The organism is Corynebacterium sp. KPL4035, assembly GCF_037908325.1.
Classification (GTDB): Bacteria; Actinomycetota; Actinomycetes; order Mycobacteriales; family Mycobacteriaceae; genus Corynebacterium; species Corynebacterium kefirresidentii.
In genome coordinates this window covers 1-52,441 of record NZ_JBBMGF010000013.1, presented here as the reverse complement: position 1 = coordinate 52,441, position 52,441 = coordinate 1, and the positions used below count along the sequence as shown (strand labels likewise).

Genomic DNA, 52,441 nt, shown 5'->3' with positions numbered 1-52,441 from the left:
CACCAGCCGAGAAAATGGCCGCACTGATAAACTCAACCGAAACATAGGAAGTGTTTCCACGACCACTAGAATCTGCCTCCCGGTCGAGCCTTGCTCGCCGCTGTGCTCGCCCAATGTATCCAAGGCTACGTCTTATAAATGCGGTGGTCAGCTTTTCATGCAGTGCAAGCTTTGCTAGGGTTGACAAAGTTATGGAGGTGCGCGTTAAGCGCCCTATTAGATTTAGTTCCCAAGGAGGGTTAGCTGTGAGCGATGAGCAGCAGCCGAAGAATTCGGGTGCACCGCGCCCGACCGGTAAGCGTCAGCTCTCTGGTGCGGCTACCACGTCCTCCGCGGACTACGCCGATAAGCACGTCGTCCGCGTAGAGGATAAGAATCACGATGACACCCCAGGTGGTGGCGTAGCCGCTTTCCCTGGCGAGGTGGCAACTGAGATGAAGAAAGTGGTGTGGCCGACCGCTAAGGAGATGCTGCAGTACACCCTCATTACCTTTGCCTTCCTCATCGTCATGACCGTTTTGGTGTGGGGTGTGGACGCTCTGGCCGGTCTCGGAGTTGAGCAGGTTCTCTCTGATTAGTAAGATAGCCGCATAATCTTTTATCCCGCTGTTTCCACTGAAGGAACGGCGGGATACTTTTTGCCCATACGCGGGCGGGTAGGCTAGTCCTACGCAACGCGCCGAGGAATTTTTGGAGTAAGAATCATGAGCGACGAGAATAACGTCGAAACCGTAGGCACCTCCCTAGAGGAGGCTATGCAGGCCAACGTGCAGGAGCAGGCGGCAGAGCACGCTAGCTCCGTTGAAGAAGCACAGCAGGAGGACGCTACCCCAAGCGCGCCCGCAGTAGAAGAAGCAGCAGAGTCCACCGACGCTGCAGGCGAGTCTGCGGAGGCAGCCGAGGCACCGGGAGCGGAATCGGAATCGGCAGCAGCCGACGCCGAGGGCGCGGCAGAGGCCGCAGCTCCAGAGGCTGGCGAGGATGAGTCCGAAGACGCCGCCTACCGCAAGCGCCTGCGTGCGTTTACCCGCGAGCTGAAGAAGCAACCGGGCCAGTGGTACATCATTCAGTGCTACTCCGGTTACGAAAACAAGGTAAAGACCAACCTGGACATGCGTGCCCAGACCCTCGAGGTGGAGGACTCTATCTTCGAGGTTGTCGTTCCTATTGAGCAGGTACTTGAGAACAAAGACGGCAAGAAGAAGATTGTGAAGCGCAAGCTGCTGCCGGGCTACGTCCTCGTCCGCGCCGAACTCAATGACGCCGCTTGGTCCGTCATCCGCGAAACCCCTGGTGTGACCTCCTTCGTGGGCAACGAGGGCAACGCCACCCCGGTTAAGACCCGCGATGTGGCTAAATTCCTGATGCCGAACGAAGCACCGTCCACCAAGGGCGATGCCGCCCCGAATGAGACCGAGGGCGAGCAGGTCGTGGCCATGCCAGAAAAGGAAGTGGCAAAGAAGTACGCCCACGACTTCGAGGTAGGCGAGGCAGTGACCATCCTGTCCGGCCCGCTGGCCGCAGTCTCCGCCACCATTTCCGAGATCGACCCAGAGACCGGCAAGATGCAGGGACTGGTATCCATCTTTGGTCGCGAGACCCCAGTGGAGTTGTCGCCGACCGAGATTGAGCGCATCTCCTAAAAGTGATTTTGTGCAGGGCGCACGGTGTTCTAAACTGGAACGCCGTGCGCCTTTGGCGTGCGTATAAGAAAAACGTTTCATCCTCCGGTGGCCCACTGAAGGTGAGCATCCGGACGGGATCCCGTTATTCATCGTGGCGGCTATCCCGGTAACACAGGAAAGAGGTAATTCGATGGCTCCTAAGAAGAAGGTATCTGGCTTCATCAAGCTGCAGATCGAGGCAGGCGCCGCTAACCCGGCACCGCCAGTTGGCCCGGCACTGGGTGCCCACGGCGTCAACATCATGGAATTCTGCAAGGCTTATAACGCCGCTACCGAGAACCAGCGTGGCAACGTGGTTCCGGTTGAGATCACCGTCTACGAGGACCGTTCCTTCGACTTCAAGCTGAAGACCCCGCCGGCAGCCAAGCTGCTGCTGAAGGCCGCTGGCATCAAGAAGGGGTCCGGCGTTCCACACACCGACAAGGTCGGCTCTGTGTCTTGGGACCAGTGCAAGGAAATCGCAGAGACCAAGTTTGCGGACCTGAACGCACGTGACATCGAGAACGGCGCTCGCATCATCGCCGGTACCGCCCGCTCCATGGGCATCACCGTTGATGGCGCACCGGAGAAGTAAAAACTTTATGTGGTAGGGCCAGCTACGGCCCGCCGAACACCACACCAATCCAGAAAAGGAATTGTTAAATGAGCACCAAGTCTAAGGCTTATAAGGCCGCTGCGGAACTGGTAGATAAGTCCCGCCTGTACCGTCCGATCGAGGCCACCAAGCTGGCTAAGGAGACCTCCTCCAAGAACTTCGACGCCACCGTTGATGTTGTTTTCCGTTTGGGCGTTGACCCGCGCAAGGCTGACCAGCTGGTTCGCGGCACCGTTTCCCTGCCTAACGGCACCGGTAAGGACGTTCGCGTTGCTGTCTTCGCAGAAGGCGAGAAGGCTACCGCCGCTCAGGAAGCTGGCGCTGATATCGTCGGCACCGCTGAATTGATCGAGCAGATCAACGAGGGCAACATCGACTTCGACGTTGCTATCGCTACCCCGGATCAGATGGCCAAGGTTGGCCGCGTTGCCCGCGTCTTGGGCCCACGTGGTTTGATGCCGAACCCGAAGACCGGCACCGTTACCGCAGACGTTGCTAAGGCAATCTCTGAGGTTAAGGGCGGCAAGATCTCCTTCCGCGTTGATAAGGCTGCTAACCTGCACGCCATCATCGGTAAGGCTTCCTTCGATGCTGAGAAGCTGGCTGAGAACTACGGCGCCCTCATGGATGAGATCCAGCGCCTGAAGCCTTCTTCCGCTAAGGGCATCTACATCAAGCGCGCTACCATCTCCACCACCTCCGGCCCGGGCATCCCAGTTGACGGTTCCGTGGTCAAGGATTACACCGCTTAAGCAGTTCTGACGCACTGCGTTTAAGGCTAAAGGGCTTCGAGGCAATTCTTCGAAGCCCTTTTTCTATATCTCGAGCCACTAGTAGTTATGTGGCGTCAATATCGTCTGGCACCCATTCGCCGCCGTCGTAGTAGACGTTTCGAGCCAAGGGGATCTGGTGCGAAGCAGACTCGAGGATGTGCATAAAATATCCGGCCGTGTTGGGAATGGCGAGGGTATCTCCTACGGCAATGCCCGCTGGAAAGTCCAGTTCGCGGCGCAGAATCACCTCGTCTTCAATGCAGTAGGCACCGACTACAAAGCCGGTACGTCGCTCGCGGGAGACCTCCTTTGCTGAACCGGCTGTAGGCACGAGGAGGGGGTCTAGCAGGATGTCATCCGCGGCGGTCCGGCACTGCGTGCGATTCATCGCCACACCGATAAGGGGCAGGCCATCAGAACGTTCTTTGAGAAAGCTCACCTCGGCGAGGATGACACCACAGCCGTCGAGGAGGCTGCGGCCCGGTTCTAGATGGAGGGCGATGTCCCGCTCTCGCAGGGCACCACCGGCGTTGCCGTAGCCGGGGACCTCACCGGAGAGAAGTTGGTTCAGCCACTGACCGCGCGTCGGTTCCTGCCAGAATGGGTAAGTATTGGAGAGCGGATCCGATTTCCAGGTAAAGGGGTCACCGGTACCAGCGCGTTGCGTGGAGATACGCGCTGTGTAGTTTTCCCACTGCTCGCGGGATTCTAAATAGCTCATGGGCACGCCGCCGCCGATATCGATGAAATTAGCGGGTTGGTTCTTTGCGCGTAGGTGCTCGACTAGAGCAATGGCCTCTGCAAGGGCGGTGCGGCGGTCGGCCTCGCTATAACCATGCAGATGGACGTGGACGCCCACGGCACGAAGCTCCGCGGGCCACTCCGCTTTCTGCCATGCAGGTAGCCTTTCCCCGAAGCGGGTCGGTGGTAAGGCGTCTGGATCTGGAGCAAGGCGCGGCGCCACGCGGGCGGTGGTTTCTAAAGCTCGCGCGATTGCGGCGATGCGGCCGCATTCTGCGCGAGAATCGCACGATATAGTAACGCCACGCGAAATCGCGAGGCGGAGCAAACCATCGCTTTTGATAGCAGCGCTGAGGATGATGCGCTCTGGGGCTACATCGCGCTCGAGTACTTGGCGTAGCTCGTTCTCACTGGCTACATCCACGCCGAGTCCACTCTCGCGAGCGGCGTCGACAAAGCACAGCGCCTTATTGGCTTTGCGGGCGAAAAATACCCGAGTTTTCACGTCGTGGGAAGCACCGGCGTCTAGTAGCTCTTGGGCATTGTGGCGCAGTGGCGCGGGATTAAGCACGTTTACCGGAGAACCATAGCGCGAGGTGAGTGCGCTAACTTCTTGCGGGTTCTCCACGAGCTCTTGCATCCACTGCTCCCATCGGGCACGCAGCGGGACGGTGCCATGGACCGGCAGTGGGGCAACGGGAGGGGTGGTCATGGGTTTCCTACTTTCTCCGCCCAGCGGGGGATGTCATCGTGTACTAAACGGTTAAGAGAGTCATGCCCGGGCAGGGAGAGCTCATTCATGCGGCCAATTTCCACCACACCAGGAACGTTATGGAAGGGGGAGGGGGTGGCTTGGGGAGCCACAGTGGCGTCGATAAGCAGGTCCACGCCGCCCTTCTCCCGCCAGGAATCTATCTGCTCAGGAGTGCCTAGATACTGGGTATCCACCACCCCGGAGTGGATGAGCTCGAGCAGACGCCTGGCTGTGACCGGTGGTGGGCCGAAGGCCACCCGCTCAAGGGTGCGTGAGAGCTCGCGGAACCCGGGCATTGGGCCGTGTGCCTGGTGCCAATCGACGCAGTCTTGGAAGACCCCACGAAAAGCCGCGCCCACGGCCGTGGCCGGAGTCAGGGGACCAGTACCCTCGACCGCACGGAGGGAAGCCTCGAGCTCAGCGAGCGCAGCGCCAGTGAAATCCTGACCATCAATAACGGCTGCTAGTTCCGCACTAGAGAAGTCACCGAACTCGGCTGCGGCCCCGATGAGGATCTCGCGCAAATCTGCGGCGTTAGTGATGTGCACACAGGCCTGCCGCCACCGCGTCGACACCTCCGGCAGCGGTGCCTCCGGAGAGGGCTTTACCTCCATAAATCGCCCGCTGCGGCTAACCGGATAAATGACCTCGGCGGTATCGCCATAAAGCAGGCATACATCGATAAAGCTTAAGGCGGCACCGCGCACGCCGATTCGCCGTGGAGCGCTAGGGAGGTCGGCGCCGAAATAGAGACCGGTGACGGGCACACGCGAAGTTTCGTGGACCAAGGAACCAGCATGGAGATGGTCGTGTCCGGTGCAGACCAGGACGTCGTCGAAGGGGGTGCCGTCGACCATGAAGCCTTCTCCGTCATTACTCACTTCGCTCACGCGGTGCGGCAGGTGGCGGATGCCAACGTGCGCCGGCGCGCGCTGCAATGCGGCGGACCAGGTATCGGCGAGGAATTGGCCCACTTCGGCGCGCGGTGGGAAGGCATCGGTGGTGTCCCCACCGCGGCGGGCCCGCCATGCGTTGAAATTATCGTGGGCGGTGGTGACGATGGCGCAGTTGACGTTGAGGCGCCAGTGGGGCGGCTGCTGCGGGCGGTAGACAGCGCCTGAACCGGCCGGATACGGGTCGAAGACCGTGACATCGATGGGGATGCGGGCGCGCTCGATGAGTTCCTCTACGGCCCAGAGACCGCGCGGACCGCCTCCGATGATGGCAATGCGTCGGGCAGGCTTAGCGGAAGTCACTGCGCCGTCCCTTCGCTGCGCGCGGCAAGTTCGGCAGGTGAAATGCCGAAGTTTTCGCACACCCAGGAATCGTTATAGATAGTGTCTAAGTAAGGCTGGCCGGCGTCGTGTAGCACGGCAACCACCTCCGCCCCCGCCGGCAGGGAGGGGGCGAGGCGCTGGAAGGCTGCGATAACAGCACCGCCGGAAGCACCCGGCAGCAAACCCTCGGCCCGGGCGAGCCTGCGGGCGGCCACGATGGCCTCGAGATCGGGGACCCGCTCGACGGAGGAGGGCGAAAATTTGGTGGATAGGTCGGTCACGATACCTGCGCCATAGCCGGGCAGCATGCGGGTGCCACGCTCACCGCCGAAAAGTACGGAGCCTTCTGCATCAACGCCGATTGTTTGGGTACTGGCTCCCACCTCGGAAAGTTTGCGGACACAGCCGCCAAGGGTTCCGGTGGTACTCATAGCCACGAGCACATGGCTGGGTGCCTGCCCGAGTTGATCCAGGATCTCAGTCATAGTGCCCTCCGCGTGGGCGTGGAAGGCGGCTTCATTGGAATACTGGTTGAGGTTGAAAGAATCGGGGATCTCTTCCAATAGCTCGGCCACGCGGGTGCGGCGGGCGGTGAGCCAATCGCCGGTTTCGGGATCTGGGTGGTCGAGCAATTCCACGTGTGCGCCATAGGCCCGCATGGTGGCCACCGTGGAGGCATTGACGCGCGGATCCACCACGCAGTGGAACTTCATTCCCTGCAGCGGGGCTTGGCGAGCTAGAGCCATGCCCAGGTTGCCGGAGGAAGATTCCACCAACGTCGACCCTGGGCGGATATCGCCGGCGGCAAGGGCCGACTGGATTAGTGCTCGGGCGGTACGGTCTTTTGCAGAGCCGCCAAGGTTGAACTGTTCGAGTTTGAGATAGAGGTGGACATCCGGCCGAGGATTGATCGCCTCCACTCGCATGAGTGGGGTATTGCCGATGGGCGGGTGCGCTTGAGAATGAATCCTAGGGCTCATCATTGGCCCCATGGTAGACCTTTATTTCTGCCTCTTCCGCCGACCTAGTCCTTGATCTCCGCATAGGCGTCGAGGGCGGCTTGGCGCGATTCCTTTAGGTCCACTATGGGTGGGCCAGACAGCGCGGGTGCCCAGCGGCGCACATATTCGCCGTCGGGGTCGAAGCGCTTGGCCTGGGTTTCGGGGTTGAAGATGCGGAAAAATGGTGCGGCGTCATCGCCGCAGCCAGCCACCCACTGCCAATTGAAGGGGTTGGAGGCGGCATCGGCATCTACCAACGTATCCCAGAACCATTCTTCGCCTAGGCGCCAGTGGATACCGAGGTTCTTGGTGAGGAAAGATCCCACCACCATTCGTACGCGGTTGTGCATATAGCCGGTGGCCCAAAGCTCGCGCATTCCGGCGTCGACAAGCGCGATGCCCGTGGTACCGGACTGCCAGTCTGTCAGGCGTGGGTCATCCCAGGACCAATCGAAGCGGTCGAATTTTTCCCGTACGTTTTCGGTAGCAAGGTTGGGCAGGTGGTAGAGGCGGTGCCAGGCAAAGTCGCGCCACAGTAGCTCGGAGTGGAATTTGGCGCACTCCGGCTCCTCGGCCGCGGCGAACCATACTTCCCGCGGCGAGACCTCGCCGAAGCGCAGGTGCGGCGAGAGTAGGGAGGTGGCATTAAGCGCAGGGATATCGCGCTCCTCGGCGTAGTTGGCCAAGTCCAGCTGCGCCAGGCGCTCTCGCGCACCGGCTTCCCCGGGCGTCCAGTGCTCGGCCAGGGATGCGGCCCACGCTGGCTCGGTGGGCTTGGGCCAAGAGCACGCAATGCTTGCCGACGCCCCCATCTCCGGCACCCCCTCCGGCTCATCGCCTGCCACTTGGGAGGACGCGGCCTTGGAGAAGGGGGTAAAGACTTTATAGGGCTGGCCCTGGCCATTGGTAACCTCCCAGGGCTCTACCAAGGTAAAACCGGGCGCGGAGGTGGCGGTAATGCCTCGAGCGGTCAAGGTTTCCTTGACGGCGGCATCGACCTCGCGCAGCGGGCCGTGGTAGCGGCGCGTCCACGTGACGGTAGTGGCGCCGAGTTCGGCGGCTAGGCGGGGGATTTCCACGCGGGCATCACCGGCGACGCGAAGGAGCTCCACGCCGTGCTCGGCGAGGTCGTGTGCAAGGGCATAAAGGGAGCGCTCGCGCCACCACGTGGTGGCGCCGCCCAGTGGGCGGGTACCCGGATAGGCCGGCTCGTCGAGCACGACGGCGACCAAGGGAACGCCTGCAAGCGAGGCGGCTTCGGCCGCGCGGCGAAGGGCCTGGTTATCGTGTAGGCGCAGGTCATCGCGAAACCACATCAGGCAGGTCATGTCGGCTATCCTACGCGGCGAAAACGGGGATTTGGAGAAACCGTGGGTGGGAAGGTAGTGTTTTCCACGAAGTTTGAACGGCCGCTTCAGGCCGAGTCAAAGTTCACCGAAGACCGTTGGTCATCCATTTGGATCGAAGGTTCTCCATCCTAGGAGGCGGCCCACGCAGGAGACACTTTGCGATTATTCGCGGCATTCTCTTATGTCGCGCGCCCTGTGCTCTTGCACGGGGCTTTTGTTATTTCGGGTAACCGAAATAAGGAAGGTCCCGGCGGAATAATAAAAGAGATGTTTTGGAAGGAGGCGAGAGACAATGGCAAACCCAAAGAACACTGCAGACCTGGCAGAGCTGAAGGAGAAGCTGGCTGGCGCTAACTCTGTTGTATTGACCGAGTACCGCGGCCTGACCGTATCCCAGCTGCAGGAGCTGCGTAACGATCTGGGATTTGACGTTGAATACTCCGTCGCCAAGAACACCCTTTTCAAGATCGCTGCCAAGGAAGCTGGCATCGAAGGTCTTGATGATTTGCTGACTGGCCCGACCGCAATTGCGTTCATCAAGGGTGAGGCAGTGGATGCTGCGAAGGTCATCACCAAGTTCGCTGATGACAACAAGGCACTCATCATCAAGGGTGGCTACATGGACGGCAACGCACTGTCTGCCGACCAGGTTGAGGCCATCGCCAAGCTGGACAACCGCGAGACCACCCTCGCAAAGCTGGCTGGCGCTATGAAGGGTTCTATGGCGAAGGCAGCCGCTCTCTTCAACGCTCCTGCAACCAAGGCTGTACGTACCGTCGCAGCCCTGCAGGACAAGAAGGAAGCAGAAGCTTAAGTCGTCACAAAAGACGCACAATTACAACACCGTGCGCGTTGCCTAATGTAGGTGCAGCGCTCACACAACACAGAAAGGACTTGCCATCATGGCTAAGCTCACCAAGGACGAGCTCATTGAAGCTTTCAAGGAAATGACCCTCATCGAACTGTCCGAGTTCGTTAAGGAATTTGAAGAGGTATTCGACGTTGAGGCTGCTGCTCCGGTTGCTGCTGTTGCAGCTGGCGCTCCGGCTGAGGGCGGCGCTGGTGCCGCTGAGGAGAAGACCGAGTTCGACGTCGTTCTGACCGACGCTGGCGCTAAGAAGATTGGCGTTATTAAGGCTGTCCGCGAGATCGTCTCCGGCCTGGGCCTGAAGGAAGCTAAGGAAATGGTCGAGGGTGCTCCTAAGGCTATCCTCGAGGGCGCTTCCAAGGACGACGCTGAGGCTGCTAAGACCAAGCTGGAAGAGGCTGGCGCTTCCGTCGAGCTCAAGTAATTTCACTGAGCTTTCCGCTTTTAAATCCCCACTTCTACCGCTGCACGCGGTGGGAGCTGGGGATTTCCTCGTTTTGTGTTTGCGAGCGTAGTGCGTGGAGTGCAGCAATGGCCAATAGTGTCAAAGTATGACACCATGGCGTTGTGGAGTTTAGGAGGGATAGCTTAGAGCGCTTTCACACAGATGGTAAGGCGCCAAAGTATGTACCTCCTGAACTGCGGAAGATCCTGCGCCGCAAACTCATCATGATTGACCGGTCCGTTTCCCTAGCTGATTTAAGGATTCCACCAGCAAATCGTTTGGAGAGGCTGAAAGGGCAATGGGACGGATTTTATTCCATCCGCGTTAACGCGCAGTGGAGAGTAGTCTTTCGATGGACAGGGAAAGGAGCTGTGGACGTTGACTTCATCGATTATCACAAATGAGGGAGAGGAAGCTTTGGATATCATATCCGTTCCACACCCTGGGGAGGTTCTGCGCGAGGAGTTTCTGGAGCCGCTCGGACTTACTCAATACCGCTTAGCCAGGGATATTTTTAGCTCCAAATCCCAAATTTCAAAGCTGGTCCGTGGACGCATTGGGATTAGTGCGGAAATGGCGCTTCGTCTCTCTGCCTATTTTGGCAATTCGGCGGAGTTTTGGCTGGGACTGCAGGAAGAGTTTGATCTTTGGTGCGCGCGCCAAACCACGGATACTAGCAGTATCGTTGCTTGGAATAAGCACACTGCTTAGAAATCAATCCGGCACGGCGGGGTGGCCTGTAGAAACCAGGAATTTCCGCCAAGGGCTGTAGAATTAGCCCCCATGCTGCCCAAGTCCCGCATTTTTTCCGTCCTGCTCCTAGGCTTCGGTGTCGCGTTGATCGCCGCTGGTGTTGTGGCGCCGGCATTTTTGGATTTTTCCCCGCGGCTGCCGCTGAACCTGAAAAACAGCACCTGGACATTGCACGTTGATTCCGCGGATTCCCAGCAATTGTCCAAGGATGGTTCCACGCCGTATTCAGGCCCGATGACTTACCAGATCAACATGGATATCCAAGAGCCCTCGGACGAAGAGAAGGCTACCGTGCGCATCGGTGAGACGCGTATGCGCGGCGAGGGCGAAGGCTTAAACGACTTGAGCCAGGCCCAGGTGTGGACCTACTCGGTGGACCGCCTGAGTGGTGAAGCTATGGGGGAGGCCTCGTTGAGCCATACGCTCGCGACTCCATCAGACACGGTGACCATAGACGGCTACTGGCTCAAGTTCCCCGCGGATGCCGAAAAGACCAATTATCCAGTCTTTGACCCGACGCTGCGCAAGGCCGTCGATGCAGTCTTTGAAGAAGAAACCACGATGGATGGCCGTACGGTCTACCGTTATCATCAAGAAATTGAGCCGACGAACGTAGCGCAGCTTTATGCAGCCGATGGGAATACCACCAGCCTGCCCAAGGAGGGCGGCGGCGAGGAACAGGGGTATTTGACCCACTCCGGGAACCGTGACTTCTATGTAGACCAACAAACCGGACTCGTGGTGGGTATGGATGTAGACATCGATGACTACTACGCAGACCGCGAAGGTGTGGGCCGCGTGCGTGCCTTCGTCTTTGATGGTTCTACCTCCGAAGAGGACCAAAAAGAGCTGCTGAAGGAAGCCGCAGAATTCCCGCGCGATCGCGTGGCGGAGATTGTCCGCTGGATAGTCATTGGAGTAGGCGCGCTGCTTGCATTACTAGGAATCATCGGTGCGCTGGGGCTATTTGGCGGAAAGAATAAGCATGCCCGCCGGCGTGGCCACCACGCGCACAACGGTGGAAGCGCGGTGCCGGTGAGCCGCTAAAAGAGCAGCTAGGAGCCTCAATCGCCGGCAGGGTTGCGGTATAGAGAGATTTTAGTGGTAGGGTGCTCACTGGTTGTCGCGCACATAGTCGTGGCATGGACGCGTTAGCGCCGCGGCGAGCACGAGCTTGCCCCCTAGCGTGGTAGCGACACGCCCCAATTGTGGTGTGTCTTTACATGACAGGTCTTTTCCTATAAGCTATTTCGTTGCGCTGGAATCTGGATCTTCGGTGCACATTTAGCCTTTCAGGCCGGTGATGGCAAAACCGACTTGACAAGGTGATTTTGTGCATTCTGAACCCAGACACTCCACAGCAGACCGAATGCTAGAATTACCAGCGGTTTTGCGGCTCGTCGGCCAGGGCGAGCAGGCAATCCGCGTGAGGTGCTGGAAGGACCCATCTTGGCAGTCTCCCGCCAGACCAAGTCAGTGGCCAATATCCCCGGAGCCCCGAAGCGATACTCGTTTGCAAAAATTAGCGAGCCCATCGCCCTGCCGGGTCTCCTTGACGTACAACTTGATTCTTTCGCTTGGCTCGTCGGCTCGCCGGAATGGCGCGAGCGCGAGCAGGCTGCGCGTGGCGATGATGCCCGCGTAACGAGCGGCCTCGAGGACATCCTCGAAGAGCTCTCGCCGATTGAGGACTACTCGGGCAATATGTCCCTGTCCTTGTCGGAGCCGCGCTTTGAACCGGTGAAAAACACTGTGGATGAGTGCAAGGAAAAGGACATCAACTACTCCGCGCCGCTGTACGTGACCGCAGAGTTTATCAATAACGACACCCAAGAGATTAAGTCGCAGACCGTTTTCATCGGCGATTTCCCGATGATGACGGATATGGGCACGTTCATCGTGAACGGTACCGAGCGCGTCGTCGTCTCTCAGCTGGTGCGCTCCCCGGGCGTGTACTTCGATCGCTCGATCGATAAGTCCACCGAGCGTCCGCTGCACTCCGTGAAGGTTATTCCTTCCCGCGGTGCATGGTTGGAGTTCGACGTCGACAAGCGCGATACCGTCGGCGTGCGCATTGACCGCAAGCGCCGCCAGCCGGTTACCGTGCTGCTTAAGGCACTGGGCTGGAGCGAGGAGCAGATCAAGGATCGCTTCGGCTTCTCCGAGCTTATGATGTCCACCCTGGAATCTGATGGTGTGGCAAATACCGATGAGGCATTGCTGGAGATTTACCGCAAGCAGCGCCCAGGCGAGCAGCCAACCCGTGAATTGGCACAGTCCTTGCTGGATAACTCCTTCTTCCGTGCGAAGCGTTACGACCTGGCAAAGGTCGGCCGCTACAAGGTCAACCGCAAGCTGGGTCTGGGCGGCGACCACGATGGTCTGATGACCCTGACCGAGGAAGACATTGCCGTCACCCTCGAGTACCTGGTCCGCCTGCACGTAGGCGAGCGCGAGATGAAGGCGCCAAATGGCCAGATGATCTCCTTGCACACGGATGACATCGACCACTTTGGTAACCGCCGCCTGCGCACCGTAGGTGAGCTCATCCAGAATCAGGTCCGTGTGGGTCTGTCCCGCATGGAGCGCGTTGTGCGCGAGCGCATGACCACCCAGGACGCGGAGTCCATCACTCCGACCTCCCTGATTAACGTGCGCCCGGTCTCTGCTGCTATCCGCGAGTTCTTCGGCACCTCGCAGCTGTCCCAGTTCATGGACCACAATAACTCGCTGTCCGGCCTGACCCACAAGCGCCGTTTGTCCGCGCTGGGCCCGGGCGGTCTGTCCCGTGAGCGCGCCGGCATTGAGGTGCGAGACGTTCACGCTTCTCACTACGGCCGCATGTGCCCGATTGAGACTCCTGAGGGTCCGAACATTGGCCTGATTGGCGCGCTGGCTTCCTATGCCCGCGTGAATGCCTTTGGCTTCATCGAGACCCCGTACCGCAAGGTTGTGGACGGCAAGATTACCGACCAGGTGGAGTACCTCACCGCCGATGAAGAGGATCGCTTCGCTATTGCTCAGGCCGAGGTCGAGCAAGACGCAGAGGGCAACCTCACTAGCGAGCGCATTGAGGTCCGCCTGAAGGACGGCGATATCGGACTTACTGATGCCTCTGGTGTGGACTACGTTGACGTGTCCCCGCGCCAGATGGTGTCCGTGGGTACCGCCATGATTCCGTTCTTGGAGCACGACGATGCTAACCGTGCCCTGATGGGTGCGAACATGCAGAAGCAGGCCGTGCCGCTGGTTCGCTCCGAGGCTCCGCTGGTAGGTACCGGCATGGAGCAGCGCGCTGCTTATGACGCTGGCGACGTTGTTATCACCCCGAAGGCCGGTGTGGTAGAAAACGTCACCGCTGATGTCATCACCATCATGGATGATGAGGGCCAGCGCGACACCTACATCCTGCGTAAGTTCGAGCGCACCAACCAGGGCACCAACTACAACCAGACCCCGCTGGTTTCTATGGGCGAGCGCGTAGAGGCCGGCCAGGTTCTGGCCGATGGTCCTGGTACCCACAATGGTGAGATGTCCCTCGGCCGCAACCTGCTGGTTGCCTTCATGCCGTGGGAAGGCCACAACTACGAGGACGCCATCATCCTCAACCAGCGCATCGTGGAAGAGGATATCTTGACCTCCGTCCACATCGAAGAGCACGAGATCGATGCTCGCGATACCAAGCTGGGCGCGGAGGAAATCACCCGCGAGATTCCGAACGTCTCTGAAGACGTCTTGAGCGATCTGGACGAGCGCGGCATCATCCGCATCGGTGCCGACGTCCGCGCCGGCGACATCCTGGTGGGTAAGGTCACCCCGAAGGGCGAGACCGAGCTGACCCCGGAGGAGCGCCTGCTGCGCGCCATCTTCGGTGAGAAGGCCCGCGAGGTTCGCGATACCTCCATGAAGGTGCCGCACGGTGAGGTAGGCAAGGTCATTGGCGTTGCCCGCTTCTCCCGCGATGATGATGACGATCTGGCCCCTGGCGTCAACGAGATGATTCGCGTCTACGTGGCCCAGAAGCGCAAGATCCAGGACGGCGATAAGATGGCCGGCCGCCACGGCAACAAGGGTGTTGTGGGCAAGATTCTGCCGCCAGAGGATATGCCGTTCATGGAAGACGGCACCCCGGTAGACATCCTGCTGAACACCCACGGTGTGCCACGTCGTATGAACATCGGCCAGGTCCTCGAGGTTCACCTGGGCTGGTTGGCACACGCCGGCTGGAAGGTTGACACCGAGGATCCGAAGAACGCCGAGCTGCTCAAGACCCTGCCGGAGGAGCTCTATGACGTTCCTGCGGATTCCTTGACCGCGACCCCGGTCTTCGACGGTGCTACCAATCACGAGATCGAGCGCCTGCTGGCTTCCTCCCGTCCTAACCGCGACGGCGATGTGCTGGTGGATGAGCACGGCAAGGCCACGCTTTTCGACGGCCGCTCGGGCGAACCGTACAAGTACCCAATTTCGGTTGGCTACATGTACATGCTCAAGCTGCACCACTTGGTCGATGAGAAGATTCACGCCCGTTCCACCGGTCCTTACTCCATGATTACCCAGCAGCCGCTGGGTGGTAAGGCCCAGTTCGGTGGCCAGCGCTTCGGCGAGATGGAGGTGTGGGCAATGCAGGCATACGGCGCTGCCTACACCCTGCAGGAGCTGCTGACCATCAAGTCCGATGACGTCGTCGGCCGCGTGAAGGTCTACGAAGCCATTGTTAAGGGCGACAATATTCCAGATCCGGGCATTCCTGAGTCCTTCAAGGTGTTGCTCAAGGAGCTGCAGTCCCTGTGCTTGAACGTGGAAGTTCTTTCCACCGACGGCACGCCGATGGAGCTGTCTGGCTCTGATGACGATGACATGGATAGCCCATCGCTTGGCATTAACCTGTCCCGCGATGAGGGCTCTTCCGCTGACATCGCCTAATTAGTTTCTTGGTCCACCGCGGGGTAAGTCCCCGTGGTAGGGCGTAAACGTTCCATTCATACAAAGCCATCAATTCCTCGACAACGAGGATGAAAGGGAGACATTACGTGTTTGACGTAAATCTCTTCGACGAGCTCCGCATCGGTCTTGCCACCGCAGACGATATTCGTCGCTGGTCCAAGGGCGAGGTCAAAAAGCCTGAGACCATTAACTACCGCACCCTGAAGCCGGAGAAGGACGGCCTCTTCTGTGAGCGCATCTTCGGCCCCACCCGTGACTGGGAGTGCGCTTGTGGTAAGTACAAGCGCGTCCGCTACAAGGGCATCATCTGTGAGCGCTGTGGCGTTGAGGTCACCAAGTCCAAGGTTCGCCGTGAGCGCATGGGCCACATTGAGCTGGCCGCTCCGGTAACCCACATCTGGTACTTCAAGGGCGTTCCGTCCCGCTTGGGCTACCTGCTGGACCTGGCTCCGAAGGATCTCGAGCGCATCATTTACTTCGCCGCCAATATCATCACCTCCGTGGATGAAGAGGCTCGCCACAACGATCAGTCCACCCTGGAAGCAGAAATGCTCCTGGAGAAGAAGGACGTTGAGGACGATACCGAGTCCGAGATCGCAGAGCGCGCCTCCAAGCTGGAGTCTGACCTGGCTGAGCTGGAAGCAGCCGGTGCCAAGGCCGATGCCCGTAAGAAGGTAAAGAACGCTGCCGATAAGGAAATGCAGCACATCCGCGAGCGTGGCGAGCGCGAAATCGCCCGCCTGGATGAAATCTGGAATACCTTCATCAAGCTGGCTCCAAAGCAGATGATCATCGATGAGACCATCTACGAAGAGCTGGTTGACCGCTACGAGGATTACTTCACCGGCGGCATGGGCGCAGAAGCTATCCAGACCCTGGTCCGCAACTTCGACCTCGAGGCTGAGGCCGAGGAGCTGCGCGAGATCATCAACAACGGCAAGGGCCAGAAGAAGATGCGTGCTCTCAAGCGCCTGAAGGTCGTCGCTGCCTTCCTGCGCTCCGGCAACGATCCGGCCGGCATGGTGTTGGATGCCATCCCGGTTATCCCGCCAGAGCTGCGCCCAATGGTGCAGCTGGACGGTGGCCGCTTTGCTACCTCCGACCTGAATGACCTCTACCGCCGCGTGATCAACCGCAATAACCGTTTGAAGCGCATGATCGACCTGGGCGCTCCAGAGATCATCGTGAACAACGAGAAGCGCATGCTGCAGGAGTCTGTGGACGCGCTCTTCGATAACGGCCGCCGCGGCCGTCCGGTTACCGGCCCGGGCAACCGTCCACTGAAGTCTCTGTCTGACTTGCTCAAGGGCAAGCAGGGCCGTTTCCGCCAGAACTTGCTGGGTAAGCGCGTGGACTACTCCGGCCGTTCCGTTATTATTGTCGGCCCGCAGCTGAAGCTGCACGAGTGTGGTCTGCCGAAGCTCATGGCGCTCGAGCTATTCAAGCCGTTCGTCATGAAGCGCTTGGTAGAAAACGACTATGCCCAGAACATCAAGTCCGCCAAGCGCATGGTTGAGCGCCAGCGCCCAGAGGTGTGGGACGTTCTGGAGCAGGCCATTTCTGAGCACCCTGTGATGCTCAACCGTGCACCTACGCTGCACCGCCTGGGCATTCAGGCCTTCGAGCCGAAGCTGGTTGAGGGTAAGGCTATTCAGCTGCACCCGCTGGCTTGTGAGGCGTTCAACGCCGACTTCGACGGTGACCAGATGGCAGTCCACCTGCCGCTGTCCGCTGAGGCACAGGCTGAGGCCCGCGTCTTGATGCTGGCGTCCAATAACATTCTGTCCCCGGCATCCGGTAAGCCACTGGCTATGCCGCGTCTGGATATGGTTACCGGTCTGTACTACCTGACGATGGACAAGTCCGAGGACGAGATCGGTGGCAACGGCCGCTTCCGCGAGGCAGAAGAGGACAAGCCAGCAACCGGCGTTTACTCCTCCTACGCCGAGGCCCTCATGGCCTATGACCGCGGCACCGTTGGCCTGCAGGCCCCGATCAAGGTCCGCATCGATCACCTTCGCCCGCCGAAGGAGATCGAGGAGGAGCAGTTCCCGGATGGCTGGACCAAGGGCCAGGCATGGATGGGCTACACCACCATTGGCCGCGTCATGTTCAACGAGTTGTTGCCATGGAACTACCCGTACCTCGAGGGCATCATGGTCCGTAAGGGCGGCGGCTCTGGCAACAAGGTCCTCATCGGTGACGTGGTCAATGACTTGGCCAATAAGTACCCGATGATCACCGTGGCTCAGGTGCTGGACAACATGAAGGATGCCGGCTTCTACTGGGCAACCCGTTCTGGCGTGACCATCACTATGTCTGACGTTCTGGTTCTGCCGAATAAGACCGAGATCCTCGAGTCTTATGAGAAGGAAGCAGAGCGCATCGAGCGTAAGTACTGGGAGCAGGGTGCTCTGACCGAGCGCGAGCGCTACGATCGCCTGGTTGAGCTGTGGAAGGACGCTACCGATACCGTCGGTGAGGCCGTCGAGAACATGTACCCTGACCACAACCCGATTCCGATGATTGTGAAGTCTGGTGCGGCCGGTAACATGCGTCAGATCTGGACGCTGGCCGGTATGAAGGGCATGGTTGTGAACTCGCACGGTGATTACATCACCCGTCCGATTAAGACCTCCTTCCGTGAAGGCCTGTCCGTGCTGGAGTACTTCAACAACTCCCACGGTTCCCGTAAGGGTCTGGCCGATACCGCGCTGCGTACCGCTGACTCCGGCTACCTCACCCGTCGTCTGGTGGACGTGGCCCAGGACGTCATCGTCCGCGAAGAGGACTGTGGCACCCGCCAGGGCGTTCGCGTCCCCATCGGCGAGGTTTCCGGCGACAAGGTGGTTCTCTCCGAGCTGTGGGAGACCTCCGCATCCGGCCGCGTTCTCGCGACCGATGTCAAGGACGACAATGGCGAGGTCGTGGCCGAGGCCGGCTCCGACCTCACCGAGGAACTCACCCAGAAGCTGTTGGACGCCAAGGTTACTGAGGTTAAGGTTCGCTCCGTGCTGACCTGCCAGACCCCGGCTGGCGTGTGTGCCAAGTGCTACGGCAAGTCCATGGCTTCCGGCCAGCTGGTCGATATCGGCGAGGCCGTCGGCATCGTGGCGGCACAGTCCATTGGTGAGCCGGGCACCCAGCTGACCATGCGTACGTTCCACCAGGGTGGTGTCGGTGGCGATATTACCGGCGGTCTCCCGCGTGTTCAGGAGCTTTTCGAGGCCCGTAACCCGAAGAACCGCGCTCCTATCGCTTCCGTTGACGGCACCGTATCCCTGTCCGATGAGGGCAACTTCTGGACCCTGACCATCACCCCGGATGACGGTTCTGATGATGTGGTCTATGAGAAGCTCTCCAAGCGTCAGGGCCTGGCTCAGGTCCGTCGCCCGATGGAGTCCAACCCGGATGCGATGATCGAGCGTTCCCTCAAGGACGGCGACCACGTCGAGACCGGAGACCGCCTGATGCGCGGTGCGGCTGACCCTCACGACGTGCTCGAGGTCCTCGGCCGCCGTGGCGTGGAGCAGCACCTCATCAACGAGGTGCAGGCTGTGTACCGTACGCAGGGTGTGGCTATCCACGATAAGCACATCGAGATCATCATCCGCCAGATGCTGCGCCGCGGTACCGTCATTGATGCGGGTACTACGGACTTGTTGCCGGGTAACCTCATCGACCTTTCTGAGGCTAAGCAGCTCAATGCTGCTCAGGTTGCAGAAGGTGGCGAGCCGGCTCAGCTGCGCTCGGAGATCATGGGTATTACCAAGGCTTCCTTGGCTACCGAGTCCTGGTTGTCTGCTGCATCGTTCCAGGAGACCACGCGTGTGCTTACCGACGCCGCTATTAATAAGCGCTCCGATAAGCTCATCGGTCTCAAGGAGAACGTGATTATCGGTAAGCTCATCCCGGCCGGTACGGGTATTTCCCGCTACCGCAATATTTCCGTCAAGCCGACCGAGGCTGCGCGCAACGCTGCATACTCGATTCCGACTTACGGCGATTCCATCTATGGCGATGACGGCTTCGGTGAGTTCACCGGTGCCTCCGTGCCGCTGGATGAGGACTTCACTTTCTAGGGTGCAGCTGAATCTGCGTTAACGCGGGATATTGATGGCCCCGCCTTTCTGAATGACAGGAAGGCGGGGCTGTTTCCATGTTTAGGGTGTACCGCTAAACTGCTCTGCTAGTATGAATGCAGCTTTTGGCAAGGCGCCTTTAGGGGAGCGCTGCCTAAGTAGTTGAAAAATGCACACATCACGGGTGCTTGTCAGCTGCCATTGTGTAGCCGAGACTGGCTGAGATGCCGCCACATGCGCGGTGAACCGTAGAACCTGATCCGGATAATGCCGGCGAGAGGGAGGAAGATTATGTCTACTACACGTGCGTCCGCTGCCCCGAAGCGCAGTTTGAATTGGCGCGTGGTCGATATCGTGGTTGCATCTGTTCTGGGTGTAGCTTGCGGCTTCGTATTCTTGGGTTGGAACGCAGTGGGCTATGCCTGGTTCCAGGCCATGGATGCTATTACCCCGGGGTTGGGCGGTATTGCGACCGGTATTTGGCTCATTGGTGGCGTGCTGGGTGGCCTTATTATTCGTAAGCCAGGTGCAGCTGTATACGTAGAGGTCCTAGCGGCTACTGTGTCCGCAGTGCTGGGTTCCCAGTGGGGCATTGAAACCCTGTATTCCGGCTTGGCACAAGGGCTAGGCGTGGAAATCATCCTGGCTATCTTCCTGTACCGCAGGTTTGGCTTTGGAGTTTCGGTATTAGCCGGCATGGCGGCTGGCTGGGGTGCTTTTATTCTCGAGCTATTCCTTTCCGGTAACTTGGCTCGCTCCTTCGAGTTCCAAATGATTTATTTGGTTACGCTGACTATCTCCGGTGCTATCCTCGCCGGTGCTTTGGGCTTTTTCGTGGTGAAGGCGCTAGCGAAGACAGGTGCTTTGGATCGTTTCGCCGCAGGCCGTGAACAGCGCGCTTAGGGCGTATGGGCACTGTGACTGACTTTTTCACTCTGGCGGGAAGGCCCACAAAAATTACCGCCCGCGGTTTTGGCTGGACGCATGCCGGGCGCACCCAGCCAGCGTTAGCTGATATTGACCTGGTTATTGAGCCAGGCGAGCGGGTATTGCTTTGCGGCGACTCTGGATCCGGCAAGTCCACATTCTTGGCTGCTATAGCCGGGGTGCTGGGCTCCGATGAAGAGGGAACCCGCGCCGGAGAGATCCTTTTGGAAGATTCCACCGGCGCGGTGGAGGAACCGGGACATTCCATTCCCGTAGGGCTGGTGTTGCAAGACCCAGATTCGCAGGTTATCTCAGCTCGGGTGGGAGACGATATTGCCTTCGGCTGCGAGAACCTAGCGTATCCGAGGGAAGAGATTTGGCGCCGCGTAGCCGCGGCCAAGGATCTGGTCGGCCCGTTCGTGGATATGGATTTTCCCACCGAGCGCCTGTCTGGTGGGCAAAAGCAACGCCTTGCTTTAGCGGGTGTAATCGCTATGGGTGCCGGTGTGGTGCTGCTTGATGAGCCCACAGCCAATCTTGACCCTGCCGGCGCCCGCGATGTGGTTCGGGCCGTTTCTGCACTGGTAGAAGAGACTGGGGCTACCCTTGTGGTGGTAGAACACCAGCATACGGCATGGGAAGGATTGCTTGACCGTGCCGTGGAAATTGCGCATGGGCGCATCGTGGCCGATGGTCCCTTTGAGCAGATAGCACGACGCCGCCGTGTCGAAGAGCTCCCGCAGGCGCGCGAGTTGGGTGATGGCGCAGCTAGGGAAGGAGACGCTGCGCTCTGGACTAAGGATTTGGTTACTCGCTTCGGCCCACCGCGCACGATTTCTCTGCCGGCGGGCGCTTCGACTGTGATTACAGGTCCTAATGGTGCAGGGAAATCGACATGGTTGATGACCATGGCGGGCTTGCTGCCGGCCATCTCCGGCGAGATCGGAGTGGCAGACTATGTGCGCCGTGGCGTGAAGGGGCCACCGATTCGGTGGAAGTCTCGAGAGCTGGCAGACCGCATTGGATTCGTATTCCAAAACCCGGAGCACCAGTTCGTTTCGCGCACCGTAGCGGAAGAGCTGCGCGTCGCGCCAAAGGTCATGCGAGTAAAACCGCCAGAAGAGCGCATAGACCAATTGGTGGATTCCCTGCGCCTGGAGCACCTTTTGGAGGCTAATCCCTTCACGCTTTCTGGAGGCGAGAAGCGCCGCCTTTCGGTAGCTACTGCGTTGGTAACGTCACCTGAGGTAGTACTTCTTGACGAGCCTACTTTTGGACAGGACCCGCAGACCTTTGTGGAGCTGGTGCGTTTGCTACGCGAGCTAGCCGATGGTGGCACCACCGTTGCCTCCATCACCCACGATCCTTTGTTTATCCAGGCTTTAGGGGATCATCATGTGGAGGTGGATAGTGCCTAACCTTTTGCGCGAAGCCAATCCGCTGACACGAGTGTTTATGATGTTTATCTGGGTCACTCCCATTTTGGCATCTATTGACTGGGTTTCGGCAGCGGTATCATTGGCGCTCACCCTGATTTTCGCCCCGTTATGTGGGGTATCGTGGGCGAGGGTCTTTAAAGCCGGGTGGTTCCTTTTCTTGGTTGCCCCGATTTCCGGCGTTTCCATGCTGCTTTATGGTGAGCCCAGCGGCACCGAATACTTCCACTGGTGGCTTATTCATGTCACTGAAAATTCCCTCACCCTGGCAATCGCTATTACGCTGCGCGTCTTCGCCGTGGCTTTGCCCATGGTGGTGCTCGCCCGTGATATCGACCCTACGGAGCTGGGTGATGCCCTCTCGCAGATCCTGAAGCTACCATCGCGCTTTGTCATTGGTGCAGTGGCCGGTGTGCGCATGATGACGCTCTTTCAATCCGATTGGCAGTCGCTGGGGATGGCGCGCAGGGCGAGGGGGCTGACCGACGTCGGCAAGCTGAAGCACCTGCTTACTATGTCCTTTGGGCTATTGGTCATCGCGCTGCGCCGCGGTGGCAAGCTGGCGACGGCCATGGAGGCGCGCGGATTTGGGCGCACCCCACCCGGAGGAGGGGCACGTACGTGGGCGCGTCCCTCCCGGCTGCATGCCCGCGATGGGTGGATTATGGCCCTAGGTACTGTCCTCGCTTTTGTACCGGTGGTAGTTTCGGTACTCACTGGGGCCTGGAGATTCTTCGGCCTATAAACCGCGAAAGCAGTGATTGAGCGACCATGGACTTTGATAGCCAACAAGAGCGCCTTTTAGAGGACGTCGTCAAGCTGGCGGCAGCCAGAAAGCGTGCCTTCAAGCCAGTGACCGTGCTTATCGACGGCCCTTCGGGTGCCGGAAAAACCTGGACTTCCGCCGCGCTGGCCGAGCGCACCAACTGGCGCGTGGTACACCTCGATGAGTTCTACCCCGGCTGGCACGGCCTGGACAAGGGCTCTGACATGGTGGCAGAACAGGTATTGCGCACCATGAATCCCGGCTATTGGCGCTGGGATTGGGAGGCGGACAGCCCTGGAGACTGGGCTAGCCTCGACGTGCGCGATGATCTCATCGTGGAAGGGGTGGGCTCCGTAACCCCGGCCAATATCGCAGCCGCAAAGGAGAGGGGAACGGTAGTTAGCGTGCTTATCGACGGCCCCCGGGACCAACGCCGCGAACGCGCCATCGCCCGCGAGCCCGACTACGAGCAGTGGTTTGAAACCTGGGAAGCACAGGAAAAGGACTACTTTGCCACCAAGGCTGCTGAGGCTGATTTAGTTTGGGAATGGTCCTAGCAGGAAGAAGGTGCCGATCGCGTTTTGTAAAAAGCGTGATCGGTTTGCTAGTCTAAACGGCAGTTCACTATGCGTGCCTTGCTGGCACGCGGTGAAGAGTCTGATCCTTAACAAGGCACCGACCTTGGGAAGAGTTCTGGACATGCGGCAGCGCCCCGGGAAAGAGCGCCCATTTTTGCATGTTTGGTTCCTTTCCTTCGGTATTGGTGCAATTCGACAGAAAGACTGTTAAATGCCAACTATTCAGCAGCTGGTCCGCAAGGGCCGCCACGATAAGCGTAAAGAGGTTTCCACCGCTGCGCTGAAGGGTTCCCCGCAGCGTCGCGGTGTATGCACCCGCGTGTACACCACCACTCCTAAGAAGCCGAACTCCGCACTGCGTAAGGTTGCTCGTGTTCGCCTGACCACCGGTATTGAGGTTTCCGCCTACATTCCGGGCGAGGGCCACAACCTGCAGGAGCACTCCATGGTCCTCGTTCGCGGCGGCCGTGTGAAGGACCTTCCTGGTGTTCGTTACAAGATCATCCGCGGCGCTCTGGATACCCAGGGTGTCAAGGACCGTAAGCAGGCACGTTCCCGTTACGGCGCAAAGAAGGGACAGTAATAAACAATGCGTAAGAATGCTGCTCCGAAGCGTCCTGTAGTCAAGGACCCGGTATACAACTCCGAGCAGGTAACCATGCTCGTCAACAAGATCCTCCAGGACGGCAAGAAGTCCACCGCAGAGCGTATCGTCTATGGCGCTCTCGAGGCTTGCCGCGAGAAGACCGGTACCGATCCGGTTGGCACCCTGGAGAAGGCACTGGGCAATATCCGCCCAGACCTTGAGGTTCGCTCCCGCCGTGTCGGTGGCGCTACCTACCAGGTGCCGGTTGAGGTTCGCCCTGACCGTGCAAACACCCTGGCACTGCGCTGGATGGTGACCTTCACCCGCCAGCGTCGCGAGAACTCCATGATTGAGCGTCTCGCAAACGAGATTCTGGATGCCTCCAACGGCCTCGGCGCTTCCGTTAAGCGTCGTGAGGATACTCACAAGATGGCTGAGGCTAACCGCGCCTTCGCTCACTACCGCTGGTAATTTCAGCACTCATTTCAATGGCCCAAGCAACGAGAAGAAAGTTTCGCGCTGGCTGCCGGCAGGTTTTCTCCGGCGGCGACACAAAACTACATATCTCTTGCTTGGGTCATTTTTTGCCCTAATGGGTGTGATTTCTGGGCGGTATGCCCGCCCGGTCCAGCGGCATCGTGGAGTGTCCAGTACACTGAAGCGATGGAAGTCTAGGGGCATGCGTGCACCTAGGACGGCCAATAGTGGCAAAAATTAAAAGACCTTATCCATGCAGGCGTCATAGCCAGAAACCTGGTCACGGCGTCGACGACTATTAAGTTGGGGTATAAACGTGGCACAAGAAGTGCTTAAGGATCTGAACAAGGTCCGCAACATCGGCATCATGGCCCACATCGATGCTGGTAAGACGACGACCACCGAGCGTATTCTCTTCTACACCGGTATCAACCGTAAGGTGGGCGAGACCCACGACGGTGCGTCCACTACTGACTGGATGGAGCAGGAGAAGGAACGCGGCATCACCATTACCTCCGCTGCCGTGACCTGCTTCTGGAATAACAACCAGATCAACATCATCGACACCCCGGGTCACGTTGACTTCACCGTTGAGGTTGAGCGTTCCCTGCGTGTTCTTGACGGCGCCGTCGCAGTCTTCGACGGTAAGGAAGGCGTTGAGCCGCAGTCCGAGCAGGTGTGGCGTCAGGCTGCTAAGTACGATGTTCCGCGTATCTGCTTCGTTAACAAGATGGACAAGCTGGGCGCTGACTTCTACTTCACCGTTCAGACCATCATTGACCGCTTGGGCGCTAAGCCGCTGGTTATGCAGCTGCCTATCGGCGCTGAGGATGACTTCGACGGCGTTGTCGACCTGCTGAATATGCAGGCAATCACCTGGCGTGGCAAGGTCGAGACCGGCGCTGAGCCTACCTACGAGGAAATCCCAGAGGACCTCAAGGACAAGGCGGAAGAATACCGCGAGAAGCTGGTTGAGACCGTTGCTGAGTCCGACGAAGAGCTCATGGAGAAGTACTTCGGCGGCGAGGAGCTGACCATTGACGAGCTCAAGGCCGGCATCCGTAAGCTCACCATCAACTCCGAGGTCTACCCGGTTTACTGCGGTACCGCCTACCGCAACAAGGGCGTGCAGCCACTGCTCGACGCTGTGGTTGACTTCCTGCCAAGCCCGCTGGACGTCGGCGAGGTTATCGGCCACGAGGTAGGAAACGAGGACAAGGAGCTTACCCGTAAGCCTTCCGTTGAGTCCCCGTTCTCCGCACTGGCATTCAAGATTGCTGCTCACCCATTCTTTGGCCAGCTCACCTTCACCCGCGTCTACTCCGGCCAGGTCACCCCGGGTACCGAGGTTATGAACTCCACCAAGGGCAAGAAGGAGCGCATCGGTAAGCTCTTCCAGATGCACGCCAACAAGGAAAACCCTGTTGAGCAGGCAGACGCCGGTAACATTTATGCTGTTATCGGTCTGAAAGAGACCACCACCGGTGACACCCTGTGTGACAAGGATAACCAGATCATCCTCGAGTCCATGGACTTCCCGGATCCGGTTATCAAGGTTTCCATCGAGCCGAAGACCAAGGCTGACCAGGAGAAGCTGGGTACCGCTATCCAGAAGCTCGCAGCTGAGGACCCAACCTTCACCGTCGAGCTGGATGAGGAGACCGGCCAGACCGTTATCGGCGGCATGGGCGAGCTCCACCTCGACGTTCTTGTTGACCGCATGAAGCGCGAGTTCAAGGTTGAGGCGAACATCGGTAACCCGCAGGTTGCTTACCGTGAGACCATCCGTAAGAAGGTTGAGTCCATGGAGTATACCCACAAGAAGCAGACCGGTGGTTCCGGTCAGTTCGCAAAGGTTATCTGCACCATCGAGCCGTACAACCCGGACCCAGAGACCTTGGAAGAGGGCGAGTCCGCAACTTACGCATTCGAGAATGCCGTCACCGGTGGCCGCGTTCCGAAGGAATACATTCCTTCCGTTGACGCTGGTATCCAGGACGCAATGCAGTACGGCTACCTGGCAGGCTTCCCGATGGTTAACATCAAGGCCACCCTGGAAGACGGCGCTTACCACGACGTCGACTCCTCCGAGATGGCCTTCAAGCTGGCCGGCTCCCAGGTCTTCAAGGAAGCAATGGCCAAGGCAAAGCCAGTTCTGCTGGAGCCGATGATGGCCGTTGAGGTTGTCACCCCTGAGGAGTACATGGGCACCGTTAACGGTGACATCTCCTCCCGTCGTGGCCAGGTCTTCGCTATGGAGGACCGTTCCGGCGCGAAGGTCGTTAAGGCTAAGGTGCCGCTGTCCGAGATGTTCGGTTACATCGGTGACCTGCGTTCTTCCACCGCTGGCCGCGCAAACTTCACCATGGTCTTCGATTCCTATGCAGAGGTTCCATCCTCCGTTGCACAGGAGATCATCGAGGAGCGCACCGGCAGCGCTAACTAAGCAGTAGCCCCGCTCCACCCGCGGTTTGTCCGGGCTGGTAATCTTCGCCAGTAGATGCCAGACCCGCCGCGGAGCGGGACAACTGGGCCAGGGTAGCGGCGGGCTGAGTTTGCAGCTTAACCATCTAGGTTGTGAATTGAGCCGGCCGTTACCCTCCCAGGATCCTTTTTAGAAGATTCTTGTCGAGGGAAATGGCCGCGATATTTCGCGGGGTTACCTCCTATAACGGCGGTTTGAAAAAACCGTGGCATAAATCTAGGATCGTGTAACTGGCACGTAAAGAAAGCGTCATTAGCGCTTTGCCCCACATACTGTGGGTCGGGTGCCAATGACAACTGTCAACCACGTGGCTGCGAAGGTCGTAGCCACCATATAGTCCAGGAGGACATACAGTGGCAAAGGAGAAGTTCGAGCGTACGAAGCCGCATGTGAACATCGGCACCATCGGACACGTCGACCACGGCAAGACCACCACCACCGCAGCGATCACCAAGGTTCTGGCTGACCAGTACCCTGAGGAGAACCAGGCATTCGCGTTCGACATGATCGACAAGGCTCCTGAGGAGAAGGAGCGCGGTATTACCATCAACATCTCCCACGTTGAGTACTCCACCCCGAAGCGCCACTACGCACACGTTGACGCTCCGGGCCACGCCGACTACATCAAGAACATGATTACCGGCGCTGCTCAGATGGACGGCGCTATCCTGGTTGTTGCTGCAACCGATGGCCCGATGCCGCAGACCCGCGAGCACGTTCTGCTTGCTCGCCAGGTTGGCGTTCCTTACATCCTCGTTGCACTGAACAAGTGCGACATGGTTGATGATGAGGAAATCATCGAGCTCGTTGAGATGGAGATCCGTGAGCTGCTCGCAGAGCAGGACTACGATGAGGAAGCTCCTATCGTTCACATCTCCGCTCTGAAGGCTCTCGAGGGCGATGACAAGTGGGTACAGTCCGTCGTTGAACTGATGGAAGCCTGCGACAACGCTATCCCGGATCCGGAGCGCGCTACCGACCAGCCGTTCCTGATGCCTATCGAGGACATCTTCACCATTACCGGCCGCGGCACCGTTGTTACCGGCCGTGTTGAGCGTGGCCGTCTGAACGTCAACGAGGACGTTGAGATCATCGGTATCCAGGAGAAGTCCCAGACCACCACCGTTACCGGTATCGAGATGTTCCGCAAGATGATGGACTACACCGAGGCTGGCGACAACTGTGGCCTGCTTCTGCGTGGTACCAAGCGTGAGGACGTTGAGCGTGGCCAGGTTGTTATCAAGCCGGGCGCTTACACCCCGCACACCAAGTTCGAGGGTTCCGTCTACGTCCTGAAGAAGGAAGAGGGCGGCCGCCACACCCCGTTCATGAACAACTACCGTCCGCAGTTCTACTTCCGTACCACGGACGTTACCGGTGTTGTTCACCTGCCAGAGGGCACCGAGATGGTTATGCCTGGCGACAACGTTGAGATGTCCGTTGAGCTCATCCAGCCGGTCGCTATGGACGAGGGCCTGCGCTTCGCTATCCGCGAGGGCTCCCGCACCGTCGGCGCTGGCCGCGTTACCAAGGTTATCGACTAGTCGATACCCAGTAACCGCTCAGTAGAGCTATAAAAAATCCGCTTCACTTTCGGTGGGGCGGATTTTTTGATCCTTAACCCACTTTCTCCGCGATGCACGAGCGTCGGCAATAGCCGTTGCTGCCTTGGCCGGGCGGTGCTGGCCTATAAAAGAGGCCTCCCGCTGCATCCTGTTTGATTGATGCTGCGGGAGGCTTCAGCGCATTGCGCTTTTAGGTGTGCAGGGAGTTGCTACTTTTCCCAGCCGATGTCTTCCTTGGGGAGGATGGCGAAGCCGTTGGCACCGTAGTTGGCCAGGCCCTTCTTTACGCCGACCATTTGCGGACCGTTGGCGAAGGGGAGGATACCGTAGTGGCCGAAGGCCTCCGATTCGAGCTCATTGACGCGGTCGATTTGTTCGTCCTGGGAAGGAAGCTTCTGCAGCTCTTCAATCTTCTTATCAAATTCCTTGGTGCCAGTGCTGGACATATTTAGTGTGGAATCGCTGGCGTAGTACTGGCCAAAGTAGGCGACTCCAAATGGGTCGGAGGAAGCAATGGCGGACAGGAAGAGGTCGAAGTCTCGCTCAGAGGTTACCTTCGAGAACTCAGCAGAAGGGCGCTCTTCAATCTTGAGGTCAACGCCGACGTCCTTGAGCATCTTTTGAAGTGCGGCGGCAAGGGACTTGGATACCTCATCGTCGCCGATGAGGATATAGCGCAGGGATAGTTTTTCGCCGTCTTTAGCAAAGATTCCGTCATCACCTTGTTGATATCCGGCATCCTCGAGCAGCTTCTTGGATTGCTCGGGGTCGAACTTGATGACGTCCTTGATATTGTCCTTGTAGCCCTCCTGGGTGGAGTAGAGGGTAAGCGAGCCCGGCATCTCTTCTTCATAGCCCAGGCCGTTATAGCGGATCTCGGCCAGCTGATCGCGGTCGATGGCGGAGAAGACGGCGTGGCGCACATCCTCATCCTTGAGCTGTGGCGCCTTGGAATTGAGGGTGAGGATGACATTGGCAGGGCGCAATGCTGCGCGGATATCGATGTCCTCGCCCATTTCACCGGCAATGGTGAGGCTGTTCTTATCGGCCACGCCAGCCGCGTCGATTTCCCCGGCCTGGAAGGCGTTGATGGTGGCCTGGGATTCCATGACGCGGAAGCTTACCTTCTTCATCTTTGGCTTATCGCCCCACCACTTTTCGTTCGGCACGAGGCTAAGGGTGCCACCCTTAAAGTCCACATTGTCCACCTTGAATGGGCCAGCGCCGTACTGCGGGTTCAGCTTGCCTAGATACGCCTTGTCGAACTTTTCTGGGCTATCAATAGCGGGGTGGAGTATTTCGTTGAAGAGACCCTGCCACCACGGGTAGGGGCCATCGAAGGTGATGACCACGTCCTTGTCGGTAGCGCCCTTTTCCACGGAGGTGATGCGCTCGTAGCCGTCGGTGGAGTTTACCTGGACGTCTTCGTCCTTGCCGTTGTTAAAGCGCCAGGTATTCTCAAAGGCCTTCCAATCGATGGGCGTGCCGTCGTTGAAGGTGGCGTCTTTGTTGATCTTGTAGGTGACGACGGTGTTCTTGCCCTTCTTGTCTTCCTTGGCCTCGTCGATGTAGTCGGGGTTTGGGGTGTAGTTTCCCTCGCCGTCGTAAAGTGCCAGCTGTGGGTTGTACCAACCCCATACCGTGCGGGTATCGGTGACCATATTGGCATGGAAGGTGTTTTGCTGCTCGGTCAGTTCGCCGATGGGGAGGGTGAGTTCACCGTCGTCCTTGAGCTCGTCGCGAGATTTTTCGTTATAGTCGCCGGCTGGATTGACCTCGATGTCGAGGCCGCCTACGGCCTTATTAGAGCCTCCGCCCGAGTTGGCGGCACAGCCGGTGAGCGCGAGGGCTGCGGCGGAAAGGGTGGCTACGGTAGCGATCCGGAAGCGAGTGAACTTGTGCATAATCGGGTTCTCCTTGAGTGAGAGGAAAGTGAAAGATGTGGAAGCGGGGCAGCCGCCACATCCTTCTAGGTGTGAGGTCAACTATATAGAACGGTTGCTGTGCGGCGGGTCACTTTCGTGAAATTGGGGATGTATCGGCCGGATCGGGGTTGCGTCGCCTGCGGGCGGCCTCCGGATCTGGAATCGGAATAGCTTCCAGTAGCTTCTTGGTGTAATCCGCTTGGGGGTTTTCGAAGACCTCGTCGGTCGGCCCGGATTCCACAAATTGGCCCTTATACATGACGGCCAACCTATCGGAGAGGTGGCGCACCACCGAAAGATCATGGGCCACGAAGAGGTAGGACAGCCCCAGCCTTCTCTTCAGATCTTCAAGCAAGTTGATGACACCAGCCTGGATGGAGACATCGAGCGCGGAGACGGGTTCGTCCAACACCAAAACCGAGGGGTTGGTAGCCAGCGCGCGGGCAAGGCCGATGCGCTGGCGCTGCCCGCCGGAGAAGTGGCTAGGAAAGCGGTCAAGCTGGGAGGAATCAAGGCCGACCAGGCCCATGAGCTCATTGATGCGGGCGTCCACGTCGCCATCAAAGCCGAGGGAATTGAGAGGTTCGGCAATGACCTCGCGAACCGTAAGACGCGGGTTAAGCGAGCTCATCGGGTCCTGGAAGACAATTTGGATGTCCTTGCGGGCCGCGCGGCGCTCGGAGTTACTCATCCCGGCCGCGTCTTTCCCGTTGAGCACTACAGCGCCATGTTCGGGTTTGAGATCCATGATTTCCAGCAGGGTGGTGGTCTTGCCGCAGCCGGATTCGCCCACGATGGCCATGCATTCACCCTTGCGGATATCAAAGGTGAGACCGTCTACTGCCTTGACCGTTCCGACGCGGCGCTTGACCAGTGCGCCCTTGGTGAGCGGGAATTCTTTGCGCAGATCCGTGACTTCTAGGGTGGTGGGGCGCTCATCGCGGGGTATACCAGCCATGACATCATCGGCCAGCTGTGGCGGTTTGAACATGAGATCGCCGCCGAGTTTGCGGTCGCGGATTTCGGGTGCGCGCAGGCAGGCGCTCTCGTGGCCCGGGGCATCGTCCAGCAGGCTCAGCGGTGGCTCGCCTTCGGAGCAGGCGGGTTGCGCCACGGGGCAGCGCGGGGCAAATTGGCAGCGCTGCTTGAGATCGACCAGCACTGGTGGGCTGCCCACGATGGGAGTGAGCGGTTCTTCGGCCGATACGTCAGGGCGCGGCGTGGAGCCGAGCAGGCCCACGGTATAAGGCATGCGGGGCTGGGAGAAGATGGTATCCACATCGCCGCGCTCCACGGGGCGGCCGGCGTACATGACCATGACATCATCGGCCGTTTCTGCCACCACGCCCATGTCATGGGTGATCATGATGGTCGCGGCGCCGGTTTCGCGCTGCGCGAGCTTGATGACGTCCAGGATCTGCGCCTGAATGGTCACATCCAATGCGGTCGTGGGCTCATCCGCGATGAGCACGCGCGGATTATTCGCAATCGCAATGGCAATAACCACGCGCTGGCGCATGCCGCCCGAGAACTCGTGTGGGAAGGACTTCAACCGCAGGTGCGGATCGGGGATGCCCACGAGATCGAGCAACTCCGTAGCCTCTTTGAGTGCCTGCTTTTTGCCGACGTCCCTATGGGCCTGGATTGCTTCCACTAACTGCGATCCAATATCGAAAACCGGGGTGAGCGCGGAGAGCGGGTCTTGGAAGATCATTCCAATGCCGTTGCCGCGGATCTCAGACATCTGCTTATCGCTCAGGCCGAGCAGCTCGCGGCCTTCGAATTTCACGGATCCGGTGATCTTTGCATAGTCCGGCAGCAGGCCCATGATGGACATAGAGGTTACTGATTTACCGGATCCGGATTCACCCACGATGCCGAGTGTGCGGCCGGGGTAGAGATCAAAATCTACGCCGCGGACCGCGGAGACGGATCCGGCTTCGGACGGGAAGTTAACGCGCAGGTCTTTGACGGACAAGACAGGCGAGGTCATGCTTTGCCTCCGGAATTCGAGTTGGGGTCGAGCGCATCGCGCAGGCCATCGCCGATGAAGGCCATGGACACGGTGAGCAAGGTCAGGGTTGCAGCAGGGAAGTAGAACAGCCATGGGGAGGATTGCACTGCGGCGGTGCCGCCCTGCAGGAGGGTGCCAAGGGAGACGTCGGGAAGCTTGACGCCCAAGCCCAGGAAGGATAGGGCCGTCTCGGAGCCCACGGTGCCCACCACGCCGAAGACGAATTGGATGATAAGAAGCGAGCCAATATTTGGGATGACGTGGCGCACGATGGTCCGCAACTTGGAAACACCCATGTAGCTAGCTGCGCGGACATAGTCTTGCTCGCGCACCGTAAGTGCCAAAGACCAAATCACGCGGGCCTGGTACATCCAGCCAAAGACAATGAGGACTACGATGAGTAGCTTCCAGTCGCCACCAGAATCCGCTACCACCAGCGCAATGAGCAAGAAGGTAGGGATGGACAGCAAAAAGTGGATGACCGCCAGCACCGCCTTTTCGGCTACTCCGCCCCACAGGGCCGCGGCCGATCCGACAAAAGCGGAGATGACCAAGGTGGCCAGTGATACCACGATGGCGATGGTTAGCGACCTCCCTAAGCCGTGAATGGTCTGGGCGTAGAGGTCATTGCCGGTATCATTCGTGCCGAACCAGTGCTCGGGGCTCGGCGGCTCCGACAGGGCGAGGAAGTCCGGTTCGGTGTAGTCCCACTTGGCAAAGAAGCCGCCGAAGAGGGCTGCCAGCATCAAAAAGACCAGGATGATAAGGCCTAGGGTAGCGAGCTTATTGCGGAAGAAGCGGCGCAGGTAGAGCTTGTAACGCGAAGTGCCACGCGGCATCTGCTCTAAGGTGGCTACTTGCTCGGCCTCGGCCGGGGAGAAGGGGTCCCCCGTTGCGACCTCGCTGTGCGCGGTGATTTCCCCGCGCGGTTCCTGCTTGAAATAGTTGCGGTCTTTAGATGGGGTCATTTAACTCACCCTCACTCGTGGATCAAGCGCAACGACGACCACGTCCGCCAATACCGCGGAAATGGCTGTCATGGCGGCGCCAAAGGCGGCGACGGCTGCTGCACCGTTGACGTCGTTCTTGCTAATGGTTTCGATGAAGTACTGGCCCATGCCGTTCCAGCCAAAGATGCGTTCAGTCATCACCGCACCGGTGAAAATACCCGGAATGGAAAAGGCTACCGAGGTAGCTACTGGAATGATGGAGGTGCGCAGCGCGTGCTTGCGAATGGCTTGCTGGCGGGTCAATCCCTTTGCGCGAGCGGTGCGTACATAGTCTGCATCCAAGTTATCCAGCAGCAAGGTGCGCTGGGTCATGTGATAGCTGGCGTAGCTAATGAAAACCAGCGAAATAGTGGGAAGAACCAAGTGCTGCGCGGAGTCCATTAGCTTGGGGAAGAAGCCTTCCACATCCAGCGAGTGGGAGCCGACGACATAGAAAATTTTCTTTCCGGTGAGCTCGTTGATTTTGAGCGCGCCCCACACCACAGCGATAGAAGCGACCACCACGTGGGTATTCATTGCGATGATGGAAATGCCCTGCCAGATGCGGTCGCCGGTCTTATACTGGCGCGAAGCAGTATAAACACCCACGGCCACGCCGATGAGGATGGACAAAATAGTAGAAAGCAAGAGCAGCTGCGCGGAGACCCAGATGCGGTAGCTAATTTCTGAGTTCACCACCTCGCCCACTGGAGATTGGCCCCAGTCCCATTTGGTGAGGATATTGGTCAGCCACGTCCACCAGCGTTGCACTAGCGGGGTATCGGGGCTGAGGTTATAGGGCTCAAGAAGGTTATTGATTTCCTCCGCCGAAAGCGGCGGGCGGCGGCCGATGTAATTGGACCGTGGGTCCAGGAAGTTGGCCGCCAAGAGATAGGCGAGGTTGGTAGCCAAAAAGATCATGAGTAACCAGCCCAAGGTCTTTTTGATCAGATATTTAGTCATAGAGATTCTCCGTGCGTGGTTAAGCAGGAAACGGGATGTAAATGTGGTTCCAACGAGCGAATCGTTGTATGTGACCAATTTAATAAGCTGTTGCGCGGGGCACAATCGAATTAGCCCCGTGATATAAATCCCCTTTAACGTGATAGGTATTGGCGGAGGTGACGAGGTGGGAAAATAGTGCAATAAAGCGCCGATGAACAGGGGATATGGCGTTCGCGATTGTTGAACACTTATAGTATTTATTTAATTGAATGAAATTAACTCGGGGGTGAATATCTTCGCCCGCGCCCCGACCGCTTGCCTGTCGCCGGCGCTGGGTAGTCTTGGCGGATATGGATGACCCCACCCGCATCGATCCCACTCTTGAGTCCCTCCGTCGCGCCTGGGAAGGCCAACCCGACCTCAGCCTCGCCACCTTCTTTGCCATGCTGGCTAATCGGGGCATCGGTTGGGGTGCGAGCGATGCGGAGCTGGTAGCGGAGTTGCAGCGACAAGCGGCCGTGCATCCACCGCTTCTGCCCTTGGATAACGGACGCATTGCGGAAGGGGAGTGGCTGGTGCTTGCCGACGCCCCCACTAACCGCATTACCGCCACCCCCACCCACGTCATCGTGCGCCGTCCACAAGCTCAACCCGTGGTATGGGCATATGATTCCATTCGCCCAACCGGGCCCGGCCGGCCTTTTACCATTCGTGATACAGAAGGCTTCGAGCACCGCTTTGGCGTGGTTACCAGCCTCATGCGGTTGAGCACTACGTGCCCAGACCTCAAGGGCCTGAAGCGACAGGAGTTAGGCGATTTCGTCTTTGTTCTTCGCTTCTCCGGGGCCATTGGCGTTCTTGACCATGGGTTACACCTATTTGCCAAGGAAAATCGCCGCGTTACTCGCCAGGATTATTCTTGGCAGCGAATAGAAAAATGCCGCCCCGGAGAGGAACTGGAAGTGATCCTCGGGGGCGGCGAATCGGCCCGTTTGGGGGCCATTGAAGAGGTCCTAGTGGCAGAGACCCCGAACCCGCTATTCGGATAGGTCCTTCAGAGGCCCAACCTTGCTGAATTGCAGTTTATAAATGGTGTCCAAATCCGCGTCCGGGAAAGCCGCGCGGAAATCGCGTTCATTGGTCTCCACGGCGCCAGTAAGGCGCTCCACCGGGGTATCCGGATTGGCCGTGACCGTGTACTGCAGGGTAGGGCGGGCACGGTCATAAGCCACGAGCCGCTCCACGTGCTCGACGCCCTTAATTCCATCCAGATCCTGGGCCACAGCACCGGCAATAGCGTTCATCGACGTCGTGATAGATCCCTTGTCATTAGACGATGCAGACTCCACGTTATTAAAGCGACGGTGGCGCAGGTTAGCTACCACGAGCCACAGGCCTACGATAAGCAGTAGTGCGGAACCACCGGCCAGCGCCCAGACCCACCAGTCATTGTCCGCCAACGTCTTCCACGCATCGTGGTCCACCCACAGGGCTAAGTACTTGGCAAACTCCACATTGAAGTGGATAAGGATGGGCCACACGCCCAAAGCGATGAGGATTATTCCCAGCAGGCCGAGCAGGATACGGTCAAAAGTAGCAAGTTTTCTAGACATTGTTATCCAACTCCGGAATCTTTTCTACAGCTACGGTGACCTGTGGCGGATTCTTTAAGTGCGCCAGGCACTGCGTAACCGCGGTCTCTACTCGGCCCTGCAGCTCGGCATCGTCGGTATCACCATTGACGGTGACCTTAGCGGTCTTTTTATCCGCTGAGGTCTGTGCGGAGGCAACGCCCGGCACGCGGCGAGCAGTCGCCGAAGATAGGCGAGCGATATCTACCGGCCGCATCCACATGGACGCGGTATCGGAAGCCAGCTGCAGGTGCGTTGTGCGGCGCGTCTTTAGCGTTGCAAATAGGAAGATAAGGCCGACGATGATGGATGCGACACCGGCCCAAATCATCCAGGTCTGCAGCTGTTCAGTGGCGATGAGGTTAAGTACTGGCTGTACCCACGATTGGGCATCGGAACCAGAACCTACAAGCCACGTCTCGCGCACGCCGACGATGCCCGCGGCGATCAGAAGCAGCCCTAGAATCACAGCCCACGATCGCGCCGCTGGAGACGCCTTCGGCTGCTGCCCAAAGTGTTCAGGCATGTGCTGTTCAGCCATGGTTGCCTCCTTGTGGGCGGTAGGGGTTTATGGAAATGGCGCGCAACGGCTCCGGCCGTGGCACATCCACGTGCAGTGGGCGAGGGTTGGCCGGGGTGACCTCAATACGTTTGAGTGCTTGTGGTCGAGGGGCTTGTACCTTTCGCGCAGGAACGGACTTAGGGGTCTGCACGCGGCGCGGTGTCCACTCGTGGCGGATCTCGATATCACGCAGCGGCTGCGGCCGAGGAGCTGATACCTGTACTTTTCGCGACAGCGGGCGAACCTGTCCGCTGGGGACCAGCTTGGCTGGGCGCGGTGCCGCCACGCTGTGAACGTGTACCGGCTTAGGCTCTTTGAGAGACCGCAGCGCATGTTCACCTGGGGAAGAGATTTCGCGCAGGTGGTGGTCAGGGAGATCAGCAGAGACACTGCGTACCTCAGCCTCGCGCGGAGTGTTTACGGACCGCACCGCGATGTCGGAGTCCGGGGCAGTGACGCTGCGCACCGGTGTTTTCTGCGGTGTGGCAATGCTGCGTACGTTGACCGACTCGGCAGTGACCGGCTGCCAGACCGGCGAGGGCGTGATGTGCGGCGCGACGGCAGCAGCAACCTGGCGCTGCTCCACTTCTGCCGCTGTTACCCGATTGCCCGGAACGGAACCGCCAACGGTGACATTAACGCGTGTAGTGGAATAACCGGTATGTGCCGCGATGGCTTCTGAAATGGCGGCGCGGGTATGCTCCGCCACCGTAGTAACCGGCGAGGGCCACACCACGCCGATAGTGGCGTTGACGGCCGCTACCTCGCGCTCCGAGTCCATTTGGACCGAGACCCGTGGAAAACCGCGGCCGCCGATGCCCGCTAGCTTGGCCTCTATGGCCTTGGTGCCGGGGACGCTAGCGATCGCGGCGGTAACGATGCGTTCCATGGTCCGCAGCGAGATACGCGTGTGGCCCTGAGTGGAACTATCTGTCATTAACCTTGGCCTTTCTCCTTACCGATGAGGCCATTCCACACCGAGGTGAGATCGATACGGCCATCAAAGTGTGCTCCCACGATTCCGCCAATGGCAGCAAGGAGTACGGCGAGCAGGGTCGGACCCCAACCTAGGTGCAAAAAGAAGGCAAGAATAAGGCCGGAAATGATGCCCAAAGTGGTGTAATTTTTCATATCTATTCCTTCGATGGAGCAGCGGATAAGCCATCCACGGCGTCAGAAAACTCAACGTCAATGCGCTGCAGTTCGGGACATGCCCCTCGTGCGGCGGACCGGATGTCTTCTGCCAAGGCATAAAGGTCCGGCGCCGCGCTGATATCGACGCGGATGTTGATCTGCAGGTGGCGATCGTCGCGCGGATTGGGTCGCCGCATACCGACGATGCGCTCGCCTGGGAGGTACAAACTCACCGAACCGAACGAACCGCCGTCGAGTGCAGCGACGCCGCGGACCTTCGTGATGGCCTGTGCAATAGCGTGGGCGTGGCTTACCTCGAGCTCGAAATGTGCTCGGGGCTCAGGCATTGGGCTTAGGCCTGACCCTGGTTCAAAGCAGCCTGGTCTTCAGACTCGGACTCATCTTTCGGCAGCTTGACATCGTGAACAACAACGTTGACGCGCTCGACACTCAGGCCAGTCATGCGCTCTACAGCATTCATGATGTTGCGGCGGATAGCCTCAGCGAGCTCGTGGATGGCCACGCCGTACTCAGCCGTAATTGCAATCTCGATGCGGGCGGAGCCTTCTGCTACCTCTACGTCTACGCCCTGGCGGACGTCCTCGGAAGCACCGAAAGACTCGCGAATATTGCCGATCATGCGGGCGCCGCCGCCACCCAGGGAATCCACGCCGGAAACCTCGCGGGCTGCGATGCCGGCAATCTTGGAGACCACGACATCATCGATGGTGGTGGTGCCGTACTGGGTTTCCAGGTTGTTATTGACCTCGCGCTCCTCGGAAGCGGGAACCTGGTTGTCAGAGTTTTGTGCAGGGGTCTTGTTTTCAGACATGGGCGAGTGAGCCTTTCTTTATTGGGTAATGCATGAACGCGATATTCAACTATCTAGGCAGGACAAAGAGTCCACAGCCATTGCCTCCGAGTTTAGATACTTCTCAGCCGAGTGTGGGGTGCGAGGCAACAAAATTTTCCAAAACGTGATTTTTGGCACGGTTTAATACGCGGCTTGAAAAACCGCAGCCCAACATGCTTAAATACAAAGGTTGCTTTAACAGGGTAGCGAGAACCGAGATGTGGTGCGAGCGACGGACGTCGTCAAGCGCAGTCTCGGGGAGACGCTGAGCTGGTAAAGCGAACATGACACCTTCGTTGTCGCCATGTTTCAGGGGAACTTGAAACATTGACTGGAAGGTCATCCGATCGGGCTAGGTCCGCGTTAGAGCAGTGACACCCCGAGAAGATGGACCGGAGAAGGGGCATGGCAAATAAACAGCGGCAGTAGACGAATTGGACACTCTCCACGTGTAATGCGTGAAAACCGTCCTCTTCACAATACTTTGACCACGGGTCTTGTACCCCGTCGAGAGCACTGCGTTCTGGCGCTTGCCATGTACCGCAACTCTTGGTCGTCATGACAGTCAGACCACTGGCGTTGTGTCAGGCCCCCAAGCCCGGACAACGTTATAGAGAAATCGAGAAGCAATTTCCCACCGCTTCACGCCCCGGAAACGCCGGGAATGTGAAAGTGGGGAAGCGAGGAAGAGGATAAGCGTGGCGGGACAAAAAATCCGCATTCGGCTGAAGGCCTATGACCACGAGGCTATCGACGCTTCTGCAAAGAAGATCGTCGAGACCGTTACCCGTACCGGTGCTCGTGTAGTCGGCCCAGTGCCGCTCCCAACCGAGAAGAACGTATACGCAGTTATTCGTTCTCCGCACAAGTACAAGGACTCTCGCGAGCACTTCGAGATGCGCACTCACAAGCGCCTGATCGACATTCTCGACCCAACCCCGAAGACCGTTGATGCTCTTATGCGCATCGATCTTCCGGCAAGCGTCGACGTGAACATCCAGTAAGCGACTTTGGTGGAGAACAAATAATGAGTGAAAACGAGATCAAGGGCATTCTGGGCAAGAAGCTCGGCATGACCCAGGTCTTCGACGAGGACAACCGCGTTGTACCGGTTACCGTCGTCGAGGCAGGGCCATGCGTTGTCACCCAGATTCGCACCCCCGAAACCGATGGCTACAGCGCCATCCAGATCGCCTTTGGCGAAATCGACCCACGCAAGGCAAATAAGCCGGTTGGTGGTCACTTCAAGAAGGCTGGCGTAACCCCACGCCGTCACGTTGCGGAAATCCGCATGGACGACACCTCTGCTTATGAGGTTGGCCAAGAGGTCAAGGTTGACATCTTCGAGGGCATCACCTTCGTTGACGTCACCGGCAAGACCAAGGGCCACGGCTACGCTGGTGCCATGAAGCGCCACGGCTTCGCAGGCCAGGGCGCAGCTCACGGTAACCAGGCCGCTCACCGCCGCGTTGGTGGCATCGGCGGCGCTGCTACCCCGGGCCGCGTCTTCAAGGGCAAGCGCATGGCTGGCCGTATGGGCCAGGACCGCGTGACCACCCAGAACCTGAAGATTCAGAAAATCGATGCCGAGTCCAACCTGCTGCTCATCAAGGGTGCTATCCCTGGTGCGCGCGGCGGCCTCGTCACCGTTAAGACCGCAGTGAAGGGCGGTGCACACGCATGAGCAACCTCAAGCTAGACGTCCACACTTCCGAGGGTAAGACCAACGGCTCTGTAGACCTGCCTGCTGAAATCTTTGACACCGAGGCATCCATTGCTCTGATGCACCAGGTTGTTAACGCTCAGCTTGCTGCTGCACGCCAGGGCACCCACGCAACCAAGACCCGCGGCGATGTCCGCGGTGGTGGTCGCAAGCCTTTCCGTCAGAAGGGCACCGGCCGTGCACGCCAGGGCTCCATCCGCGCACCGCATTACACCGGTGGCGGCACCGTCCATGGCCCACAGCCGCGCGACTACGCACAGCGCACCCCTAAGAAGATGATCAAGGCTGCTCTCTTCGGTGCACTGTCTGACCGTGCTCGCAACGAGCGCATCCACGTCATCGAAGAGCTCGTACCGGGCCAGAAGCCGTCCACCAAGTCGGCTAAGGCCTTCCTCGAGTCCCTGACCGAGCGCAAGAACGTGCTCCTGGTCATCGGCCGCGAGGACATCAACGCTCGTCGTAGCGCTAATAACCTGCCTAACGTTCAGATCCTGGACGCTGGCCAGCTCAACACCTACGACGTTCTCTACTCCGATGACGTTGTGTTCTCCGTTGAGGCGCTACACACCTTCATCAACCGCGCAACGGGCGCGGATAAGGAGGAGAACTAATGGCTAAGATTTCTAACCCACGCGATATCATCATCGCCCCGGTTGTATCCGAGAAGTCCTACGGTCTGATGGAGCAGAACGTGTACACGTTCTACGTCTCCACGGACTCCAATAAGTCCCAGATTAAAGATGCCGTAGAGCAGATCTTTGACGTCAAGGTCGACTCCGTGAACACCGTGAACCGTGCAGGCAAGCGTAAGCGCACCCGCACCGGTTACGGCCAGCGTAAGTCCACCAAGCGTGCATATGTGACGCTCCGTGAAGGCAGCGACTCCATCGACGTCTTCGGCGGCGGCGCTTAAGCGTCACCGGAGAGCCGAAAGGAAAAGGAAGAATTATGGCTATTCGTAAGTACAAGCCGACAACTCCGGGTCGCCGCGCATCCTCCGTTTCTGAGTTTGACGAGATCACTCGTTCTACTCCGGAGAAGTCCCTGCTGCGCCCGCTGAGCAAGACTGGTGGCCGTAACAACTACGGCCGCATCACCACCCGCCATATCGGCGGTGGCCACAAGCGCCGTTACCGTCTGATCGACTTCCGTCGTAACGACAAGGACGGCATCCCGGCAAAGGTCGCTCACATCGAGTACGACCCGAACCGCACCGCAAACATTGCACTGCTTCACTACGTTGATGGCGAAAAGCGCTACATCATCGCCCCTAAGGGTCTGAAGCAGGGCACCATCGTAGAGTCCGGCCCGAATGCAGATATCAAGGTTGGCAACAACCTGCCTCTGCGTAATATCCCGACCGGTTCTACCATCCACGCTGTTGAGCTCAAGCCGGGTGCTGGCGCTAAGCTGGCTCGCTCCGCTGGTGCTTCCATTCAGCTGCTGGGTAAGGAAGGCAAGTACGCAGTTCTGCGTATGCCGTCTTCCGAAATCCGCCGTGTGGATATCCGCTGCCGCGCCACCGTTGGTGAGGTTGGCAATGCCGAGCAGATGAACATCCGCTGGGGCAAGGCCGGCCGTATGCGATGGAAGGGCGTTCGCCCGACCGTCCGCGGTGTCGTAATGAACCCGGTTGACCACCCACACGGTGGTGGTGAGGGTAAGACCTCGGGTGGTCGCCACCCTGTGTCCCCATGGGGCCACAAGGAGGGTCGCACCCGCAACCCGAACCGTTACTCCAACAACATGATCGTGCGCCGTCGTCGCCCGAACAAGAAGCGCTAAGAGGAGGTAAACAATGCCACGCAGCCTTAAGAAGGGCCCGTTCGTCGATGAGCACCTCCTCAACAAGGTGGATGCTCAGAACGATGCAGGCACCAAGCAGGTCATCAAGACCTGGTCTCGCCGCTCGACCATTCTCCCCGATTTCATCGGTCACACTTTCGCCGTCCACGACGGCCGCAAGCACGTGCCGGTTTTCATCGAGGACTCCATGGTCGGCCACAAGCTGGGCGAGTTTGCACCAACCAAGACCTTTAAGGGTCACGTCAAGGATGACAAGAAGGGACGTCGATAAGCGATGAGTGAGACCATCACCTCCGCATCCGCCACGGCCCGCTACGTCCGCGTCACCCCGATGAAGGCACGTCGCGTGCTCGATCTGGTCCGCGGCAAGTCCGTAAGCGAAGCCCTGGCTATCCTGAAGTACGCACCGCAGGGTGCTTCCAAGCCAGTTGCTAAGGTCGTTGCTTCTGCAGCCGCTAACGCTGAGAACAACTTCGGCCTCGACCCACGTACCCTGGTCATCTCCGAGGCTTATGCCAACGAGGGTCCGACCATGCGTCGTTTCCAGCCGCGTGCACAGGGTCGTGCATTCATGATTCGTAAGCGCACCAGCCACATCACCGTGGTGGTCGAAAGCCAGCAGGAAGGGGCCAAGTAATGGGCCAGAAGATCCATCCTCACGGCCTACGTTTGGGCATCACTTCCGACTGGAAGACCCACTGGTTCGCCGATAAGGACTACGCGAACTACGTAGCCGAAGACATCAAGATTCGTAACTACCTCAACAAGGGCCTCGAGCGCGCCGGCATTGCCGACGTCGTTATCGAGCGCACCCGCGACCGCGTCCGCGTCGACATTCACACCGCCCGCCCGGGCATCGTGATTGGCCGCCGCGGTGCTGAGGCTGACCGTATCCGCCGCGAGCTGGAAAAGCTCACCGGCAAGATGGTTGCCCTCAACATCCTCGAGGTCAAGCAGGTAGACGCAAACGCAACCCTGGTTGCTCACTCCATCGCGGAGCAGCTGGTTAACCGCGTCGCATTCCGTCGTGCAATGCGCAAGGCTATCCAGTCCGCTATGCGCCAGCCACAGGTCAAGGGCATCAAGATTCTGCTGTCCGGCCGCCTGGGTGGTGCTGAAATGTCGCGCGTTGAGCGCTACCACGAGGGTCGCGTTCCGCTGCACACTCTTCGCGCCGAAATCGATTACGGCACCGCAGAGGCCCACACCACCTTCGGCCGCATTGGCATCAAGGTGTGGATCTACAAGGGTGACGTCGTCGGTGGCGTACGCGAGTCCGAACTGAACGCTCCGGCACAGGGCCGTGGCCGTGACCGCAATGGTCGCTCCCGCCGCGGTGGCCAGCGCCGCCAGCGTGCACAGCAGAAGCAGGAGGGCTAATCCATGCTGATTCCTAAGCGTGTTAAGTACCGCCGTCAGCACCGCCCGAACCGTCGCGGCGTGTCCAAGGGCGGTAACCGCATCAACTTCGGCGATTACGCTATCCAGGCTCTCGAGCCGGCGTACATCACCAACCGTCAGATTGAGGCCGCACGTATTGCCATCAACCGCCACGTCAAGCGTGGTGGCAAGGTGTGGATCAACATCTTCCCGGACCGTCCGTTGACCCAGAAGCCGCTCGGCGTTCGTATGGGTTCCGGTAAGGGCCCGGTTGAGAAGTGGGTGGCTAACGTTAAGCCGGGCCGCGTACTTTTCGAGATGAGCTATCCGAACGATGCCGTTGCAATTGAGGCTCTGCGCCGCGCTGGCCAGAAGCTTCCTTGCAAGGTCCGTATCATCAAGAAGGAGGACCAGTTCTAATGGCAACCGGTACCCCCGCCCACGAGTTCCGTGAGCTCGACAATGCTGAGCTGCAGTCCCGCCTGAAGAATGCGAAGGAAGAACTGTTCAACCTTCGCTTCCAGAAGGCCACCGGCCAGCTGACCAACAACCGCCGCATCGGCACGGTTAAGCGCGACATTGCCCGCATCTACACCGTTCTGCGCGAGCGCGAGCTGGGCCTGTCCGTTGCTCCGGGAGCTGAGGCTTAATCATGAGTGAGGCTAACGTGACTGATTCCAAGAAGGCACCTACTCCGAAGAAGGAGAAGGTCAAGGGCGCTCCTAAGGTTCGCACCGGCTATGTAGTATCCGACAAGATGAACAAGACCATCGTTGTCGAGCTGGAAGACCGCAAGCAGCACGCCCTGTACGGCAAGATCATGCGTTCTAACAAGAAGGTTAAGGCGCACGACGAGGAAGAAACCGCAGGCATCGGCGATCTCGTACGCATCGCTGAGACCCGCCCGCTGTCCAAGGACAAGCACTTCCGTCTCGTTGAGATCATCGAGAAGGCTAAGTAAAAACTAGCCAGCGCAGCCCCTGCTCCGAATCTAATGGTTCGGGGTAGGGGCCTTCGCCGTTTTCGGGCTTAGCTACGGTCGGGCCCTTCCATAAAACCAGTAGGGAACCCACGTGACGTCGGTGGTATCCAGGCCCCACTCATTCACCGCGAGGCTTCGTACGCTCTTTGCTAGCTCCCCCTCGCCGGAAGCCCACACGTACCCTGGCCCCGGCGCACGGGCATAGTCCGCTCTTAGAGCGGCTACGACAGCATCCGCCACCTGACGCGGTTGGGTATGAATGATGCGCAGGCTGCGGACGCTCGTCTCCCACCGAGTTGCAAGGCCCGGCTCTACCTCGTCCTCGCTGGTTACCACGGCCATAACGTCGGTGGCTCGAAGCATCGCCGGGTTATGGTTTTCTTGGTAGGCCAAGATGTGCCGCAGGGCGGGCAGGGCGGATGCATCGGCGACTAGAAGTTGTGCCGACTCGGTTGGTCGCCACAAGTCGTTGCACGTAAAGAATCCCGCCGTATCGCCGGCTCGTGCGCGGCGAATCCACCGCGAGCCAGGTCCGGAATCGCCGTGGGTGACCACGTCGACATCGACTGTGGCTTCTTCTGAATGGCGCGCGCGGATGGTATACCAGCGCAGGTCCGGCCGCCTCTCCTCGCAAATCGCGCTTACCGCCGAGCGGAGGTTTATGCCGTCGACGGGGAAGGGCCTAAATTCCTGTCCGGCTTGTGGCATGACGAGTCCAAAGAATTCATCGGGTCCGGAGAGGGTGTATGTCCGGAATGCCTCGGCATAAAAAGTCAGGCGGTGCAGGCGTGGCCGGATCCGTTTATTAGCGGTCAGAATAACGGGGATGAGTTCGTGTTGACGCATCGTGGCGGATTGTGGGGAAGAGTTCATGCGTCTAATATACTCATAATAAACTAAGGCTTGCCTAAATTACTCTTTGCGGTATAGGCTAAGCAAAGTTATTTTCCTCCTTCTTGAAAGGGCTAGCCTGGTGAAGATTTTCGGCCGTCGTAGTTTGGGTGCAGTAGCAGTGCTTTCTGCCGGAGCCGTAGCCTTAGGAGGCTGCTCTCGCGGTGAAGGCGATGAAACGGCTAAGGCTACTGACGCTTCCAGCGAGCAGCGGGTGGCTAGCCTGGGCCTGGGTGACGCCGATACGCTGCTTGCCCTGGGGATCACTCCCGTGGCGGTGGCACCGTGGGGTGCTGAGGGCGATGGTGATCGCTCCGGCGTCGGCCCCTGGGCAGAGAAGCTTTTGGGCGATGCAAAGCCTGAGGTGATTTATAACACCGCAACCGGATTCACCGCGGATACCTTTGAGCAGATCACCGCGGCAGATCCCACCCAGATCATTGCGGTGAACCAGGCCGTGGATGCGCATACGAAGGAATCCCTGGAAGACATCGCGCCTACCACCGTCAAGCCAGATGGCTATGAAGACTGGCAGGTGCCCTGGGAAAAGCAGGTAGAAACCATTGCAGACGCGGTGGGTAAGGAAGACGAAGGCGATAAGCTTATCGATGACACCGAAAAGGCCTTCGAGGAATTCCGCCGCGAGCACACGGAATTGCAGGATAAATCTGCGGCCATCGTCATGCCTTATGACGGCAAAATCGGCCTCTACACCGAGGAGGACGGGCGCGGACAATTCATCGAGGATCTTGGCATGGAGATCCCCGATGCCTTGCAGGGCGATGGCAGCAGCTTCTTCGTTGACATTGCCCCAGAAAATTACGCAAAACTTAACCAGGTTGATTACCTCTTTGTCCTGGACTACAACGGTTCCTCCGAAGCCTTGAAGAAGGATAAGACCTTCCAAGGCCTCGACGTTGTCAAGGATGGTCGCGTGCGCTACCTGGATACGGATACCGGTAATGCCATGAGTATGCCGAACCCGGTGACCATCCCCTGGGCAGTAGATAAGTTTGAAGAGAAGCTGTAATTGTCAGCAACCACGAAAGTCGGCCAAAAAATCCAGACGGATAACACCGCAGATAGTCCTACCGCCACCGGCGCCGCCGCACCGGTAATGACGCGGGCACAGAGTCACAAGCTGCTCCTTGTTGCCCTCATCCTCGCCAGCCTGGTGTTGGCGGTGGCGTCCTTGACGCTAGGATCCCGCTCGATTCCGCCCGGGGAGGTCATCGCCGCCCTGCACGGAGCAGGGGAGCAGGATATCCACGATATCGTGTGGAACCTGCGCATGCCGCGCACCTTCCTGGCTTATTTCGCCGGCGCGGCCCTTGCTGTGGCCGGTGTACTGGCGCAATCGTGGACCAGAAACCCGCTGGCGGATCCAGGGTTTATTGGCGTTACCGCGGGTGCGTCATTCTTTGTTGCCATAGGCACGGCCATCGGCATTGCTACCTCCACCGGTATGCGGACTACCCTCGCGCTCGCTGGCGCGGGTATTACCACGCTGCTGGTCTTAGCCGTATCGCGGCGGTTTCAGGATCCCCTGACGCTCGTTCTGGTAGGTGCCGGCGTCTCCGCCGCCTTGGGATCGGGCGCGATGATCATCGGCCTTTATTCCACGGACGTCCTCGATAGCATGCGGCGGTGGACCATCGGATCCACCTTTGGCCGCGGCCCAGAAGACGTCGCGATCGCGGGCATAGGGCTTGTTATCGGCCTAGCGTGCGCGGCGATGGCAGCCAGACCCCTCGACCTTTTGGCTATGGGGGAGGAGTCCTCCCTCGCCTTGGGCGGGTCCCCCACCACCGCGCGGGTGGGCGCGGCGCTCAGCGTCGTGGTGCTGGCCGGCAGTGCAACGGCGGCAACGGGGCCCATTGCCTTCGTCGGCTTTGCCATTCCTCACATCGTGCGGCGGGTGGTGGGCCCTAGCGTTGCTACCATGCTTTTGCCCTCCGCGCTCTTAGGTGGTTGTGCCGTGCTTGCCGCCGATATCATCGGCCGCCTCGTTGTGGGTAACTCGGAGCTGGAGATGTCCATCGTCCTCGCGGTAGTGGGCGCACCCTTCCTCATTTGGGGTGCCCACCGAGGAATGGGCAGAACGTGGGGGTAAAACGCATGACCACGATCAGCACAATTTTAACAGCGCAGCAACGCCGTCGGCACGCGCGCGTGCTCGCTTCCACGTTGGCATTTATCCTTATCGCCCTTATCGCGTACTTAGTATTGTTGGGGCAAGGTTCCGTGGAACTGAGCCCACGGCAAGTCATCGATGTCCTCACCGGCGGCGGCAGCGAGAGCCACATCAGGGTGGTGTGGGACTTGCGCCTGCCGGTTGCTATCGCCACCGTCATCGTGGGCACCGCCCTCGGCCTGGCCGGTTCTTGGACGCAAACCATGGCCCGCAACCCGCTCGCCTCGCCGGATATTTTAGGCGTTACCGGCGGGGCATCGGTGCTGGTGGTCCTGGGCACCGTGCATTCGCGCCCCAGTTTCGCTGAGGGCATCCCGGAGTTTTGGTGGCGAGCATGCTTGGCGACGATCGGCGCCCTCCTCGTTGTCCTCCTCCTCGCCACCCTTGGTGGCATCGGTACGAGCAACCGCATCGTCATCGTCGGTATTGCCTTATCGCTGCTGTTTCAGGCCATCGTGGCGTATTTGATGCGCAGCGCCCAGGTCCTGCGCGCTGCGGAGGCGCAAACGTGGCTTGCGGGATCGACTGGATTTGTGCGCATGGAGGTCATCCTCCCCCTGCTGGCGGCATTAGCGCCGTTTCTCGCTATAGGCATCTGGTGCGCGCGGGAATTGCCGTTGCTTGCCCATGATGATTCCTCCGCAACCACCCTGGGCGTGAATATCTCCCGCCAGCGCTCTCTTCTGCTTATCGCGGCAACCGGTATCAGCGCCGTGGTGGTCTCGGTGGTGGGACCCATTGGGTTTATCGCGCTGCTAGCGCCGCACCTGGCGCGGATGGTGGCGCGCACCCCCACGCCATCGCCGCTGGCGTCGGCAGCCGCGGGCGCGGCGTTGCTTACCGTGTGCGCCGTCATCGCTGGCGCTATCCCGGTAGACGCGCCGGTGGGTGCGGTTTCCTCGGTCATCGGCGGCTGCGCCTTGGTGATAGTGGTGTGGAATGCGGCCGGGCGCAGCTAAACGTTGCGCCGCGGCACAGCGGGGGAAACGGACAAACACAGCGCCGGATGGTGCTAGATAGTCGTACGTGGATGAAGGAAAAGATATGACGAATAATCGGCCTAATCAGCCTAAACAGCCCACGAGCGCGAAGCCTCGGTGCAGTCTCCACGCCACCGGCATTCATGCGGGATATAAGGATGGCGAGGACATCCTTGCCGGCGTCGATCTGCACGCCCGTGCCGGCGAAGTCACCACGCTCATTGGGCCCAATGGCTGTGGCAAGTCCACGCTGCTGAAAACTCTCTCGAAAATCCTGGCCCCGCGGCAGGGCAGCGTCATGGTCGGGGACGCTGACCTACATGCGTTGTCCGCGAAGGATGCCGCGCAGCAGGTGGCGCTGCTGCCGCAGCACCCCGTGGCCCCCGATGGGCTACGGGTAGGCGAGTTGGTCGCGCGCGGGCGTCATCCCTATCAGGGGAGGATGCGCGGCCTTTCCGCTACGGATCGGGAGACTATCGCGCAGGCCTGCGAGGCTACCGACATTGTGGACTTCCTCGATCGTGATATCGCTTCGCTATCGGGTGGGCAGCGCCAACGCGTCTGGCTGGCGTTGGCACTGGCACAAGATACGCCTGTGCTGCTTCTCGACGAACCCACGACCTTTCTCGACCCCGCCCATGCCATGCGCATGCTGGAGTTGGCTCGCGCACAGGCGCAGGTGGGAAAAACAGTGGTTGTAGTCCTGCACGATCTCATGCTGGCCGGCCACTATTCTGATTCCATGGTGGTGATGAAAGCCGGCAAAATTATCGCTCGCGGGGCGCCGAAACAAGCGCTATCCCCGAAGGTATTGGAGCAGGCCTATGGCATCGAGGCTGAAGCCTGGGAGGATCCGCTCGGCGATGCTCCCATCATTGTTCCCCGCCGCGTCGTAGCGGCGCATTAGTGGAAACCTGCCAATTGTGGCTGTTGCCCAGTCGCTCTAGTTGACCTTTCTTTGTATATCTAGAAAGGAAATTGCCACTACAAAAAGATTGAGCACGCTTCCCGCGCCGAGCAAAAAGGTACCGATTCGATAGGAACCTGTGCCCACGGCCGCCATATTGCCGTAGATATAGACCCAGATGCCCCAGCCGATGAGCAGAACGAGGCCGGCAAGACCAGAGAGCAGGCGGAGGCTACGAGGGGAGGTAGGGGCGAAGAATTTATAGGCGGCGTCGACAAGCGCGCAAGCCGCTAGCCCCAGACTCAGCCCGCCGGTCAACCAAACAGGAAGTAGAGCGGAGGTGCCAAAGACTACAGGCAGGATAAACGCGAGAAACGCGAGGATAAAGAGCGCGGAGTGCAGCCACAGGGTGCGCTTGGTGTAGGTCATACTGGAAACTGTACTAAGAATTACCCGGCGTCCGGGCATTTCAATCTTGTAGGGGCTTCGTTTTCCGTTTACGTGGATCCTGTTTTTGACGAAACAAAACTGCGCCGGCCGGGCCGAAGCCCGACCGGCGCAGCCAGTCTCAATTCAGTTTCCTATTTACTAGGAAGGCTCTTGCTTAAGCGAAGAACTTGCAGCGTGCGGCGAAAGCGCCAGCAGCGACCATTGCAGCTACGGCCAGAGCAGCCAGAGCCTGTGCAACGGAGTTGGAGCCGGTCTCAGCGGACATACCACGTGCGGAGTCTGCGGACTCGCCAGCAGCTGGTGCAGATGGAGCGGAAGGAGCGTCAGCCTGAGCAGCGTCGCCCTCAGCGAGCTGACCGACCTGGGCGATAACTTCGTCCTTGTTAGCGTTCAGCATCTGCTCGGAAGCAGCCTTTTTCTCAGCGGTCGGTTCCTGGTTCTTGCGTGCCTCGTCCTTGACGTAGGTCTTGCCGTCCTGGGAAAGGTACCAGGTGATGCCACCGATGATCAGTGCAGCTGGCAGTGCCAACCAAGCCAGCTTATTCTTGTCGAATTCAGGCTTCGAATCCTCAGACAGGAACGCCTCAGCGTAAGAATTGCGCATCTCGTCGGTGATCTCTTCATTCACCAGAGCTGGGTCGTTGACGTAAACCTTCGGATCCTTCAGGCTCTGGTACCACTCGTTGCCCTCGGCGTCCTTCTTCGTAGCTGGAGCAGGGATACCTTCTTTGTTGGAGCTCTCGGAGTCAGTCCCCTCGGCGTCGGCTGCGCCTTCAGTGTCAGTCTCGTTTCCAGGGGTCTCAGGATCAGCGCTTTCACCATCCTTTGACTGCTGACGCTCCCAGATGGTGCGAGCTTGATCCTCAGTGAGGGTAGGTACGGTGTCCTCGCCGGCTGGGTTCTCAAAGCGGTTGCGTGGTGCGTAGCTGCCGTCGGGCTGCTTGTCGTAGGTAATGCCATTGGTCTCGATGGAAGCCGGTAGTGGCATCTGAGCCTGGGCAATAGCTGCGCCGCCAAAGGCGAGTGCGCCGGTCAGTACAGCAGCAGTCAGGGTCTGTGGCAAACGCTTCATGTGTTTCTCCTTCGGGAAATATGGGAAAGAGCAAAGAAACGTCTTTCGCGGGCAAATACCAGTAGTCACAGAATTTGCAGTTGTTGCATGAAAATCAGAAGTTAACTGAAATTCTCATGCGTTACAGCAGTGAAAGATCAAACCATTAGAATGGCTGCGCGATGGACTTTGCACTGAGCGTTGTTAAAGTGTGGTTCATATGTGCAGATTGTGGCGATGATTTTGGAGCCTATGCGTGTCGTAGTATTCGAAATAAGAGGCCGAGGGGTAAGTGGGTGTACTGACGGAAATATATGTGGAGGTAGGGGGCGTCGGTAATCACTAAGCGGCGTTTTGGTATGGGCGCTGGCGTGTGGTTGAATGTATAGGTTGCAAAAGCTGGTCGGCCCGTAGTGGTGCGTTTCCGAACCGCCGGTCCGAGACCCTTCGGCACAGTCCGTTGTCAAGGCTTGAGCATCGCAAGTTTGTAGACCGCGTGCGGCAAGGACGGAAATCTTACCGCACATCAATCCAGGTCAGGAGACCCATAGTGATTCAGCAAGAATCGCGTCTGCGCGTCGCCGACAACTCTGGTGCACGTGAACTGCTGTGCATCCGCGTTCTCGGCGGCTCTGTCCGACGCTCCGCTGGCATCGGCGACGTCATCGTCGCGACTGTCAAGGACGCTGTCCCAGGTGGCAACGTCAAGGAAGGCGACGTAGTTAAGGCAGTTATCGTCCGTGCGAAGAAGGAAACCCGTCGTCCAGACGGCTCCTACATTCGCTTTGACGAGAACGCTGCAGTTGTTCTCAAGGGCGATAGCGAGCCTCGTGGTACCCGTATCTTCGGACCGGTTGCTCGCGAACTTCGTGACAAGCGTTTCATGAAGATCGTTTCTCTCGCACCGGAGGTGATCTAGTCTTATGAAGATCCATAAGGGAGATATGGTGATCGTCATTTCGGGCCCAGATAAGGGCGCGAAGGGCAAGGTCATCGAGGCATACCCAAAGCGTGACAAGGTCCTCGTAGAGGGCGTTAACCGCATCAAGAAGCACGTCGCAAACTCTGCTGCCGAGCGTGGCGCCGAGTCCGGCGGAATCGTTACCCAGGAAGCACCGATCCACGTGTCCAACGTTGCGATCGTTGACTCCGAAGGCAACCCGACCCGCGTGGGCTACCGTTTCGACGAGAACGGCAAGAAGGTCCGTATCGCGCGTAGCAACGGGAAGGACATCTAAAAATGAGCGAGAACTACACCCCGCGTCTGAAGACTCGCTACCGCGAGGAAATCCGCAAGACCCTGAATGACGAGTTCAAGTACGACAACGTCATGCAGATCCCTGGTGTCACCAAGGTTGTCGTCAACATGGGTGTTGGCGAAGCCGCACGTGACTCCAAGGTCATCAACGGCGCACTCGAGGATCTGACCGCTATTACCGGTCAAAAGCCGCAGCTGCGTCGCGCTAAGAAGTCCATCGCGAACTTCAAGCTTCGTGAGGGCATGCCCATTGGCGCACGCGTTACCCTGCGCGGCGACCGCATGTGGGAGTTCCTAGACCGCCTGCTGACCATCGCGCTGCCACGTATTCGTGACTTCCGCGGTCTGTCTGATCAGCAGTTCGACGGCCACGGCAACTACACCTTCGGCCTGTCCGAGCAGTCCATGTTCTACGAGATCGACATCGACAAGATCGACCGCCCTCGTGGTATGGACATCACCGTCGTTACCACCGCTACTAACGACGACGAGGGCCGCAAGCTCCTGCGCGAGCTCGGCTTCCCGTTCAAGTAAATAGCGCTTGAGGCATTCCCCCGGCACTCCGAAAGGAGGCCGGGGGAATTTTTTGGTTTTAGTGCCGCTTGATTTCTAGTGGTCGTGGAAACACCTGACATGGGTTAGGTGATTGTGTGGAGTCGAAATGGGTTCCGGATTC

55 protein-coding genes and 1 riboswitch are annotated in these 52,441 nt (G+C 59.0%); of the genes, 38 read left to right on the top strand and 17 right to left on the bottom strand.

From position 1 onward, the window contains the following. Window positions 1-245 precede the first annotated feature (245 nt). The 4 genes from secE (at window position 246) to rplA (ending at window position 3,032) form a co-directional block, all read left to right on the top strand. Window positions 246-578, top strand: coding sequence for a preprotein translocase subunit SecE (secE, locus tag WMP96_RS10500; RefSeq protein WP_023020522.1), 333 nt, complete (start codon window positions 246-248; stop codon window positions 576-578). 126 nt (window positions 579-704) lie between these two features. Next, complete coding sequence (gene nusG, locus WMP96_RS10495; protein WP_301716698.1) at window positions 705-1,643, top strand: transcription termination/antitermination protein NusG; 939 nt, start codon at window positions 705-707, stop codon at window positions 1,641-1,643. A 172-nt stretch (window positions 1,644-1,815) separates the two neighbouring features. Next, window positions 1,816-2,259, top strand: a complete 444-nt coding sequence (gene rplK / locus WMP96_RS10490) for a 50S ribosomal protein L11 (protein WP_005327961.1) — start codon at window positions 1,816-1,818, stop codon at window positions 2,257-2,259. 68 nt (window positions 2,260-2,327) lie between these two features. Then, a complete protein-coding gene (rplA, locus tag WMP96_RS10485; RefSeq protein WP_005322897.1) occupies window positions 2,328-3,032 on the top strand; it encodes a 50S ribosomal protein L1 in 705 nt (234 codons plus the stop codon). 85 nt (window positions 3,033-3,117) lie between these two features. On the opposite strand, the gene WMP96_RS10480 is transcribed toward rplA, so the two are convergent. From WMP96_RS10480 to WMP96_RS10465, 4 genes are read right to left on the bottom strand one after another with little or no spacing between them, the layout of a single operon-like run. Next, window positions 3,118-4,506 (bottom strand): Y4yA family PLP-dependent enzyme, encoded by a 1,389-nt coding sequence (locus WMP96_RS10480; RefSeq protein ID WP_301716697.1) that lies wholly within the window; start codon window positions 4,504-4,506, stop codon window positions 3,118-3,120. Continuing rightward, window positions 4,503-5,804, bottom strand: coding sequence for an FAD/NAD(P)-binding protein (locus tag WMP96_RS10475; protein ID WP_301716696.1), 1,302 nt, complete (start codon window positions 5,802-5,804; stop codon window positions 4,503-4,505). Before WMP96_RS10475 ends, WMP96_RS10480 begins: the two co-directional genes overlap by 4 nt. Beyond that, on the bottom strand, window positions 5,801-6,817 hold the full coding sequence (locus WMP96_RS10470; RefSeq protein WP_239208165.1) for a pyridoxal-phosphate dependent enzyme: 1,017 nt from the start codon (window positions 6,815-6,817) through the stop codon (window positions 5,801-5,803). The genes WMP96_RS10475 and WMP96_RS10470 overlap by 4 nt, the downstream gene beginning before the upstream one ends. 32 nt (window positions 6,818-6,849) lie before the next feature. Then, the gene (locus WMP96_RS10465; RefSeq protein WP_239208164.1) at window positions 6,850-8,154 is read right to left on the bottom strand and encodes a cryptochrome/photolyase family protein; all 1,305 of its coding nucleotides are present in this window, start codon (window positions 8,152-8,154) and stop codon (window positions 6,850-6,852) included. A 313-nt stretch (window positions 8,155-8,467) separates the two neighbouring features. On the opposite strand from WMP96_RS10465, the gene rplJ reads away from it, so the two are divergent. From rplJ to tuf, 15 genes are all read left to right on the top strand, one after another. Next, complete coding sequence (gene rplJ / locus WMP96_RS10460; RefSeq protein ID WP_005322886.1) at window positions 8,468-8,989, top strand: 50S ribosomal protein L10; 522 nt, start codon at window positions 8,468-8,470, stop codon at window positions 8,987-8,989. 88 nt (window positions 8,990-9,077) lie between these two features. After that, window positions 9,078-9,467 (top strand): 50S ribosomal protein L7/L12, encoded by a 390-nt coding sequence (gene rplL, locus WMP96_RS10455; protein ID WP_005322882.1) that lies wholly within the window; start codon window positions 9,078-9,080, stop codon window positions 9,465-9,467. 143 nt (window positions 9,468-9,610) lie between these two features. After that, window positions 9,611-9,892, top strand: coding sequence for a type II toxin-antitoxin system RelE/ParE family toxin (locus WMP96_RS10450; protein WP_200288284.1), 282 nt, complete (start codon window positions 9,611-9,613; stop codon window positions 9,890-9,892). After that, window positions 9,867-10,199: a HigA family addiction module antitoxin gene (locus WMP96_RS10445; protein ID WP_301716694.1), complete on the top strand. Its 333-nt coding sequence runs from the start codon at window positions 9,867-9,869 to the stop codon at window positions 10,197-10,199. Before WMP96_RS10450 ends, WMP96_RS10445 begins: the two co-directional genes overlap by 26 nt. A gap of 72 nt (window positions 10,200-10,271) precedes the next feature. Beyond that, window positions 10,272-11,288 (top strand): DUF3068 domain-containing protein, encoded by a 1,017-nt coding sequence (locus tag WMP96_RS10440; RefSeq protein WP_340433339.1) that lies wholly within the window; start codon window positions 10,272-10,274, stop codon window positions 11,286-11,288. Between the two features lie 384 nt (window positions 11,289-11,672). Next, the gene (rpoB, locus tag WMP96_RS10435; RefSeq protein ID WP_239204675.1) at window positions 11,673-15,167 is read left to right on the top strand and encodes a DNA-directed RNA polymerase subunit beta; all 3,495 of its coding nucleotides are present in this window, start codon (window positions 11,673-11,675) and stop codon (window positions 15,165-15,167) included. Window positions 15,168-15,274: 107 nt separating this feature from the next. Continuing rightward, on the top strand, window positions 15,275-19,270 hold the full coding sequence (locus WMP96_RS10430; RefSeq protein WP_023020532.1) for a DNA-directed RNA polymerase subunit beta': 3,996 nt from the start codon (window positions 15,275-15,277) through the stop codon (window positions 19,268-19,270). A 170-nt stretch (window positions 19,271-19,440) separates the two neighbouring features. After that, a riboswitch (TPP riboswitch) is annotated at window positions 19,441-19,571 on the top strand. Beyond that, complete coding sequence (locus WMP96_RS10425) at window positions 19,562-20,173, top strand: ECF transporter S component (RefSeq protein ID WP_200288279.1); 612 nt, start codon at window positions 19,562-19,564, stop codon at window positions 20,171-20,173. It overlaps the preceding riboswitch by 10 nt. 14 nt (window positions 20,174-20,187) lie before the next feature. Continuing rightward, window positions 20,188-21,615: an ABC transporter ATP-binding protein gene (locus WMP96_RS10420; RefSeq protein ID WP_340433333.1), complete on the top strand. Its 1,428-nt coding sequence runs from the start codon at window positions 20,188-20,190 to the stop codon at window positions 21,613-21,615. Then, window positions 21,608-22,378, top strand: coding sequence for an energy-coupling factor transporter transmembrane component T family protein (locus tag WMP96_RS10415; protein ID WP_301716689.1), 771 nt, complete (start codon window positions 21,608-21,610; stop codon window positions 22,376-22,378). The genes WMP96_RS10420 and WMP96_RS10415 overlap by 8 nt, the downstream gene beginning before the upstream one ends. Before the next feature lie 26 nt (window positions 22,379-22,404). Beyond that, entirely contained in the window at window positions 22,405-22,956 is a 552-nt protein-coding gene (locus WMP96_RS10410; RefSeq protein WP_023027806.1) for a hypothetical protein, read from the top strand. 232 nt (window positions 22,957-23,188) lie between these two features. Beyond that, window positions 23,189-23,560 carry a 30S ribosomal protein S12 gene (rpsL, locus tag WMP96_RS10405; RefSeq protein ID WP_005322866.1) on the top strand — a complete coding sequence of 124 codons (372 nt, stop codon included), beginning with the start codon at window positions 23,189-23,191 and terminating at the stop codon, window positions 23,558-23,560. A gap of 6 nt (window positions 23,561-23,566) precedes the next feature. Then, on the top strand, window positions 23,567-24,034 hold the full coding sequence (gene rpsG / locus WMP96_RS10400) for a 30S ribosomal protein S7 (RefSeq protein WP_005322865.1): 468 nt from the start codon (window positions 23,567-23,569) through the stop codon (window positions 24,032-24,034). Window positions 24,035-24,356: 322 nt separating this feature from the next. Further along, on the top strand, window positions 24,357-26,486 hold the full coding sequence (gene fusA / locus WMP96_RS10395; protein ID WP_023020537.1) for an elongation factor G: 2,130 nt from the start codon (window positions 24,357-24,359) through the stop codon (window positions 26,484-26,486). Between the two features lie 392 nt (window positions 26,487-26,878). Then, complete coding sequence (gene tuf / locus WMP96_RS10390; protein ID WP_023020538.1) at window positions 26,879-28,069, top strand: elongation factor Tu; 1,191 nt, start codon at window positions 26,879-26,881, stop codon at window positions 28,067-28,069. Window positions 28,070-28,299: 230 nt separating this feature from the next. On the opposite strand, the gene WMP96_RS10385 is transcribed toward tuf, so the two are convergent. The 4 genes from WMP96_RS10385 to WMP96_RS10370 form a co-directional block, all read right to left on the bottom strand. Continuing rightward, window positions 28,300-29,994 (bottom strand): ABC transporter family substrate-binding protein, encoded by a 1,695-nt coding sequence (locus tag WMP96_RS10385; protein ID WP_340433330.1) that lies wholly within the window; start codon window positions 29,992-29,994, stop codon window positions 28,300-28,302. A gap of 109 nt (window positions 29,995-30,103) precedes the next feature. Then, window positions 30,104-32,008 (bottom strand): ABC transporter ATP-binding protein, encoded by a 1,905-nt coding sequence (locus WMP96_RS10380; protein WP_340433327.1) that lies wholly within the window; start codon window positions 32,006-32,008, stop codon window positions 30,104-30,106. Continuing rightward, the gene (locus tag WMP96_RS10375; protein ID WP_239204665.1) at window positions 32,005-32,997 is read right to left on the bottom strand and encodes an ABC transporter permease; all 993 of its coding nucleotides are present in this window, start codon (window positions 32,995-32,997) and stop codon (window positions 32,005-32,007) included. Before WMP96_RS10375 ends, WMP96_RS10380 begins: the two co-directional genes overlap by 4 nt. Beyond that, the gene (locus WMP96_RS10370) at window positions 32,998-33,981 is read right to left on the bottom strand and encodes an ABC transporter permease (protein WP_086589068.1); all 984 of its coding nucleotides are present in this window, start codon (window positions 33,979-33,981) and stop codon (window positions 32,998-33,000) included. Between the two features lie 332 nt (window positions 33,982-34,313). Here WMP96_RS10370 and WMP96_RS10365 point away from each other — a divergent pair, with 332 nt between their 5' ends. Further along, window positions 34,314-35,012 (top strand): hypothetical protein, encoded by a 699-nt coding sequence (locus tag WMP96_RS10365; RefSeq protein WP_023020542.1) that lies wholly within the window; start codon window positions 34,314-34,316, stop codon window positions 35,010-35,012. On the opposite strand, the gene amaP is transcribed toward WMP96_RS10365, so the two are convergent. The 6 genes from amaP to WMP96_RS10335 are packed head-to-tail and all read right to left on the bottom strand — an operon-like array spanning window position 35,001 to window position 38,122. Further along, window positions 35,001-35,576, bottom strand: coding sequence for an alkaline shock response membrane anchor protein AmaP (gene amaP / locus WMP96_RS10360; RefSeq protein WP_023020543.1), 576 nt, complete (start codon window positions 35,574-35,576; stop codon window positions 35,001-35,003). The two genes, WMP96_RS10365 and amaP, sit on opposite strands and share 12 nt — an antisense overlap. Beyond that, window positions 35,569-36,135, bottom strand: coding sequence for a DUF6286 domain-containing protein (locus WMP96_RS10355; protein ID WP_023020544.1), 567 nt, complete (start codon window positions 36,133-36,135; stop codon window positions 35,569-35,571). Before WMP96_RS10355 ends, amaP begins: the two co-directional genes overlap by 8 nt. Continuing rightward, on the bottom strand, window positions 36,128-37,093 hold the full coding sequence (locus tag WMP96_RS10350; RefSeq protein WP_301716683.1) for a lysophospholipase: 966 nt from the start codon (window positions 37,091-37,093) through the stop codon (window positions 36,128-36,130). The genes WMP96_RS10355 and WMP96_RS10350 overlap by 8 nt, the downstream gene beginning before the upstream one ends. Next, complete coding sequence (locus WMP96_RS10345; protein WP_023020546.1) at window positions 37,093-37,287, bottom strand: DUF2273 domain-containing protein; 195 nt, start codon at window positions 37,285-37,287, stop codon at window positions 37,093-37,095. The genes WMP96_RS10350 and WMP96_RS10345 overlap by 1 nt, the downstream gene beginning before the upstream one ends. A 2-nt stretch (window positions 37,288-37,289) precedes the next feature. Beyond that, window positions 37,290-37,637 carry a hypothetical protein gene (locus WMP96_RS10340; protein ID WP_301716682.1) on the bottom strand — a complete coding sequence of 116 codons (348 nt, stop codon included), beginning with the start codon at window positions 37,635-37,637 and terminating at the stop codon, window positions 37,290-37,292. 5 nt (window positions 37,638-37,642) lie between these two features. Next, window positions 37,643-38,122, bottom strand: coding sequence for an Asp23/Gls24 family envelope stress response protein (locus WMP96_RS10335; protein ID WP_023020548.1), 480 nt, complete (start codon window positions 38,120-38,122; stop codon window positions 37,643-37,645). A gap of 719 nt (window positions 38,123-38,841) precedes the next feature. On the opposite strand from WMP96_RS10335, the gene rpsJ reads away from it, so the two are divergent. Genes rpsJ through rpsQ form a run of 11 tightly spaced genes read left to right on the top strand, consistent with a single transcriptional unit; the run spans window position 38,842 to window position 44,013 of the window. Continuing rightward, window positions 38,842-39,147: a 30S ribosomal protein S10 gene (rpsJ, locus tag WMP96_RS10330; protein WP_003848085.1), complete on the top strand. Its 306-nt coding sequence runs from the start codon at window positions 38,842-38,844 to the stop codon at window positions 39,145-39,147. Between the two features lie 23 nt (window positions 39,148-39,170). Beyond that, entirely contained in the window at window positions 39,171-39,827 is a 657-nt protein-coding gene (rplC, locus tag WMP96_RS10325) for a 50S ribosomal protein L3 (protein ID WP_023020549.1), read from the top strand. After that, a complete protein-coding gene (rplD, locus tag WMP96_RS10320) occupies window positions 39,824-40,477 on the top strand; it encodes a 50S ribosomal protein L4 (RefSeq protein WP_005322847.1) in 654 nt (217 codons plus the stop codon). The genes rplC and rplD overlap by 4 nt, the downstream gene beginning before the upstream one ends. Continuing rightward, window positions 40,477-40,779 carry a 50S ribosomal protein L23 gene (gene rplW, locus WMP96_RS10315; protein WP_023020550.1) on the top strand — a complete coding sequence of 101 codons (303 nt, stop codon included), beginning with the start codon at window positions 40,477-40,479 and terminating at the stop codon, window positions 40,777-40,779. Before rplD ends, rplW begins: the two co-directional genes overlap by 1 nt. Before the next feature lie 35 nt (window positions 40,780-40,814). Continuing rightward, the gene (gene rplB / locus WMP96_RS10310) at window positions 40,815-41,651 is read left to right on the top strand and encodes a 50S ribosomal protein L2 (RefSeq protein WP_023020551.1); all 837 of its coding nucleotides are present in this window, start codon (window positions 40,815-40,817) and stop codon (window positions 41,649-41,651) included. A gap of 13 nt (window positions 41,652-41,664) precedes the next feature. Next, window positions 41,665-41,943, top strand: a complete 279-nt coding sequence (gene rpsS / locus WMP96_RS10305; protein WP_005276936.1) for a 30S ribosomal protein S19 — start codon at window positions 41,665-41,667, stop codon at window positions 41,941-41,943. Between the two features lie 3 nt (window positions 41,944-41,946). Then, window positions 41,947-42,309: a 50S ribosomal protein L22 gene (gene rplV, locus WMP96_RS10300; protein ID WP_005276938.1), complete on the top strand. Its 363-nt coding sequence runs from the start codon at window positions 41,947-41,949 to the stop codon at window positions 42,307-42,309. Next, window positions 42,309-43,052: a 30S ribosomal protein S3 gene (gene rpsC, locus WMP96_RS10295; RefSeq protein ID WP_023027807.1), complete on the top strand. Its 744-nt coding sequence runs from the start codon at window positions 42,309-42,311 to the stop codon at window positions 43,050-43,052. Before rplV ends, rpsC begins: the two co-directional genes overlap by 1 nt. Before the next feature lie 3 nt (window positions 43,053-43,055). Beyond that, window positions 43,056-43,472 (top strand): 50S ribosomal protein L16, encoded by a 417-nt coding sequence (gene rplP / locus WMP96_RS10290; protein ID WP_023020553.1) that lies wholly within the window; start codon window positions 43,056-43,058, stop codon window positions 43,470-43,472. Next, complete coding sequence (rpmC, locus tag WMP96_RS10285; protein WP_301716681.1) at window positions 43,472-43,702, top strand: 50S ribosomal protein L29; 231 nt, start codon at window positions 43,472-43,474, stop codon at window positions 43,700-43,702. The genes rplP and rpmC overlap by 1 nt, the downstream gene beginning before the upstream one ends. Before the next feature lie 2 nt (window positions 43,703-43,704). Further along, window positions 43,705-44,013 (top strand): 30S ribosomal protein S17, encoded by a 309-nt coding sequence (gene rpsQ / locus WMP96_RS10280; protein ID WP_023020554.1) that lies wholly within the window; start codon window positions 43,705-43,707, stop codon window positions 44,011-44,013. 72 nt (window positions 44,014-44,085) lie between these two features. Here rpsQ and WMP96_RS10275 read toward each other — a convergent pair whose 3' ends face one another. Next, a complete protein-coding gene (locus tag WMP96_RS10275; protein WP_340433321.1) occupies window positions 44,086-44,907 on the bottom strand; it encodes a siderophore-interacting protein in 822 nt (273 codons plus the stop codon). Window positions 44,908-45,007: 100 nt separating this feature from the next. Between WMP96_RS10275 and WMP96_RS10270 the strand changes: the two genes are divergently transcribed. The 4 genes from WMP96_RS10270 to WMP96_RS10255 all read left to right on the top strand — a co-directional run bounded on the left by WMP96_RS10270 (window position 45,008) and on the right by WMP96_RS10255 (window position 49,006). After that, complete coding sequence (locus tag WMP96_RS10270) at window positions 45,008-45,955, top strand: ABC transporter substrate-binding protein (RefSeq protein ID WP_301716679.1); 948 nt, start codon at window positions 45,008-45,010, stop codon at window positions 45,953-45,955. Then, window positions 45,956-47,038 (top strand): FecCD family ABC transporter permease, encoded by a 1,083-nt coding sequence (locus tag WMP96_RS10265; protein WP_301716678.1) that lies wholly within the window; start codon window positions 45,956-45,958, stop codon window positions 47,036-47,038. 5 nt (window positions 47,039-47,043) lie between these two features. After that, window positions 47,044-48,078, top strand: a complete 1,035-nt coding sequence (locus WMP96_RS10260) for a FecCD family ABC transporter permease (protein WP_023020558.1) — start codon at window positions 47,044-47,046, stop codon at window positions 48,076-48,078. An 85-nt stretch (window positions 48,079-48,163) separates the two neighbouring features. After that, window positions 48,164-49,006, top strand: a complete 843-nt coding sequence (locus WMP96_RS10255) for an ABC transporter ATP-binding protein (protein ID WP_248100349.1) — start codon at window positions 48,164-48,166, stop codon at window positions 49,004-49,006. A gap of 36 nt (window positions 49,007-49,042) precedes the next feature. Here the strand turns inward: WMP96_RS10255 and WMP96_RS10250 are convergent, their stop codons facing one another. Together WMP96_RS10250 and WMP96_RS10245 are read right to left on the bottom strand one after the other, a co-directional pair. Continuing rightward, window positions 49,043-49,435 (bottom strand): multidrug transporter, encoded by a 393-nt coding sequence (locus WMP96_RS10250; RefSeq protein ID WP_248100347.1) that lies wholly within the window; start codon window positions 49,433-49,435, stop codon window positions 49,043-49,045. A 175-nt stretch (window positions 49,436-49,610) separates the two neighbouring features. Further along, window positions 49,611-50,528, bottom strand: a complete 918-nt coding sequence (locus WMP96_RS10245) for a hypothetical protein (RefSeq protein WP_301716677.1) — start codon at window positions 50,526-50,528, stop codon at window positions 49,611-49,613. A 529-nt stretch (window positions 50,529-51,057) separates the two neighbouring features. Here WMP96_RS10245 and rplN point away from each other — a divergent pair. From rplN to rplE, 3 genes are read left to right on the top strand one after another with little or no spacing between them, the layout of a single operon-like run. After that, entirely contained in the window at window positions 51,058-51,426 is a 369-nt protein-coding gene (gene rplN, locus WMP96_RS10240; protein ID WP_005322812.1) for a 50S ribosomal protein L14, read from the top strand. Window positions 51,427-51,430: 4 nt separating this feature from the next. After that, on the top strand, window positions 51,431-51,745 hold the full coding sequence (gene rplX / locus WMP96_RS10235) for a 50S ribosomal protein L24 (protein WP_023027809.1): 315 nt from the start codon (window positions 51,431-51,433) through the stop codon (window positions 51,743-51,745). A 2-nt stretch (window positions 51,746-51,747) separates the two neighbouring features. Continuing rightward, a complete protein-coding gene (gene rplE / locus WMP96_RS10230; protein WP_023020566.1) occupies window positions 51,748-52,299 on the top strand; it encodes a 50S ribosomal protein L5 in 552 nt (183 codons plus the stop codon). Window positions 52,300-52,441 lie beyond the last annotated feature (142 nt).

Coding starts and splice junctions, on each gene's coding strand:
- nusG (WP_301716698.1), top strand. CDS start 705: ATGAGCGACGAGAATAACGTCGAAACCGTAGGCACCTCCCTAGAGGAG.
- rplK (WP_005327961.1), top strand. CDS start 1,816: ATGGCTCCTAAGAAGAAGGTATCTGGCTTCATCAAGCTGCAGATCGAG.
- rplA (WP_005322897.1), top strand. CDS start 2,328: ATGAGCACCAAGTCTAAGGCTTATAAGGCCGCTGCGGAACTGGTAGAT.
- WMP96_RS10480 (WP_301716697.1), bottom strand. CDS start 4,506: ATGACCACCCCTCCCGTTGCCCCACTGCCGGTCCATGGCACCGTCCCG.
- WMP96_RS10470 (WP_239208165.1), bottom strand. CDS start 6,817: ATGGGGCCAATGATGAGCCCTAGGATTCATTCTCAAGCGCACCCGCCC.
- WMP96_RS10465 (WP_239208164.1), bottom strand. CDS start 8,154: ATGACCTGCCTGATGTGGTTTCGCGATGACCTGCGCCTACACGATAAC.
- rplJ (WP_005322886.1), top strand. CDS start 8,468: ATGGCAAACCCAAAGAACACTGCAGACCTGGCAGAGCTGAAGGAGAAG.
- rplL (WP_005322882.1), top strand. CDS start 9,078: ATGGCTAAGCTCACCAAGGACGAGCTCATTGAAGCTTTCAAGGAAATG.
- WMP96_RS10440 (WP_340433339.1), top strand. CDS start 10,272: ATGCTGCCCAAGTCCCGCATTTTTTCCGTCCTGCTCCTAGGCTTCGGT.
- WMP96_RS10425 (WP_200288279.1), top strand. CDS start 19,562: ATGTCTACTACACGTGCGTCCGCTGCCCCGAAGCGCAGTTTGAATTGG.
- WMP96_RS10410 (WP_023027806.1), top strand. CDS start 22,405: ATGGACTTTGATAGCCAACAAGAGCGCCTTTTAGAGGACGTCGTCAAG.
- rpsL (WP_005322866.1), top strand. CDS start 23,189: ATGCCAACTATTCAGCAGCTGGTCCGCAAGGGCCGCCACGATAAGCGT.
- rpsG (WP_005322865.1), top strand. CDS start 23,567: ATGCGTAAGAATGCTGCTCCGAAGCGTCCTGTAGTCAAGGACCCGGTA.
- WMP96_RS10385 (WP_340433330.1), bottom strand. CDS start 29,994: ATGCACAAGTTCACTCGCTTCCGGATCGCTACCGTAGCCACCCTTTCC.
- WMP96_RS10380 (WP_340433327.1), bottom strand. CDS start 32,008: ATGACCTCGCCTGTCTTGTCCGTCAAAGACCTGCGCGTTAACTTCCCG.
- WMP96_RS10375 (WP_239204665.1), bottom strand. CDS start 32,997: ATGACCCCATCTAAAGACCGCAACTATTTCAAGCAGGAACCGCGCGGG.
- WMP96_RS10370 (WP_086589068.1), bottom strand. CDS start 33,981: ATGACTAAATATCTGATCAAAAAGACCTTGGGCTGGTTACTCATGATC.
- WMP96_RS10365 (WP_023020542.1), top strand. CDS start 34,314: ATGGATGACCCCACCCGCATCGATCCCACTCTTGAGTCCCTCCGTCGC.
- amaP (WP_023020543.1), bottom strand. CDS start 35,576: ATGTCTAGAAAACTTGCTACTTTTGACCGTATCCTGCTCGGCCTGCTG.
- WMP96_RS10355 (WP_023020544.1), bottom strand. CDS start 36,135: ATGGCTGAACAGCACATGCCTGAACACTTTGGGCAGCAGCCGAAGGCG.
- WMP96_RS10350 (WP_301716683.1), bottom strand. CDS start 37,093: ATGACAGATAGTTCCACTCAGGGCCACACGCGTATCTCGCTGCGGACC.
- WMP96_RS10345 (WP_023020546.1), bottom strand. CDS start 37,287: ATGAAAAATTACACCACTTTGGGCATCATTTCCGGCCTTATTCTTGCC.
- WMP96_RS10340 (WP_301716682.1), bottom strand. CDS start 37,637: ATGCCTGAGCCCCGAGCACATTTCGAGCTCGAGGTAAGCCACGCCCAC.
- WMP96_RS10335 (WP_023020548.1), bottom strand. CDS start 38,122: ATGTCTGAAAACAAGACCCCTGCACAAAACTCTGACAACCAGGTTCCC.
- rplC (WP_023020549.1), top strand. CDS start 39,171: ATGAGTGAAAACGAGATCAAGGGCATTCTGGGCAAGAAGCTCGGCATG.
- rplD (WP_005322847.1), top strand. CDS start 39,824: ATGAGCAACCTCAAGCTAGACGTCCACACTTCCGAGGGTAAGACCAAC.
- rplW (WP_023020550.1), top strand. CDS start 40,477: ATGGCTAAGATTTCTAACCCACGCGATATCATCATCGCCCCGGTTGTA.
- rplB (WP_023020551.1), top strand. CDS start 40,815: ATGGCTATTCGTAAGTACAAGCCGACAACTCCGGGTCGCCGCGCATCC.
- rpsS (WP_005276936.1), top strand. CDS start 41,665: ATGCCACGCAGCCTTAAGAAGGGCCCGTTCGTCGATGAGCACCTCCTC.
- rplV (WP_005276938.1), top strand. CDS start 41,947: ATGAGTGAGACCATCACCTCCGCATCCGCCACGGCCCGCTACGTCCGC.
- rpsC (WP_023027807.1), top strand. CDS start 42,309: ATGGGCCAGAAGATCCATCCTCACGGCCTACGTTTGGGCATCACTTCC.
- rplP (WP_023020553.1), top strand. CDS start 43,056: ATGCTGATTCCTAAGCGTGTTAAGTACCGCCGTCAGCACCGCCCGAAC.
- rpmC (WP_301716681.1), top strand. CDS start 43,472: ATGGCAACCGGTACCCCCGCCCACGAGTTCCGTGAGCTCGACAATGCT.
- rpsQ (WP_023020554.1), top strand. CDS start 43,705: ATGAGTGAGGCTAACGTGACTGATTCCAAGAAGGCACCTACTCCGAAG.
- WMP96_RS10275 (WP_340433321.1), bottom strand. CDS start 44,907: ATGAACTCTTCCCCACAATCCGCCACGATGCGTCAACACGAACTCATC.
- WMP96_RS10260 (WP_023020558.1), top strand. CDS start 47,044: ATGACCACGATCAGCACAATTTTAACAGCGCAGCAACGCCGTCGGCAC.
- WMP96_RS10255 (WP_248100349.1), top strand. CDS start 48,164: ATGACGAATAATCGGCCTAATCAGCCTAAACAGCCCACGAGCGCGAAG.
- WMP96_RS10250 (WP_248100347.1), bottom strand. CDS start 49,435: ATGACCTACACCAAGCGCACCCTGTGGCTGCACTCCGCGCTCTTTATC.
- WMP96_RS10245 (WP_301716677.1), bottom strand. CDS start 50,528: ATGAAGCGTTTGCCACAGACCCTGACTGCTGCTGTACTGACCGGCGCA.
- rplX (WP_023027809.1), top strand. CDS start 51,431: ATGAAGATCCATAAGGGAGATATGGTGATCGTCATTTCGGGCCCAGAT.
- rplE (WP_023020566.1), top strand. CDS start 51,748: ATGAGCGAGAACTACACCCCGCGTCTGAAGACTCGCTACCGCGAGGAA.